The sequence below is a fragment of the Pseudarthrobacter sp. S9 genome (genome assembly GCF_050156545.1).
In the GTDB taxonomy this organism is placed as follows: Bacteria; Actinomycetota; Actinomycetes; order Actinomycetales; family Micrococcaceae; genus Arthrobacter.
On the sequence record NZ_CP189576.1, the window covers coordinates 4,477,474 to 4,534,187 of the forward strand.

49 protein-coding genes and 7 pseudogenes (1 of these 56 running past the window's edge) are annotated in these 56,714 nt (G+C 65.2%); 26 read left to right on the plus strand and 30 right to left on the minus strand.

Translation table 11 applies throughout. The features are described from left to right. Positions 1-425: the 3' portion of a TIGR04282 family arsenosugar biosynthesis glycosyltransferase gene (locus ACQCSY_RS21555; protein ID WP_427132037.1), read on the plus strand. Its footprint begins 244 nt before the window's first position; 425 of the gene's 669 nt are visible here — the last part of the coding sequence; the start codon falls outside the window, past its left edge; the stop codon is at positions 423-425. Continuing rightward, on the plus strand, positions 422-1,129 hold the full coding sequence (locus ACQCSY_RS21560) for a class I SAM-dependent methyltransferase (protein WP_427132039.1): 708 nt from the start codon (positions 422-424) through the stop codon (positions 1,127-1,129). The genes ACQCSY_RS21555 and ACQCSY_RS21560 overlap by 4 nt, the downstream gene beginning before the upstream one ends. Here the strand turns inward: ACQCSY_RS21560 and ACQCSY_RS21565 are convergent. Further along, on the minus strand, positions 1,069-1,506 hold the full coding sequence (locus ACQCSY_RS21565; protein ID WP_427132041.1) for a hypothetical protein: 438 nt from the start codon (positions 1,504-1,506) through the stop codon (positions 1,069-1,071). The genes ACQCSY_RS21560 and ACQCSY_RS21565 overlap by 61 nt on opposite strands. Before the next feature lie 62 nt (positions 1,507-1,568). Then, positions 1,569-2,774: a molybdopterin-dependent oxidoreductase gene (locus ACQCSY_RS21570; protein WP_427132043.1), complete on the minus strand. Its 1,206-nt coding sequence runs from the start codon at positions 2,772-2,774 to the stop codon at positions 1,569-1,571. Positions 2,775-2,887: 113 nt separating this feature from the next. On the opposite strand from ACQCSY_RS21570, the gene ACQCSY_RS21575 reads away from it, so the two are divergent. Genes ACQCSY_RS21575 through ACQCSY_RS21585 form a run of 3 tightly spaced genes read left to right on the plus strand, consistent with a single transcriptional unit; the run spans position 2,888 to position 6,350 of the window. Then, positions 2,888-4,360, plus strand: a complete 1,473-nt coding sequence (locus ACQCSY_RS21575; RefSeq protein WP_427132045.1) for a glycosyltransferase family 87 protein — start codon at positions 2,888-2,890, stop codon at positions 4,358-4,360. A gap of 50 nt (positions 4,361-4,410) precedes the next feature. Then, a complete protein-coding gene (locus ACQCSY_RS21580) occupies positions 4,411-5,292 on the plus strand; it encodes an MTAP family purine nucleoside phosphorylase (RefSeq protein ID WP_427132047.1) in 882 nt (293 codons plus the stop codon). Beyond that, positions 5,289-6,350 carry an NAD-dependent epimerase/dehydratase family protein gene (locus ACQCSY_RS21585; protein ID WP_427132048.1) on the plus strand — a complete coding sequence of 354 codons (1,062 nt, stop codon included), beginning with the start codon at positions 5,289-5,291 and terminating at the stop codon, positions 6,348-6,350. Before ACQCSY_RS21580 ends, ACQCSY_RS21585 begins: the two co-directional genes overlap by 4 nt. A 136-nt stretch (positions 6,351-6,486) precedes the next feature. Here the strand turns inward: ACQCSY_RS21585 and ACQCSY_RS21590 are convergent, their stop codons facing one another. From ACQCSY_RS21590 to ACQCSY_RS21610, 5 genes are all read right to left on the minus strand, one after another. Continuing rightward, positions 6,487-7,164: a hypothetical protein gene (locus ACQCSY_RS21590; RefSeq protein WP_427132049.1), complete on the minus strand. Its 678-nt coding sequence runs from the start codon at positions 7,162-7,164 to the stop codon at positions 6,487-6,489. 316 nt (positions 7,165-7,480) lie between these two features. Then, entirely contained in the window at positions 7,481-8,629 is a 1,149-nt protein-coding gene (locus tag ACQCSY_RS21595; RefSeq protein WP_427132051.1) for a sensor histidine kinase, read from the minus strand. Next, positions 8,626-9,366, minus strand: coding sequence for a response regulator transcription factor (locus ACQCSY_RS21600; RefSeq protein ID WP_427132053.1), 741 nt, complete (start codon positions 9,364-9,366; stop codon positions 8,626-8,628). Before ACQCSY_RS21600 ends, ACQCSY_RS21595 begins: the two co-directional genes overlap by 4 nt. A gap of 232 nt (positions 9,367-9,598) precedes the next feature. Next, the gene (locus ACQCSY_RS21605; RefSeq protein WP_427132055.1) at positions 9,599-10,321 is read right to left on the minus strand and encodes an anti-sigma factor family protein; all 723 of its coding nucleotides are present in this window, start codon (positions 10,319-10,321) and stop codon (positions 9,599-9,601) included. Beyond that, positions 10,318-10,824 carry a sigma-70 family RNA polymerase sigma factor gene (locus tag ACQCSY_RS21610; protein ID WP_427132057.1) on the minus strand — a complete coding sequence of 169 codons (507 nt, stop codon included), beginning with the start codon at positions 10,822-10,824 and terminating at the stop codon, positions 10,318-10,320. The genes ACQCSY_RS21605 and ACQCSY_RS21610 overlap by 4 nt, the downstream gene beginning before the upstream one ends. Positions 10,825-11,476: 652 nt before the next feature. On the opposite strand from ACQCSY_RS21610, the gene ACQCSY_RS21615 reads away from it, so the two are divergent. Further along, positions 11,477-12,151: a hypothetical protein gene (locus ACQCSY_RS21615; RefSeq protein WP_427132058.1), complete on the plus strand. Its 675-nt coding sequence runs from the start codon at positions 11,477-11,479 to the stop codon at positions 12,149-12,151. 51 nt (positions 12,152-12,202) lie between these two features. Here the strand turns inward: ACQCSY_RS21615 and ACQCSY_RS21620 are convergent, their stop codons facing one another. From ACQCSY_RS21620 to ACQCSY_RS21640, 5 genes are all read right to left on the minus strand, one after another. Then, positions 12,203-12,970, minus strand: coding sequence for a polysaccharide deacetylase family protein (locus tag ACQCSY_RS21620; RefSeq protein WP_427132060.1), 768 nt, complete (start codon positions 12,968-12,970; stop codon positions 12,203-12,205). Between the two features lie 547 nt (positions 12,971-13,517). Next, on the minus strand, positions 13,518-15,140 hold the full coding sequence (locus tag ACQCSY_RS21625) for a thiamine pyrophosphate-binding protein (RefSeq protein ID WP_427132062.1): 1,623 nt from the start codon (positions 15,138-15,140) through the stop codon (positions 13,518-13,520). A 37-nt stretch (positions 15,141-15,177) separates the two neighbouring features. Beyond that, on the minus strand, positions 15,178-15,936 hold the full coding sequence (locus ACQCSY_RS21630; protein WP_427132064.1) for an amino acid ABC transporter ATP-binding protein: 759 nt from the start codon (positions 15,934-15,936) through the stop codon (positions 15,178-15,180). A 5-nt stretch (positions 15,937-15,941) separates the two neighbouring features. Continuing rightward, positions 15,942-16,769, minus strand: coding sequence for an amino acid ABC transporter permease (locus tag ACQCSY_RS21635; protein WP_427132065.1), 828 nt, complete (start codon positions 16,767-16,769; stop codon positions 15,942-15,944). A gap of 110 nt (positions 16,770-16,879) precedes the next feature. Then, positions 16,880-17,827: an ABC transporter substrate-binding protein gene (locus ACQCSY_RS21640; protein WP_427132067.1), complete on the minus strand. Its 948-nt coding sequence runs from the start codon at positions 17,825-17,827 to the stop codon at positions 16,880-16,882. 162 nt (positions 17,828-17,989) lie between these two features. On the opposite strand from ACQCSY_RS21640, the gene ACQCSY_RS21645 reads away from it, so the two are divergent. Together ACQCSY_RS21645 and ACQCSY_RS21650 are read left to right on the plus strand one after the other, a co-directional pair. Then, positions 17,990-18,670 (plus strand): TetR/AcrR family transcriptional regulator, encoded by a 681-nt coding sequence (locus ACQCSY_RS21645; protein WP_427132069.1) that lies wholly within the window; start codon positions 17,990-17,992, stop codon positions 18,668-18,670. A gap of 35 nt (positions 18,671-18,705) precedes the next feature. After that, positions 18,706-19,917 (plus strand): PLP-dependent aminotransferase family protein, encoded by a 1,212-nt coding sequence (locus ACQCSY_RS21650; RefSeq protein ID WP_427132070.1) that lies wholly within the window; start codon positions 18,706-18,708, stop codon positions 19,915-19,917. Positions 19,918-19,947: 30 nt separating this feature from the next. Here ACQCSY_RS21650 and ACQCSY_RS21655 read toward each other — a convergent pair whose 3' ends face one another. After that, the gene (locus ACQCSY_RS21655; protein WP_427132071.1) at positions 19,948-22,095 is read right to left on the minus strand and encodes a copper-translocating P-type ATPase; all 2,148 of its coding nucleotides are present in this window, start codon (positions 22,093-22,095) and stop codon (positions 19,948-19,950) included. 293 nt (positions 22,096-22,388) lie between these two features. Then, positions 22,389-22,553, minus strand: a pseudogene (locus tag ACQCSY_RS21660) (cytochrome b/b6 domain-containing protein); the annotation flags it as partial. Between the two features lie 47 nt (positions 22,554-22,600). On the opposite strand from ACQCSY_RS21660, the gene ACQCSY_RS21665 reads away from it, so the two are divergent. Further along, positions 22,601-23,446 carry a purine-cytosine permease family protein gene (locus ACQCSY_RS21665; RefSeq protein WP_427132073.1) on the plus strand — a complete coding sequence of 282 codons (846 nt, stop codon included), beginning with the start codon at positions 22,601-22,603 and terminating at the stop codon, positions 23,444-23,446. A 70-nt stretch (positions 23,447-23,516) separates the two neighbouring features. Here ACQCSY_RS21665 and ACQCSY_RS21670 read toward each other — a convergent pair. Then, positions 23,517-24,137: pseudogene (locus tag ACQCSY_RS21670) on the minus strand (integrase core domain-containing protein). Between the two features lie 576 nt (positions 24,138-24,713). Here ACQCSY_RS21670 and ACQCSY_RS21675 point away from each other — a divergent pair. The 3 genes from ACQCSY_RS21675 to ACQCSY_RS21685 are packed head-to-tail and all read left to right on the plus strand — an operon-like array spanning position 24,714 to position 27,208. Continuing rightward, positions 24,714-25,694: a glutamate ABC transporter substrate-binding protein gene (locus tag ACQCSY_RS21675; protein ID WP_427132075.1), complete on the plus strand. Its 981-nt coding sequence runs from the start codon at positions 24,714-24,716 to the stop codon at positions 25,692-25,694. A 10-nt stretch (positions 25,695-25,704) separates the two neighbouring features. Beyond that, a complete protein-coding gene (locus tag ACQCSY_RS21680; protein ID WP_427132077.1) occupies positions 25,705-26,352 on the plus strand; it encodes an amino acid ABC transporter permease in 648 nt (215 codons plus the stop codon). A 13-nt stretch (positions 26,353-26,365) separates the two neighbouring features. After that, a complete protein-coding gene (locus ACQCSY_RS21685) occupies positions 26,366-27,208 on the plus strand; it encodes an amino acid ABC transporter permease (RefSeq protein WP_427132079.1) in 843 nt (280 codons plus the stop codon). A 600-nt stretch (positions 27,209-27,808) separates the two neighbouring features. Here ACQCSY_RS21685 and ACQCSY_RS21690 read toward each other — a convergent pair. From ACQCSY_RS21690 to ACQCSY_RS21720, 7 genes and pseudogenes are all read right to left on the minus strand, one after another. Then, entirely contained in the window at positions 27,809-28,783 is a 975-nt protein-coding gene (locus tag ACQCSY_RS21690) for a GGDEF domain-containing response regulator (protein WP_427132081.1), read from the minus strand. After that, positions 28,783-29,163 carry a chemotaxis protein CheW gene (locus ACQCSY_RS21695; protein WP_427132083.1) on the minus strand — a complete coding sequence of 127 codons (381 nt, stop codon included), beginning with the start codon at positions 29,161-29,163 and terminating at the stop codon, positions 28,783-28,785. Before ACQCSY_RS21695 ends, ACQCSY_RS21690 begins: the two co-directional genes overlap by 1 nt. After that, positions 29,160-30,347, minus strand: a pseudogene (locus ACQCSY_RS21700) (CheR family methyltransferase). Before ACQCSY_RS21700 ends, ACQCSY_RS21695 begins: the two are co-directional and overlap by 4 nt. Continuing rightward, positions 30,344-31,240 carry a CheB methylesterase domain-containing protein gene (locus ACQCSY_RS21705; protein ID WP_427132084.1) on the minus strand — a complete coding sequence of 299 codons (897 nt, stop codon included), beginning with the start codon at positions 31,238-31,240 and terminating at the stop codon, positions 30,344-30,346. Before ACQCSY_RS21705 ends, ACQCSY_RS21700 begins: the two are co-directional and overlap by 4 nt. 145 nt (positions 31,241-31,385) lie before the next feature. Then, positions 31,386-33,431, minus strand: a complete 2,046-nt coding sequence (locus ACQCSY_RS21710) for a hybrid sensor histidine kinase/response regulator (RefSeq protein ID WP_427132086.1) — start codon at positions 33,429-33,431, stop codon at positions 31,386-31,388. After that, entirely contained in the window at positions 33,428-33,877 is a 450-nt protein-coding gene (locus ACQCSY_RS21715; RefSeq protein WP_427132088.1) for a chemotaxis protein CheW, read from the minus strand. The genes ACQCSY_RS21710 and ACQCSY_RS21715 overlap by 4 nt, the downstream gene beginning before the upstream one ends. Beyond that, positions 33,874-35,922 carry a methyl-accepting chemotaxis protein gene (locus ACQCSY_RS21720; RefSeq protein ID WP_427132090.1) on the minus strand — a complete coding sequence of 683 codons (2,049 nt, stop codon included), beginning with the start codon at positions 35,920-35,922 and terminating at the stop codon, positions 33,874-33,876. The genes ACQCSY_RS21715 and ACQCSY_RS21720 overlap by 4 nt, the downstream gene beginning before the upstream one ends. Before the next feature lie 53 nt (positions 35,923-35,975). Between ACQCSY_RS21720 and ACQCSY_RS21725 the strand changes: the two genes are divergently transcribed. Next, positions 35,976-37,997: a glycosyltransferase family 2 protein gene (locus ACQCSY_RS21725; RefSeq protein WP_427132092.1), complete on the plus strand. Its 2,022-nt coding sequence runs from the start codon at positions 35,976-35,978 to the stop codon at positions 37,995-37,997. 156 nt (positions 37,998-38,153) lie between these two features. Here ACQCSY_RS21725 and ACQCSY_RS21730 read toward each other — a convergent pair. Further along, a pseudogene (locus tag ACQCSY_RS21730) lies at positions 38,154-38,327 on the minus strand (aldo/keto reductase); the annotation flags it as partial. Between the two features lie 628 nt (positions 38,328-38,955). Between ACQCSY_RS21730 and ACQCSY_RS21735 the strand changes: the two are divergent. From ACQCSY_RS21735 to ACQCSY_RS21755, 5 genes and pseudogenes are all read left to right on the plus strand, one after another. Then, a pseudogene (locus ACQCSY_RS21735) lies at positions 38,956-39,778 on the plus strand (helix-turn-helix transcriptional regulator). 56 nt (positions 39,779-39,834) lie between these two features. Continuing rightward, a complete protein-coding gene (locus ACQCSY_RS21740) occupies positions 39,835-40,149 on the plus strand; it encodes a hypothetical protein (RefSeq protein WP_427132094.1) in 315 nt (104 codons plus the stop codon). Between the two features lie 228 nt (positions 40,150-40,377). After that, positions 40,378-40,965 carry a PadR family transcriptional regulator gene (locus ACQCSY_RS21745; RefSeq protein WP_427132096.1) on the plus strand — a complete coding sequence of 196 codons (588 nt, stop codon included), beginning with the start codon at positions 40,378-40,380 and terminating at the stop codon, positions 40,963-40,965. 335 nt (positions 40,966-41,300) lie between these two features. Beyond that, positions 41,301-41,888: a hypothetical protein gene (locus ACQCSY_RS21750; RefSeq protein WP_427132098.1), complete on the plus strand. Its 588-nt coding sequence runs from the start codon at positions 41,301-41,303 to the stop codon at positions 41,886-41,888. A 289-nt stretch (positions 41,889-42,177) separates the two neighbouring features. Next, the gene (locus ACQCSY_RS21755) at positions 42,178-42,675 is read left to right on the plus strand and encodes a DUF2247 family protein (RefSeq protein WP_427132100.1); all 498 of its coding nucleotides are present in this window, start codon (positions 42,178-42,180) and stop codon (positions 42,673-42,675) included. Positions 42,676-42,723: 48 nt separating this feature from the next. On the opposite strand, the gene ACQCSY_RS21760 is transcribed toward ACQCSY_RS21755, so the two are convergent. Further along, positions 42,724-43,257, minus strand: coding sequence for a protein-tyrosine phosphatase family protein (locus ACQCSY_RS21760; RefSeq protein WP_427132102.1), 534 nt, complete (start codon positions 43,255-43,257; stop codon positions 42,724-42,726). A 335-nt stretch (positions 43,258-43,592) separates the two neighbouring features. Further along, positions 43,593-44,858, minus strand: a complete 1,266-nt coding sequence (locus ACQCSY_RS21765) for an MFS transporter (RefSeq protein ID WP_427132104.1) — start codon at positions 44,856-44,858, stop codon at positions 43,593-43,595. Between the two features lie 479 nt (positions 44,859-45,337). Between ACQCSY_RS21765 and ACQCSY_RS21770 the strand changes: the two are divergent. The 6 genes and pseudogenes from ACQCSY_RS21770 to arfB form a co-directional block, all read left to right on the plus strand. Continuing rightward, a pseudogene (locus tag ACQCSY_RS21770) lies at positions 45,338-46,435 on the plus strand (cytochrome P450); the annotation flags it as partial. Next, positions 46,324-47,148: pseudogene (locus ACQCSY_RS21775) on the plus strand (cytochrome P450); the annotation flags it as partial. The pseudogenes ACQCSY_RS21770 and ACQCSY_RS21775, both read left to right, overlap by 112 nt. A 280-nt stretch (positions 47,149-47,428) precedes the next feature. After that, positions 47,429-48,211 carry a hypothetical protein gene (locus ACQCSY_RS21780; RefSeq protein WP_427132106.1) on the plus strand — a complete coding sequence of 261 codons (783 nt, stop codon included), beginning with the start codon at positions 47,429-47,431 and terminating at the stop codon, positions 48,209-48,211. Between the two features lie 524 nt (positions 48,212-48,735). Then, positions 48,736-49,233: a hypothetical protein gene (locus ACQCSY_RS21785; RefSeq protein ID WP_427132108.1), complete on the plus strand. Its 498-nt coding sequence runs from the start codon at positions 48,736-48,738 to the stop codon at positions 49,231-49,233. A gap of 442 nt (positions 49,234-49,675) precedes the next feature. Then, positions 49,676-49,888, plus strand: a complete 213-nt coding sequence (locus ACQCSY_RS21790) for a hypothetical protein (protein ID WP_427132110.1) — start codon at positions 49,676-49,678, stop codon at positions 49,886-49,888. Between the two features lie 269 nt (positions 49,889-50,157). Beyond that, entirely contained in the window at positions 50,158-50,580 is a 423-nt protein-coding gene (arfB, locus tag ACQCSY_RS21795; protein ID WP_427132111.1) for an alternative ribosome rescue aminoacyl-tRNA hydrolase ArfB, read from the plus strand. Positions 50,581-50,731: 151 nt separating this feature from the next. Here arfB and ACQCSY_RS21800 read toward each other — a convergent pair whose 3' ends face one another. Continuing rightward, complete coding sequence (locus ACQCSY_RS21800; RefSeq protein ID WP_427135993.1) at positions 50,732-50,899, minus strand: DUF4913 domain-containing protein; 168 nt, start codon at positions 50,897-50,899, stop codon at positions 50,732-50,734. Between the two features lie 392 nt (positions 50,900-51,291). Continuing rightward, the gene (locus ACQCSY_RS21805) at positions 51,292-51,492 is read right to left on the minus strand and encodes a DUF6194 family protein (RefSeq protein ID WP_427135995.1); all 201 of its coding nucleotides are present in this window, start codon (positions 51,490-51,492) and stop codon (positions 51,292-51,294) included. A 247-nt stretch (positions 51,493-51,739) separates the two neighbouring features. Between ACQCSY_RS21805 and ACQCSY_RS21810 the strand changes: the two genes are divergently transcribed. Continuing rightward, positions 51,740-52,798 (plus strand): alpha/beta fold hydrolase, encoded by a 1,059-nt coding sequence (locus ACQCSY_RS21810; protein WP_427135997.1) that lies wholly within the window; start codon positions 51,740-51,742, stop codon positions 52,796-52,798. Between the two features lie 913 nt (positions 52,799-53,711). Here ACQCSY_RS21810 and ACQCSY_RS21815 read toward each other — a convergent pair. The 3 genes from ACQCSY_RS21815 to ACQCSY_RS21825 all read right to left on the minus strand — a co-directional run bounded on the left by ACQCSY_RS21815 (position 53,712) and on the right by ACQCSY_RS21825 (position 55,490). After that, positions 53,712-54,080 (minus strand): type II toxin-antitoxin system death-on-curing family toxin, encoded by a 369-nt coding sequence (locus tag ACQCSY_RS21815; protein ID WP_427132113.1) that lies wholly within the window; start codon positions 54,078-54,080, stop codon positions 53,712-53,714. Continuing rightward, complete coding sequence (locus ACQCSY_RS21820; RefSeq protein WP_427135999.1) at positions 54,077-54,277, minus strand: hypothetical protein; 201 nt, start codon at positions 54,275-54,277, stop codon at positions 54,077-54,079. Before ACQCSY_RS21820 ends, ACQCSY_RS21815 begins: the two co-directional genes overlap by 4 nt. A 301-nt stretch (positions 54,278-54,578) precedes the next feature. After that, on the minus strand, positions 54,579-55,490 hold the full coding sequence (locus ACQCSY_RS21825; RefSeq protein WP_427132115.1) for an SDR family oxidoreductase: 912 nt from the start codon (positions 55,488-55,490) through the stop codon (positions 54,579-54,581). A 309-nt stretch (positions 55,491-55,799) separates the two neighbouring features. Between ACQCSY_RS21825 and ACQCSY_RS21830 the strand changes: the two genes are divergently transcribed. Then, positions 55,800-56,165, plus strand: a complete 366-nt coding sequence (locus ACQCSY_RS21830) for a hypothetical protein (RefSeq protein WP_427132117.1) — start codon at positions 55,800-55,802, stop codon at positions 56,163-56,165. Positions 56,166-56,714: the final 549 nt, after the last annotated feature.

Genomic DNA, 56,714 nt, shown 5'->3' on the forward strand with positions numbered 1-56,714 from the left:
GGCTTGCTGCCATCTGCGATGCAGCCGACGGTCCGCTCCTGATTATCGGCATGGATACCCCACAAATTTCAAGGCACCATGTGGCGCCGCTGCTCCGGGACTGGTCGTCGGATCCAGCCATGCATGACGCGTGGATGGGCCCGGCAACGGATGGCGGGTTTTGGGCCCTGGCGCTGCGCCAGCCTCACGGGGCACTGATCCGGGGAGTGGCGATGTCCACCGATCGGACAGGAGCCGAGCAGCTCGCACGGCTGTCCGCCGCGGGGCTCAGCGTCGGGATCCTGCCCGAACTGCGGGATATGGACTACTTCGATGACGCCGTGGAAATCGCGGCCGGGATCCCCGGCACGGAATTCTCATGCGCGGTAGCTGAAGCCGCGGACCGCACGCACGGCTCACCGCTCGGTGCCGGAGCGCTGCGGTGACGGCGGTCAGCGTGGCGCCCGTGGCCGTCTTTGGCCAAGGCGACCGTGAGCCCTATGCTCGGGCGCTTCAGGATGGGTCCGGCACTCTGACACTGCGTCCGGACAGCGTGGACCATCACGGCGGCACGGTGGAGTTCGACGTCGGCAGCTGGTGCGCGGAGGCCAGCCTCCTGGAACGGTCCCTGCTGAGGAATCTGCAAGGACCGGTCCTGGACGTAGGCTGCGGACCCGGGAGGCTGCTGGTCGCTGCCCAGCTGATGGGCCTGGCCGCCCTGGGCATCGACACCAGCCCCGAAGCGGTCGGCTGGGCACGCGGCCGCGGCGCCCGCGCGCTCCAGCAGTCTATATTTTCGCCGGTACCTCGGTCCGGCCACTGGCAATCCGTCATTCTGCTCGACGGCAACATCGGTATCGGGGGAAGCGTCACCTCCCTGCTCCGCCGATGCCGGCAGCTCATTGACCCGTCCGGGACGCTACTGGTGGAAGTGGAAGCCGACGAGTACCTGGACATCGTCTACCCGGCCGTGCTGGAGGACGAACGCGGCAACCGGAGCGAGCCCTTCTGCTGGGCGCGGATCGGCAGGGCGGCCCTGGAATCCCGGGCCCGGGCCACCGGGTGGACGGTTTCCTCCGCCTGGTATCTTCAGGGCCGCGTCTTTTGCGGGCTCTCACCCGGGCCGGAACCGGTACGTTCAATCCCGTAAATGAGGACGGCGGCGAGAACGGCCAGGATCACCCAGAACCGGATCAGGGTGCCGGCGTAGTCCCCCTCCAGGACGCTGGTATTGCGGGCCACCGACTGGGCCTTCAGCAGTATCCCTGCGATCAGTGTCACCACGGCTCCCGTCATGAGTGCACCGCGGAGGACGGCGGCCGAAGCCGGGCGCAAACCGGAGCCCAGGCGGGTGAGACCCGCGCCGGCCAGGGTGGACACCGGCACAATGACGCCATCGTGCAGAAGGACGGCCACGGCCATCCAGAGCAGGAGCCCCAGCAGCTGCGAGGGGCCAAGCTTGGTGGGCAGGCCCAGGAGGCCATACCCGAGCAGGGCCACGCCCGCCAGTCCGAGGACTATCCGCATGATTTTCACAGTATTGTTTCCCGCCCTCGCGGGAGCCGCGCTTTCGGCTGGCCTTTCCGGTTTCACAGGACCTCCACTGTCTGCAGCCATTTGGTTTGCAGGACGCCGGGGCGTCCTGGGGCGATGATCCGGGCCGGGTAGCCGTGGTCCAGGTCCAGGGTCTCGCCGTTGAGTTCCAGTGCCACCAGGGTGCGCTCATCCTGGACGTAAACGGCGGGCATGGCCATTGTCCGGTAGTTACCCTCGGGTTCGAGACTGGTTACCCGGAGCGAAGAGGCCGACGGCGCCCCGACGGCGGCGACCAGGTCCCGGATCGGTACGCCCCGCCAGCGGGCGGTCTGGCTCCAGCCTTCCACGCACGCGATGGGCAGCTCGTGGTCGTACTGCGGCAGTGCCCGGAGCTCCGCGAGACTGAATGTGCGGATGGTGCCCTGGTGGATGACTGTCAGCTTCCAGTCGCCCGACTCGGCGAAGGCGGCGACTTTCGCGTCGGCCGCTGTCCGGTTGACCGGGACGGATTGGGGTCCGGTACCCATGTTCCGGGGCGCAAAAAAGTTCAGTGGGCCGAGCCAGGACAGCGACTGACCGGCCGTCGTGAGCACGACAACACCCGTGGTTGTGCCGACAGCGGCCAGGAACGCACGCCGGGACCAGCGCCCGGGAGCCGGGGACAACGCGGGGACCGTCTTCCCAGGCGTCCCCTCCCCGGCGTCGGAGGCACCGGCGTCGGAGGCCTCCTGAAGCCCGCTGCCGGGACGAGCGCGCCAGTGCTCGATGACCGCCGGCAGCTTCACGGCGATATGCAGCAGCAGCGACCCCCAGATGACCCATGCAAGCCAGAAATGCGTTTCACGGAACGGGAATGGCCACGGGTACCACTTGTAGGTGTTGATCAGGCCTGTCGTGAGTTGCAGGAGCGAGGCGGCGATGAACAAGGCAATGGACCCCCGCTCCAAGCCGTGAACCACGGACCGGACCGGCGGCCATTTCAACAGCTCGGGATAGACCGCCCACAATTTCGCCAGGAGCAGCGGAATGGCGGCAATGCCTGACGTCACGTGAATTCCCTGCGTCAGTTGGTAAATCCAGGCGGGACTCGTCGGAAAGAACATCCACGATGGCGGCTCCTGCAGCCCGTGGCTGAACAGCCCGGTGAGGAAACAGATGGTGAAGCTCAGGCCAAGCCAGCGTCCCAGGACAACCGTCAGCCGGGTACTGCGCGTCGGCGAGGCGAACCTGGCGGCCAAGGCGTTTGTGAGCTTCTCCATAAATAGATCACACCACCATTCCGGCCGCAACGGGGCGCACCAGACCTTACAGTTCTCGGAATAACCGGAGTTTGCATGCATCGACCGGACTCGAAATGGGGCAGGATCAAAGAGTGACCCCCAGTACAACAGCATCACCCCAGACAACCGGCAGCAGGCTCAGGCTGTTCGTTGTCCTTCCGGCACTGTTTGTTTTCGCTGCGGCTGTGTTGTGGTGGATGGTGGTCCCCGGGAACGCGTTCGCATCCGCGCCCGTTGTCGGCACCTGCCTCTCATGGCTCGTTCTCATCGCTTCCGTCCGCGTCCTGCGGCACGTGCCGCGGCGCCGGGTGGGCGCCGTGATCATCGCAGGAACGATGCTGCTCGGCCTGGTTGCAATGAGCGCGCCGCCCCGGACCAGCAACGATTCCGCCCGGTACGCGTGGGATGGAATCGTCCAAAAAGCCGGCATATCCCCCTATTCGTACGTGCCTATCGATGAGACCGTGAGCAGGCTCAGGCCTGACTGGCTGTTCGCCCCGGGCGCGTCCGGAGACGACTCCAGGCCTGTTTGTCCCAAGGATCTGTTCGAGACAGAGTCCGTGCCCGCTTCCGGCTATCCCTCCGCGGCGCCCCTGTGCACGGCCATCAACCGGCCGCACGTGCCCACCATCTATCCGCCTACGGCCGAAATCTACTTCTTGGCGGTGCGGTCCACCGTCCCGGACACGGCCGGTTACTTTCCCTTCCAGCTCGGCGGCCTGCTGATCAGTGCGGCCGTCGCGCTGATGCTGCTCCGTGTGCTGACCCGGCGAGGCCTGCCCCTCCACCTGGCCGCGGTGTGGGGCTGGAGCCCGTTCGTGCAGCTTGAGGCCGTGAACAACGCCCACGTGGACCTTCTCGGCGGAGCCCTGATCCTCGCCGCCGGGATGCTGCTGGCCACCGGCAAGCCGTTCCGGTCCGGAGCGGCGTTCGGAGCCGCGGTGGCGACGAAACTCATTCCCGTCATCGCCGCCCCGGCCCTCCTGTTCAGGCGCCCGGCCCGCTTCATAGCCGCCGCGCTTGGCACCTTCGCGGTCTTGTACGTGCCCTATGTGGCCGCAGCCGGTGCCAGCGTTCTGGGCTTCCTGCCCGGTTACCTCAAGGAAGAGGGCTACAGCCAGAGCGGTGGCATCCGGTTCGGGCTTGCGCAGATCATCTCCGCCGGTCCGTGGCCCCCCGTACTCAGCGCTGTTGCACTGGGTATCGTTGCGTTGGGAGTGCTTCGGCGGACCAGCGCCGGGAACATCTGGGATCAGCAGACGGTCATGATCGGGCTGACGCTGTTGATCGTCAGCCCGAACTACCCGTGGTATGCCCTGATGCTGCTGCCGTTCATCGTCCTGAGCCGGCGATGGGAGTACGTGGCCGTGATCCTTGCCTTGGATATCATCTACATGGTGCCTTCCGTCGCACCATACAGTGAGGCAATCAACCAAGGCGCCCTGCTCACCGCCGCCCTGGCCGTGGTTGCTGGGGGATGGCTGCGCCGCCGCGCCGAGCTCAGACGTGCCGCCGAGGGTGCGCTCCAGGCCGAAGTGCGGAAGGGCGCCGTCGAAGGGGCCTGAACACGTCCTCGCTGTCAGCCGAGGCCGGTCACGGATGGCAGGATTGCCCTATGGAACAAGCAACCCCCGGCAAAACGCAGGCGCGCATCGGAATCATCGGAGGTTCCGGCACGTACCGGCTCCCCGGAGCAACCGTTCAGGCGACCGTCGACGTCGACACCCCTTACGGGCCGCCGTCGGGCCCCGTGACGCTGGCGGAGGTGGCGGGCCGGACCGTCGCCTTCCTCCCCCGCCATGGCGGCGGACACACGCTTCCGCCCCAGAAGATCAACTACCGCGCCAACATGTGGGCACTGAAAAGCCTCGGGGTTGAGGGCGTGATTTCGTCCTCGGCAGTCGGCGGGCTGCGGGAAGGCTTCGGGCCTGAGACCTTCGTCGTCACCGACCAGCTGATCGACCGCACCTGGGGACGTGCCGATACCTTCTACGACGGCACTGCGGCGGAGGGCGTCCTCCCGGCCGGTGTCCAGCACCTGCCTGCCGCGGAACCCTTTTGCCCGGCACTGCGTACCCATCTCAACGCCGCTCTTGCCGCACAGAATCTGCCCTCGGCCCCGGAAGGAACGGTGGTGGTGATCAACGGGCCGCGCTTTTCAACGAAGGCCGAGTCCGCCTGGTACGTCACTGGCGGCGCGGACATCATCAGCATGACCCAGTACCCCGAACCCGTGCTGGCAGCCGAGCTGAACATGGGCTTCGCCAATCTGGCCTTCATCACCGATTCGGACACCGGGCATGACGGCTCGGATCCCGTGACGGCCGACGCCGTCTTTGCGCGACTGAAAAGTGTCCAGCACAACATCCTCGCCGTGCTCGAAGCGGCCATTGCCGCGATCGGCGACAACTACGCCCCGCGCACACTGGTGGACCCGGGGGCGGTGGACAGGATCATGGCACTCCCGGTCAGCCGTGAAGGGGTAACCGCCCGATGAGGCTCCTGGTCACGGGCGGCGCGGGGTTTATCGGCTCCCACATCGTCGACGCCGCCCTGGCCAAGGGCTGGGCCGTGCGGGTACTGGACTCGCTGGATCCGTCCATCCACCCCGGCCCGCCGGCCTTCGACCCGCGAGTGGAGCTGATCGCCGGCGACGTCACCGACCCGGACATAGTGGACGGGGCACTGGAGGGAATCGACACGGTCTGCCACCAAAGCGCAAAAGTGGGACTGGGCGTCAGTTTCGCGGACGCGCCGGACTACATCCGCAACAACGACTACGCGACCGCAGTCCTGCTGGCCGCCATGGAACGCCACAGCATCCCCCGGCTGGTCCTGGCTTCCTCGATGGTGGTTTACGGCGAGGGCGCCTACACGGACCCCGCGACCGGCCTGCCGGTCAGGCCCGGACCCCGCACCGAGGCCGATCTGCGCGCAGGTATCTATGACCCTCGCAACCCGGCGACCGGCATGGTCCTCACTCCGGCCATGGTGACAGAAGATGCCACCCTTGACCCGCGCAACGTCTACGCGGCATCGAAACTGAGCCAGGAACACCTCGCCGCTGCCTGGGCCCGCAGCACCGGCGGCGCGGCGGTCGCCTTGCGGTACCACAATGTCTATGGCCCGCGGATGCCGCGGGATACGCCCTACGCCGGCGTCGCATCTCTGTTCCGTTCGGCCCTGGCCCGCGGCGAGGGCCCGAGGGTGTTCGAAGACGGCGCCCAGCGGCGCAGTTTCATCCACGTCCGGGACGTGGCCGCCGCAAACATCGCCGCGCTCGAGTGGCTGGCCGGAAACGATGCCTCGGGCTTCCACGCCTACAACGTCGGCGCCGACGAGGTGCACACGATCGGCGACGTCGCCGCTGCGCTGAGCAAATTCAGCGCCGGCCCCGAGCCCGTTGTGACCGGCGAGTACAGATTAGGTGATGTACGGCATGTCACCGCGTCCTCCGAGCTGATCAAGGCCGAACTCGGCTGGGCGCCGGGCGTGGGCTTCGACGAGGGCATGCGGGAATTCGCCACCGCCCCCCTGCGCGGCGAACCGGGCTGACGCAGTCGAGCCCGCCCGCTGCCCATGGCGGTGGGACGTGTACGCGCAAGAGGAAAGCCACAGACCCCCAAGGTCCGTGGCTTCCTCCTGTAGCCGTCCTGCGCCGCTGCCGGCGGCAGGTTTTCGCCGCTGGGTGTTATTTGGTGTTGACGGTGATCTTGGCGATGCCGACGAGCATGCCGGCCTTGACGGCGTCGGTCTTGAAGGTCTTGTTCAGCAGGCCGGCGGCGGTGTCGGAGATCAGCACGCGGGTGCCTTCCAGGATCGCGGTGTCGCCGGCCTTCGCGAGGGGCTTGAGGGTGGAGCCGTCGAGGTTGAAGATGTAGGCCTGCTTCGCGGCGGTCGTGCCGTTGACGGCGACGTCACCGTAGAGCTTGGAGGTGCCCGGGTCGATGGTGAAGTTGGTGAGGTCGACCTTGGTGTCCCCGGAGGTGAGGGAGAAGCCGGAGCCGGCGTGGCTGATCAGGCCCTGGACGTAGGGGCGGTAGTCCTTGGACGGGTCGTAGTAGTCGACCTTGCCGCCGGTGATCGGGAAGACGAGGGAGCCGTCGGTGAGTGCGGCGGTGCCGATGACGCCCGGGGTGAGCTTGAGGGTCTCCAGGGCCTTGGCGAAGGAGGCGTCGAGCTTGACCGCGGTGCTGGTCCCGGTCAGGGCCGGGATCGAGGCCAGCGGCTTGGCCGTTTCTGCGGACGCGGAGGACGACGAGGAAGCGGGGGCGGCGGAGGTGTTGCTGGCCGGGCTGCAGGCGGCCAGGGAGAACATGAGGGAACCGGCCGCTGCCGCCCCCAGAAAGGTCTTGATCGAGGTACGCATTTGGTGTGCTCCTTGAAGCGATTGATTGGATTGAACCGAGTGATTCGTGCTTGTCCCATTCCCCGCCGGCCATGGTCCGAGACCATGAGTCCCCGGCGGGGCCGGTGTTTGTCTTTCAGGAGTGCTTCGACGGCAACCACGCCGCGGATGGGTTACACCGAAACCGTCACCATTCCGTTACAGACCGAGCTACTGTCTCAGCTGGCGACTTGCTCTGTTCCGACGGCGTCCCTCCCCCGGGGTTCCGCGGGGTCGGATCCAGGACGACTCCAGATCTGGCGGATCACGGGAATGGTGTTGCTTTCAGCCTTGCCGCCTATGCGGCACTGGCTCCGAACCGCGGGAGGGTGACGTCGAATTGGCATCCGCCGGGGACGTTGCGGACGCTGACTCCGCCGGCGTGGGCTTCGACGATGCCGGCCACAATGGCAAGCCCGAGGCCCGCCCCGGCGGACATTTCGAATGCGAGTGCGGGCGTCCGAGATGGCGTTCCCCGCCAGCCGGCGTCGAAAATCTTCCCGAGGTCTTCTTCCGGGATTCCGCCGCCGGCGTCCACCACACTCAGGGCGACGTGTTCGTTCCCGGTCTCGCGGGCAGAGATGAGGATTTCGCTGTTCGCGGGAGAATGCTGGATGGCGTTCATGAGGAGGTTGTCGATTACCCGGGAGAGTTCCCGTGCGTCGCCGAAAAGGGTGAGGTTTCCAGTGCGGGACTCTTTGAGGGTGATCGATCGCGATGCGGCAACCGGGTGGAGGTCGGCGACAGCGTCACTGACCAGGTCGAACAGTGATACGGGCTCCATGTTCAGCGAAAGCGTCCCTGACTGGATCTTCGACAGTTCGAACAGGTCGTCGACCATGCTCGCCAGGGTCTCTGCCTGGACGCGGATCTGCCGGTGGTAGCGGGCGGGTTCTTCGGCGACGCCGTCCTCGAGGGATTCTGCCATCGCGCGCAGCGCTGCGAGCGGCGTCCGCAGATCATGGGAGATCCATGCGACGAGGCGGCGGCGTGATTCGTCCAGCGTCGCGACCTCCTGCCGGGACCGGGCGAGCCGTTGCGAAGTTTCGGCCAGTTCCCGTGCCAATGCGGCGAACTCCAGTCCGTCGTGATCCTCCGGGAGGACGATCTGCCCTTCCCCGATCGCCCGGGCCGTGGACCGCAGCCGTGCGCTAGTGCGGGTGATGCCGACGCCGATCAGCGCTGCGACACCCAGACTGACGACGGCGCCGACACCGATCACCCAGCACAACACGACGAGGTCGTGATTCGAGATATACATCTCGGCAGCGATGGCGACCGTTGCCGCCGCAATCGAAGCAACGGTGGCCGCGACGACGATGAGCAACTGCAAGAGCATCGATTTGTGCCGCGCGAGACGCAGGGTGATACATGCGATGGCGGCGACGACCGCCGTCGCGGCCACCGCGGTGAGGAGGATGGTTCGGAAGTCGTCGAGCGCAATCATGGTTCACCGTTTCCTTGGACGCTCAGCCGGTATCCGACGCCCCATTCGGTGGTCAGGAACCGCGGTTTCGTTGGGTCGTCTTCGATCTTCTCGCGGACCCGGCGGACATGGACGGTGACGGTGGAAAGGTCACCGAAGTTCCACCGCCATACTTCTTTCAGAAGCTGCGCCCGGCTGAAGACCTGGTCGGGGTGTTTCAGGAGGAAGGCGAGCAGATCGAATTCGCGCACCGAGAGGCCGAGCAACTGGCCGTCCCTGAAGATCTTGCGGTTGGACGCATCCACGCGGAAGCCGCCCAGGACGAAGGGGGCTTCGGGTGTGATGTCCGTGACGCTGCGCCGAAGGATCGATTGAACGCGTAGAACGAGTTCCCGGGGGGAAAACGGCTTGGCCAGGTAGTCGTCGGCGCCTGCTTCAAGGCCCTCGATGCGCTCCTCGGTGGAACCGAGTGCGGTGAGCATGATAATAGGCGTCGAAGCGCCGTCCCGGATTCTTCTACAGACTTCGGCTCCGCTGATCCCGGGAAGCATCCGATCCAGCACGATCAGGTCGGGCCGGGTCCGCTCCGCGGCCTTCAGGGCGCTGATCCCGTCGATGGCTTCGTCGACGATGAAGCCGGCGGAGCGGAGGTAGTCGCAGGCGACTTCCCGGACGGTGGGGTCGTCCTCTACGACAAGGACGCGCCGGTCACGCAGATCGTCGCCGAACGGCCGCGGAGTGCCTTGAGTTCGGGCCATGTTCTCACCTTAGGTCGCTCCGGGCCCGGCTGCGAGCCTCCAAGGCCATATCGGGGGACTGTGTTTGTTTCGTAAGACATTCCGGCCGCGTGCGGCCGTGTCCGACAGCTGCCATCAGGCCATCGGCGACGATCATGGCGGGTCGGTCAGAAATAGCGACGCCTGCGCGGGTGTCAGCTCGTCGGGGTCCACCGGCGTCAAACATTCATCCGTCCCGCACGTGTAGGCGAAGTTACGGCCGGGCGCTAAGAAGTGTCCTTCCGCTGCCAACGGCACGGATTTCGACGCGATGGATGTCTGCGGCCTGGATAGTGGTGGTCGCCGTCGGCGTGGCAACCGTCCCGGGGGTCGCCGTCCAGCTCGCCACTTGTGTCGTGACGCCTTGGGCGTCAACAACCATCAGACTGTACTCCTCCGGGGTGCGGGGGTCGCCGGGTCCTGCCTGTAAGGGGTACTCAGTCGGGGAAAGCGTGTACGTGCACTCCCAGTCGATCCGCGTTCCCCACGGCTGCCCTGTCAAGGATCCCTTCGCAGCCAGCGCGCTGGCAACGACGGGGGTGAAGTTCAGGGCCGTTGCTGATGGCGCCTGCGTCTGCACGGCCGGCGGCGGGGCAGTGACCGCCACGGTCACCGCCCCGGACGCCGCTGCGGCGCCCAGCACAAGTCCGGCAACGGCCAGACGAGTCCGCCGCCGCCGCCGCCGGACCTTTTCCGCCAGCCCGGGGAGCAGCCCCGGCGGGGACGTGACGCCGTCAGTCCGCCCGAGGGCTTGTGCCTCCTCGGGTGAAAGAGCGGCCAGCAGTGACGGCAGCCCGGCAAGTTCGGTCACGGCGTCCCTGCATCCGGCGCATCCGGACAGGTGCTCCTCGAACTCATGACGCTCAGGGGGAAGCAGGGATCCCAGCACATATGCGGCATCCCAGCGGCGGTAATCATCCATTCCATTCTGGCTCATGGAGTCACTCCTCCTTCCTGCAGAGCCAGCCGCAGAGCCCTCAGCGCATAGTGCAACCTGGACTTCACCGTTCCCTCCGCCAACTGAAGGCTTTGAGCGATTTCAGCCGTTGTCTCTCGTTGATAGTACGAGTGGACGATTACGGCTCTGTGCTCGGCGGACAATCCGGCCAAAGCATCCGATACCAGCCACGCATCCAAGATCCTGTCGATCCTATCCGCCGCTGGAATCTCCGGTGGCCGCTCCGCTCCGGTTTCATGGCGCCGCCGGGCGCTGCGCCGGTCATCGATAACCAGATTGCGGGCAACCGTGTAAAGCCACGCCCGCACCGCCGCCTCCGTGCGCTGCAGAACCGCCGGATGTTGCCATGCGCGGATCAAGGTCTCCTGCACGACGTCCTCCGCCAGCATGCGGTCACCGGTCAGTCTCGTAACGAATCGCCGCAACGCGGGGCCGTAGGTCTCGTGCAGCGAACGCAGTAACTCGGCCTCCTGATCGGACATTTCTGCCTCCTTAGATATAGGACGACGCCGGCCGGTTGTCGGTTCACCTGGAGCGGGTGGCAGACCCGCATTTCTGGCACGCAGCTTGCGCATGTCGGTCCGGATCTGGCGGTGACCGTCAGATTCCCCCTCCCGGAGACCCCGGCGCGCCCGCCCACGCTGTTCGATCTTGCCCCGTCAGCGGCGGCGTCCGAGAAACCCTGGCCACGCCGGGCGGTGCCGGCCCGATGGAGCTGCCGCGCTGACCGGGTGCCGAGGCTCTGCTGGCAGCCAGAGTCGAGGCCGACGTTGAACCCGCAGGCCCCCGGGATCGTTTTTAGGTACAAGCCCGACTGTCCATGCCGGGCCTTCCCTGAGGAGGGCACAATGAAGAAGCCTCGCCGGGTGTATGCCGCCGCGGCGCTGGGCACAACCCTGTTGCTAGGAGCCTGCTTCGTTGGACATCCAGCGACGCCGGCACCTGGTCCATCTACAGTCACAACAGTCCCCGCGGCAGGGACTCCGTCACCATCGCCCAAGGACCCAGTGACCCGCGCACCGGCCCCGCCACCGGCGGTTGTCCCGCCCGCACCCGCCCCGCCGGCGGTTGCGCCGCCCGCACCAGCCCCGCCACCGGCGGCTCCGCCCGCTCGGGCACCTAGAGGAAACGATCATGACGGCGACAACAACGGAGGCCCGGACGACGGTGACGGAAACAAGTAGCATCGAGGGGGCGCTTCGATCGGGCCGCCGCAGGGCACGGCTGTTCCTCGGACTGCTGGGGGCGACGGTGATGGTCACGAGCGGCTGCAGTTCCCGGGATCAGAACCAGATCCGGGCGGCTTCTCCGTCCGGAACAACACCGTTCGCCTGGTTCCAAGCCGGACCGGCCCCAGCCGGGTGGAGACTCATGGCACTTCCAGCCGGAACGGCAGTGCTGCCCATCCCACCCGATGCATCTCCCGTGGATGGGGACCCTGGCAGCGTATCCGCAGAGATGACCGCAGCGAACGGTGCCCTCCAGATCTACCTGAACGCCACGCCGAAGCAGGGCGAAGAATCGCAGGCCAATTGGCCCCAGTTCCGCCTCGACCACCTCACGGGCGAGAACGCGGCATCCGCGACCCTGCTGTCGAACCGGGCTGGTATGCCTTTCCGCGGAGGCACCGGCTCGTGCGTGGCCGACAGCTATGTGACACGCATCGATGCGCACCGCTATCGTGAAATAGCTTGCCTCATAGCAGGAACCCGGGGCAGCAGTGTTCTGGTCGTGGCCTCGCCGGCCGAATCCTGGGACCTTTACAGCCCCCTGCTGGAGCAAGCAGTGGACTCATATCTGGCCGAGTAGGCGACGCCCCGCGACCCTGGTGGCCGGCGTCGGCGACGGCAGGCACACTCATCAGTGAATGTGGAACGTAGCGTAGCCGCGGTAGATCAGCGCAGAACGGACGCCGGGCAAGGCCTCGAGTGTATGAAGACCGGTGCCGTGCATAAGTATGACCCCACCCGCGTAAACGCGTGGGGTTGTGGCGTCGCCATACTTGACCCGTTGGATGATCGTCGCGGCCGACGAGCCGTCCCAATCCCGGGTGTCTACCGTCCAGAAAGCTGGCCGGCAGCCCGCCGCCGCGAGGGCGTCATAGACCCCCACGCTGAAGGCACCTGCCCCGTACGGTGGCCGGCACAGCTTCGGACTGGTCGTCGGAACGACGCTGCCGTAGCGGCGAACCTCGTACCCAATCTGAGCGGCAGTCATGCGCGAATAGTCGCCATGGTCGTAGCTGTGGTTTCCGAGAAGTTGACCGGCGTTGATCAGCTGCTCCCCATAGCCAGGATGCGCCAGCATGCACTGCCCGGTGAAGAAAAACGTCGCCTGGATGTCATTGGCCCTCAGCCAGTCCAGGATGCCGGTCAGCCTCGCCTGCGTCGCACAGTCATCGAACGTAAGACGGACCTTGGGCCCGAGGTAATACAGATGCAGGATGTTGTATTGCTCGGCGGCAGTGATCCACGACAGCTGGGGAAGCGGCGGCATCGGATCGACGGCGGCCGGCGACGCTGTCGGGGCAATCGCTAAGCCGATGACGGCCAGAATGATGGCGATGTTGCGGAAGAACCTGCGGCCTAACATCATTCCCCCTCGGAAGGGAATCGTGATAATGAACACCCTGGCTGGGCGCCACCACACCTTAGTTCTAGCGGTCTGATTGCACGGATGCAACGACTGAAGAGAACGAAAGCGGCCCTTCGAATTTGGCATGGTCCGGCTGTTTCATAACAACGTAGACCGCACCATCCACAGGCCTTACCCCTCGGCTGCCAGATCCGAGGACGCCCAGTAGATGGGTCCCATGGGCGTGAGCCGATCCGCACCACAGCGGCACGTCAATCCGGACTGGTTTCGTGGGTATGGCCGTAGGGGACGTCCCTGCTCAGTGCAGCACTGTAGCTGGTGGGGCTATGGCGGGTCAGCAGGATTCCCCGACCTCCCTCCCTCAGAGCGGATCGGACGAGGAGACTGACGGCGTTGTCAAGTGCGTCCTGCAGACTTGCTGCATCGTGGACTGCATCGTGGAATGTGATGTGGACGATGCGCGGGTTGCTGGAGGTGTGCTTCATGGGGTCTTTCAAGCGTCGGGGGGTTGGAGTTTTCCCATATGGGGAGGCGCGGGAATGCAGGGCGGCGGTGCCGAGCTGCCCCGGATAAAGGATCCTCAGGGGGCTAGCTGGATGCTCACGTGGATCAGGCTGGGGCCGCTGACGGCCATGGCTTTGGTAACGGTCCCGGCGAGCTCGTCCAGCGATCCGACCTCGAACGCGGTGAGACCGAACGCTTCGGCCAGCCGCACCCAGTCGGGCTGGGCGAGGTTGACGCCCACCGGTTCAATACCCCGATCGGCCATGTTCTGCCGGATTTCCCCGTAGCCGCCGTTGTTGACGCAGATGATGGGCAGGTCCACGCCCTGCTCAACGGCCGTGATGAGCTCCTGGACCGCGAACATCAGGGCGCCGTCCCCCAGCAGGCACACCACCGGTCGCTCCGGTGCCGCCACTTTGGCCCCGATGGACGCAGGCAGCCCGAAGCCAAGGGTGGCGTAAGCCGGGGTGTAGAGCAGCTGACGGGGCTGCTGCATGGGGAAGAAAGACGTGGTGCCAAGGTAAGTGATCTGGGACGAGTCGCCGCCGATCACCGTGTCCGCGGGCAGCGCCGCAGCGAGAATTTCGTTGATCTGCGCCAGTACCGGTGCCAGGGACCGCGCCTCGGCCTGAAGGTCGTGCCGGAGCGCCGCCAGGACCGGCGCCGGTGCGGCCCGATGCCCGTCGAGCGCCTCCAGCAGTTGCGGCACGACGGCGGCCGCATTGCCGCAGAGCCCGATCGCCGGGGCGAGGTTGGTCTCCAGCTGCGCGGGATCGATATCGATGCGGATGCAGCTGCCCTTCGGTACGATCTTTCCGCCCCACAGCTCTGACTCACCCACCTTGGAACCGATCACGAGCAAGGCATCTGAGGCATTGCACAGGTCCTGGGCCCCCGCGAGACGGATTTCGGAGCCGAGGGACAAGGGGTGGGCTTCCGGAATGGCGCCCTTGCCGTTGATCGTGGTGATCACCGGGGCCTGCAGCAGTTCGGCGAGTTCGAGCAGGGCGCTGGCGCCGGACGAACCACCGGTCCCCAGCGAGCCGCCACCGGCCAGAATCACCGGGTTGGACGCGCGGCGCAGGATGTCAGCAGCGGCCGCCACGGCGCCGTCGTCCGCGGGCTTGGGCGGACCGAGGGGGCGGGCAGCGCAGTCTGCGGGATCCACATCGCTGGCGGATTCCAGCAGGTCCAGCGGGATCTCGATGTGTACCGGGCGCGGCCGTCCGTGGGCAAAGAAGGCGAAGGCCTCGTGGATCAGCTCCACAGCCTCCTGCCCGCTAGACACCCGGGTGCTGCGGCCGATCAGCGCGCGCACGGCACCGGTGGGATCCTTGGTCTCGTGCAGCGAGCCGATGTCCGAAAATTCGCTGCCGCGGGGCGCGCCCGGCGAGAGGATGATCAATGGCCGCGATTCGCAATAGGAGGTCGCCGCGGCGGACAGCGCGTTGAGCAGACCGGGGCCTGAGGTGGTGATAACGACGCCGGGAAGCCCCGTCATCTGGCTCCAGCCGTCCGCGCCGTACCCGGCACCCTGCTCGTGGCGGGTGGTCACGGGGTGGATGCCGAGCGGTTCCAGATGCCGGTAGAACTCGAGGTTGTGCGTGCCGGGGATACCGAAGATCGTGTTGATCCCGTAGCTCCGCAGGGTGGTCATTACGGCGAGGCCAACGTTGCGCGTTGGGATGTCGCTGGTCATGGGGAATCCTTTTCAGTGTCCTCTGGAGGACCGGGTGCTAGAGAACCTTGGACAGGAACGCTTGGGTGCGTTCGTGCTGGGGCCGGGAAATGATGTCATTGGGGTCGCCGGCCTCGATGATCACGCCGCCGTCCATGAAGGCCACGACGTCGGCAACTTCGCGGGCAAATCCCATCTCGTGGGTCACCACGATCATGGTCATGCCGTCGCGGGCGAGTGCCTTCATGACGTCCAGCACTTCGCCCACAAGTTCGGGGTCCAGGGCTGAGGTGGGCTCATCGAAGAGCATGAGGTCCGGCTTCATGGACAACGCCCGGGCAATCGCCACGCGCTGCTGCTGGCCGCCGGAGAGCTGTGCCGGGTAGTGCCCGGTGCGGTCCGCGAGGCCCACCTTGGCCAGCAGTTCCCTGGCCTCGTGTTCGGCCTGCGCCTTGGGTTCCTTCAGCAGTTTGGCCGGGCCCATCATCACGTTTTCCAGTGCCGTCATATGACCGAACAGGTTGAAGGACTGGAACACCATGCCGATCCGCGAGCGCCGCCGGTTGATGTCCTTCTGGTGCGCCTCGATCAGGCGGTCGCCGTGGACTTCGTAGCCCACCATCCGGCCGCCGACCAGGATGGTGCCGGAGCTGGTGGTCTCCAGGTGGTTGACGCAGCGCAGGAGCGTGGATTTTCCGGAACCTGAGGGACCGATCAGGCAGGCCACCTGGCCGGTTTCCACAGTGAAATTGATGCCCTTGAGCACCGCTGTCCCGCCGAAGCTCTTGTGGACATTCAGGAATCTGACTTCAGACATGGCGTTCAGGCCCTTCCCGCTACGAGGGCGTTGCCCCTGGAATACCGTTTTTCAATGCGTGCCTGCACGAAGGACAGGATCGTGGTGAGCAGGATGTACCAGATGCTCGCCACAATCAGCAGCGGAATCTGCTGGAGGTTCTTAGCGTAGATCTGTTGCGTGTTGTAGAGCAGATCCCCGACGCCGATCACGATCACCAGAGAGGTGGTCTTCAGCATCGAGATGGTCTCGTTGCCCACCGGCGGCAGGATGATCTTCATGGCCTGCGGGATGACAACGTAGCGCAGGGTCTCGAGCTTGGAGAACCCCATGGCGTGCGAGGCTTCGGTCTGGCCGGCCGGGACGCCCAGCAGGCCGGCGCGGACGATTTCCGCCATGTAGGCGCCTTCATTGAGGCCCAGGCCCAGGATGCCGGCGACGAAGAGCGGGAGCACATCGTTGGTGTTCCACTCCACCATCATGGGCCCGCCTGGGATGCCGACTCCGATGGTGGGAAACAGCACCGCCGCGAAGCCCCAGAACAGCATCTGGACCAGCAACGGGGTGCCGCGGAAGAACCAGATGTAGGCCCCTGCAACGCCCCGGAGCAGGGTGTTGTCCGACATCCGCATGACGGCTACCAGCAGACCCACGCTGAAGCCGATGATCATTGCGATGACGGTCAGCTCGATGGTGGTCAGCAGACCGGACATGATGCGGATATCGAACAGGTACCTGCCCACCGTGCCCCAACCGAAACCGGGATTGGTGCAGACCACGTAGACCCCCATCAGGACCATCACACCGACCATCATCATGGCCACCCACTGGCCGGGCTTTTTGCGTTTCAGCACAGGTCGGGTGGACAGGGAGAGGAAGTCCTGCGGCAACTCGGGCGCCTCCGCACCTCTGGACGTGCTGACCTTGGATGACGTGCCAGTGGCCCCCATTCGTTGGCCGGCCGTCATGAACCCACCACCGGGTTCAGCTCGGCCTTGCTGAGCTCACCGGACTTGAGGCCCCATGATTCCATGACCTTCGCGTACGTGCCGTCGTCGATCAGTGACTGGATGGCTGCATGGAACGCTTTGGCCAGGCCGCTGTCGTCCTTGGCTGAAACCACTCCGTAGGGCGAGGGATCCACCAGGATGGCGTCGATCGGCGTGAAGGCGTCCGGCTGCAGCTTGGCGTAGTAGGCCACAAGCGCGTTGTCCGCCAGGAGCGCCTGGGCGCGGCCTGAGGCCACTGCCTGGTTGACGTTGTCCTGCTGCGGCAGAATCAGGCCCGTGGGCTTTTCCTTGCCGGCGGCCGTGCACTGCTCTTCAAAGGAGGGCAGTACGGCGAGTGCCTGCGTTGTGCCGGTCTGGACCGCCACTGTCTTGCCGCACAGATCCAGGACAGCGTTGACCCCGGCCGGGTTGCCCTTTTTGACCAGCACGGAGGTCCCGGCCTGCATGTAACTGACCATGTTCACCACCTGCTCGCGTTCGGCGGTGATGGAGAACGCGGCCCAGGACGCGTCGTAGCGCTTGGCCTGGATACCGGCCAGGATCCCGTTGAAGTCGGCCTTGTCGATCGAGATACCGACGCCCATCTTCTTGGCCACGGCCAGCGCCATGTCCGGCTCAAGGCCGATGATCTTGCCCTGGTCATCGGTGAAGTCGATGGGCGCATAAGTGGGATCGGTAACCAGGCTCAGGGTGCCTTTGCTCTTGATGGCATCCGGCACAAGGGCCTGGACTTTCGGGTCCACTTGGACGGACTGGGCCAGTTCCTGGCCGCTCTGGCCGCCGGCAGCCGTGCCGGCCCCGGTGGCCGAGGCTCCTTCCGCATTCGTGCAGGCAGCCGTTGCTGCCACCAGGGACACCATGGCCGCAGCCAGGAGGGACCTTCTCACGCCGTTGTGCTTCACGATGCATCTCCAGTTCAGGTGTTGATTTAATAATATGTGTAACTTATTGTGAGATGAGCAACATCACCTGTCAAGACAAAGTGGCAACATCATCTGTAGATGACACGAACCGCCCCGTACTCTGTGGGCAGCCTCGGGAACAGCTTTGTAGGGAAGGTAGGCATGACTGAAATGGCAGCAGCAAAACGTACGCGCAGTGTAACCGCGGAGGCAATGGCCGTACGCAGGCAAAGCATTCTGCACTACGCCTCGCAGGTCATCGCGCGCCATGGTGTGGAGGGCTGCTCTTTCGCTGAGCTCTCCGAGTTGTCAGGTTTCAGCGTGGGAATGATCCAGCACTACTTCCGTCACCGGGAGCGGCTGATCAGTGCCGCCGTGGAGTACCGCACTGAGGAATCAACCAAGGAATGGGAGCGAATCTACGAGCGGGGCGGGAATGCATTGGAGCGCCTCCACGATCTGCTCACGTTTGCCGTCGAAGGGGAGACGCCGTTCGAGGAAGCCTGGGGATTCTGGCTGGAGATCTATGCCGCCGCGCACAAGAATCCAGACATCCAGGAAAGCGTCGCGGCGATGCTCGGATCCTGGCGGGGCCTGTTCGTCCGCGCTCTGCAGGAGGCCGTGGACGAGAAACTGCTGCGGCCCGCCGCCGAAGTGGACGAGCTTGCCACGCTGCTGACGGCCGTCATCGACGGGCTCGCCATCCAGTCACTGAACAGGATCCACAAATCAACCCCGGAAAGAATGATCGAGACGCTTCACCGGTTTGCCGCCCGGGAATTCGGCATCGACGCCGAAGAATTCATCCGGAACAAGCGGTCCAAACTGCTAGCGGACCGGTAACAACCCGTCCAGGATCACCAGAAAGCAAGGACCACATGACCATTTCAGCCGCACCCTCGCACACGCACCGGATGGCCAGGCGCGCCGCCGGCTTCCAGCCGTCGCCGGTCCGCGCCGTCTTTGACATCTCCATGCGCCCGGGCATGATCTCCCTCGCTGGCGGCAACCCCTACCTGCCGGTGCTCCCGATCGGTGAGATCGCCGCCATGGTGGGTGACGTCGTCGAACGCCGTGGGCTGGAAGCCCTGCAATACGGCTCCGGTGCCGGGACCGAGGAACTCCAGGCACTGATCTGCCAGGTGATGGAGCTGGAAGGCATCAGCTCGGCCTCGCAGAATATCCAGATCACTGCCGGCTCACAGATGGCGCTCGAGCTCGTGACCAAACTCTTCTGCGATCCCGGCGACGTAGTGATCGCCGAAGGCCCCACCTACGTGGGCGCGCTGGGCGTCTTCGAGGGCTTCCAGGCAGAGGTGGCGCACGTGACCATGGACGCTGAAGGCGTGGATCCGGACGGACTGCAGGATGTGATTTCACGGCTCAAGGCCGCCGGCAAGACGATCAAGTTCTTCTACACCACCCCCAACTTCAACAACCCCTCCGGCATCAGCCTGTCCGTCGAACGCCGCCAGCGTGTGGTGGACATCTGCCGTGCCGAGGGCGTGCTGATTGTGGAAGACAACCCGTACGGTCTGCTTAGCTTCGACGGTACGCTCAGGCCAGCGATGCATACCCTGGACCCGGAGAACGTGTTCTATCTGGGGTCTTTTTCCAAGATTTTCGCACCCGGGCTGCGCGTCGGCTGGATTGTTGCGCCGGAGGACGTCCGCGGCCGGCTGCAGATCGCCGCCGAGGCCACCACAATCTGCCCCTCGGTACTGAGCCAGCTGGTGGTGGAGCAGTACATCAACAGCTTCGACTGGCGCGGCCAGATCGCCGCATATGCAGCCGTCTACGCCGAACGCTGCCAGGCAACGCTGAACGCGCTTGCCGCGCACATGCCGGGGGGAACGCAGTGGACCACGCCGACCGGCGGCTTTTTCACCTGGGTCACGCTGCCCGAGGGTACGGACACTGGCAGGGTGCTCGCCGCGGCGATTGACGCCGGTGTGGTCTTCGTTCCCGGAAGCGCGTTTTACGCCGACGGCGGCGGACAGAACCAGCTCCGCATCGCCTTCTCCTACGCACCGGCAGGACAATTGGAGGAGGGCGTCAAGCGCCTCGCCGCGGCCATCCGCTCCATCTGAGCTTGTCCCGGGCGTTCGACGGTCAAGGAGTCAGTGATTCCGTGCCGCATTCGCGCTTGTTTCTGGCCGCAGGTCGAGCCGGCGCAGGAGTTGGGCGTTGAGGGCGACGACGATCGTGGACAGCGACATCAGGATCGCACCGACCGACATCGGCAGGACGAAGCCGGCCGGGGCAAGGACGCCCGCGGCAAGAGGGACGGAGATGAGGTTGTATCCGGCCGCCCACCAGAGGTTCTGTTTCATCTTGCGGTAGGAGGCGCGGGACAGCTCGATCACGGACAGCACCGAGCGGGGGTCGTCGCTCGCGAGGATGACGCCGGCGGAGGCGATGGCGACATCCGTGCCGGCGCCGATCGCGATGCCGACATCGGCCTGGGCGAGGGCGGGGGCGTCGTTGACGCCGTCGCCGACCATCGCGACCTTCCGGCCCTCGTGTTGGAGTTCTCTGACCTTTTCTGACTTGTCTTCGGGCCGGACCCCTGCGAAGACGCGGTCGATGCCCAGCTCGGCGGCGACGGATTGCGCGACAGCCTCGGCGTCGCCGGTGATCATGACGACCTGCACGTTCAGTGCGTGCAGCGCCTGCACGGCCTGGCGGGACTCGTCGCGGATCTCGTCTGCCAGTTTCAGTGCACCGATCACCGCACCGTCGGCCAGGACGTGCAGGATGATCGCACCCTCCCCGCGCCAGGAACCGGCGATACCCAGCTCGCCGGCGTTCTCCTGCTCCAGCAGATTGGGTCCGCCGACCTGGATGCGGGTGCCGTCCACCATCGCGGAGACGCCCACCGCCGGAGACGACGCGAATCCGGACGCCTCCGGGACGGCAAGACCGCGGCCCCTTGCCGCATTCACGATCGCCTGGGCCAGAGGGTGCTCGGAGTCGGCCTCGGCGGCCGCGGCCAGTGCCAGGATCCGGTCCTCGCTGTGGTCTCCGCTGGCTTCAACGGCGGTGATAGTGGGCTCGCCCTTGGTGAGGGTGCCGGTCTTGTCGAACAGGACCGTGTTCACGGTGCGCATGCTCTCCAGCGCGAGCCGGTCCTTAATCAGCACACCGCCACGGGCGGCGCGTTCGGTGGCGATGGAGACCACGAGCGGAATCGCCAGGCCGAGCGCGTGGGGGCAGGCGATCACCAGCACGGTGATCGTCCGCACGACACCGTCGTCGGGCAGGCCGATGAGGGCCCACACGATCGCGGTGATGACGCCTGCACCGAGTGCGAACCAGAACAGCCAACCGGCCGCGGTGTCGGCGACGCGTTGGGCGCGGGAGCTGGAGTTCTGCGCGTCGGTGACCAGACGCTGAATCCCTGCCAGAGCGGTGTCCTCACCGACGGCGGTGATCTCGATCCTCAGGCCGGAGTCGGTGGCGACGGTTCCGGCGACAACGTGGTCGCCCTCACCTCGGCGCACGGTGCGGGACTCGCCGGTGATCATCGACTCGTCCATGCTCGCCGAACCGCCGACGATTCTGCCGTCGGCGGGAACGCGGCCGCCGGGCCTGACGACGACCAGGTCGCCGACCTGAAGTTCCGATGGCGGCACCGGCACGGTCGTATCGCCGTCCACGCGATCGGCTTGGTCCGGCAGGAGCGCTGCGAGGGAGTCCAGCGCGGAAGTGGTCTGGGCGAGGGAGCGCATCTCGATCCAATGGCCAAGCAGCATGATCACGATCAGGAGCGCGAGCTCCCACCAGAAGTCGAGTTCGTGGTCCAGGAGCCCGATGCTCGCACCCCAGGAGGCGAGGAATGCGACCGTGATCGCGAGGGTGATCAGCAGCATCATGCCGGGCTTGCGGGAGCGCAGCTCATCCACGGCGCCGGTGAGGAACGGCTTGCCGCCCCACACGTACATGACGGTGCCGAGGAGCGGGGAGATCGAAGGGACCCAGGCAGCGCCCGGGAGGTGGTAGCCGAGGATCAACGAGAACATTCCGGAGAATCCCACCACCGGGACCGCCAGGATCAGCATGATCCAGAACAGCCGCCGGAACTGTCCGACGTGGTCACCGTGCCCTTCGTGGCCGGACACGTCGTGTCCCCCGTGGCCGGACATGTCGTGCCCTTCGTGGCCGGAGGGGGTTGCAGGCGCGGTCGCGACGTGGTCATGCACGTGCGCATCCTGACCGGCATGGCCGGGGTGCATCCCGTGGTCACCGGGTTCCTGGTGCTCGTTCATGGTCCTTATCCTCTGGCTGGTCGGGTACGGCCAGAATGGGTTTCCGGAGAAGTGGCCAAGGTGGCGCCGGCCGCGGCAGGCACCACCGACGGAGAGCGTCGGGATCAACTGCGGCGAAGGCTGTTCCCATGTTATACCCCCTGGGGGTATAACTCAACGGAGTGAAGGAGGGACTTTGAATTGACCGCCGGTCGGCGCTATCCGGTCACGGCCCGGCGTCGGCTGGTCAGACGCCCTGCAGCTGCCACACGGGAGAACTGGGTCCTGAGACATGAAGTCGGCATCTTCCTTGTCTACCGCGTGACAGATCCTGTCATCGAAGCGATGGGGCGCAGGAAGAGGGGCCTTGCCAGGAACCAGGCGGCGACCATGGCCACGAGGGAAGCGCCGAAGATCCAGAACCCCGGCCAGCCGCCGTCGTCGCCTGTTCCGTACATGTGATTGTGGTTCTTCAGCGCTCTTCACGGGCATAGCTCTCGGATCCAACGCGCTGCCGGTGGATGCCATGACGCCTGGCCCGTTCGAACTGGCCCCGTTCATGACGGTGTTTGTCATCGTCGCCGGATTCCAGCTTGGCTGGGCCCCCTACGTCTCGGACTATTCCCGCTACCTTCCCGCAACCGTGGGTGTCAGGAAGACCTTCTGGTGGACCTACGCACCCAGCGTCATCTCCTCCGTCTGGGTGTTTGTCCTGGGCGCCGTCGTGGCAGCAGCCTCTCCCGGATCTGACCCGATTGAAGCGTTCATCAGCTTAGGGGACAGGCTCTTTCCCGGATTCGGTGTCATCGGCCTCTCCGTGCTGTTCCTTGGTGTCCTCTCCATCATGGTCATAAACCAGTACGGCGGAAGCTTGGCCCTGATCTCAATCGTGGACTCATTTACAAGGATTCGGCCGACACGATTCATCCGAGTGGTTTCCATCCTCGTCCTGGCCGGCATCGTCTTCGTCATCAGCCAGTTCGTCGGCATTGATAACTTCAACATCTTCTTCAGCAACGTCCTGATCTTTCTGGCGTACCTTTTCACTCCCTGGACCGCCATAAACCTGGTGGACTACTTCTTCGTGCGGAAGGGGCGATACGTCGTCGCTGAAATCTTCAAACCAAACGGCATCTACGGCCGCTGGGGCTGGCGCGGCATCGGCGCCTACATCATCGCCCTCGTTGCCATGGTCCCCTTCATGGTCACCGCACCATTTACGGGGTTCATCGCCGCGGCCGCAGGCGCCGTTGACTATTCAGTGTTCGTCGGACTCCCGGTGGCCGCGGTCCTGTATCTCAGCTTCTGCCGCTCCCTTGACCTCACCACGGAAATACAACTCAGCAAAGCCGAGGGCCACACACACCACTAACGCCCGGCATTCAACAAAGCATCTACCTGCGCTCGTCAAGTTTTTGAGACAGCTTGATTGATTATTCTTCTTACGCTGCAGCCGGTTGGGACATATTTTGGTATTCGGTTAGCGCTGCCGCCGGGGGCAGCCCTTTGTTGTAGGCATGGGGCCTGCGCCGGTTGTACCAGGACTCGATATATTCCATCACGGCGGTCCGGGGGCAATATGGTTCTCGAACTGGTTTTGGTAGTACAGATCCGTTTTCATATGCGAGAAGAAGCACTCCGCGACGGCGTTATCCCAGCATGTCCTGACCTCGCCCATGGACTGGGTGAGACCATGCGCGGCACACCATTTCTGGAACGGACCGGATGTACGAGGCCCTGGAAACCCCGAGTTTCCGTCACATCCACTCGATCGGGTAGCACGCCTTCTCCTGCCTGATAAACGCAGAGTACTCGTCTATAGTTGCTTCGCGGCGAAGAAGGCGCTGACTTTTCCCAAGAACTCGATTTCCCGTTTCAGCTCGACGTTCTCGGCCTGCAGGGCCTTGTACTTGGCCCATTCAACAGGGCCCGGATCGTCGGCCCCGGCCTCCGGGTGATCCTCTTTCCAGACACGCACCCAGTTCCCCAGGGTGCCCTCATTGACCCCAATGTCCTTGGCCACCTGAACAACCGATCGGCCGGATGAAATCACCCAACTCAATGGCCTCAGCCTTGAACTCGGCACCCTACCGTATCAATAGGTAACAGTGCTAAAACCTACAGCAGGACCCACCACCAAGGCGGCCCCAAAGCCCGGGCACGAGACTCCCAGGAGGTCCCCGGCCCAGACGAGCTGACCCCCCGCTCCCGCGCACAACCGAACATCCCCGGACCCGCATACCCTTCCGGCACCCCGTGAGAGGGATGCATGTGGACGCAGCGTCCACACTTTAAATCAAAAACTCTGACGAGGGGGAATGCTGTGCCCGAGGTGGGACTCGAAGCTGACACCGCCTTCGTGCTTGACGAGGTCGATGCATCATCCACCCCGGGCACATACGCCTTCTAGGTGTATCCCCCGCTGATGCAGCGGAAGGTGGAGAAGACCGTCTACCCCCGAGCGGCCGGGCTGGTCCTGTTTAACGCCCTGTCTCAACCGGGAACGATGCTCAGCCAGCTTATTGTTACGATCCGGGTCTGTTTTTTGTGGCGTTCGCCGATTCGATGGGGATTCAGTCATAGGTTGGAATCGACGACGGCGATCGGTTGGGTGTCGCCGGCCATGAGAGGACCAACTTATGTCAGAACTTGAGAGGTTTTCGTCACGGCTGTTGAGCCGGCGGGGAGCGCTTGCGCTGGGCCTTGGAGCCGTGGGGGCCGGTGCCCTCGCGGGCTGTGGCGGCTCGCCGACGCTGCCGGTCCCATCCGGCTCTGCCAGCGCCGGCGGGGCGGCAGGCGGTTCGGTCACCGATCTGGCCGCCTTTGACGCTGTGTTGGCCAAGGGCGCCGTGGCCCAGGACTCAATAGTGCAGGCCAGTGCCTGGGCCAAGGCGATCAAGGCCAAGGGCCAGTTGGTGCGTGGCGGCACGGACACCTCCACGCTCTTTTCACTGCGGGATCCTGGCACCGGCAAGGTGTCAGGGTTCGATGCCGGCCTGTCACAGCTCCTCGCCAAGTACATTATCGGCGAGCCCAAGGAGAACCTTTCGCAGGTCACCGTTGACACGCGTGAGACACTGCTGCAGAACAACTCGGTGGATGTCATTTTTGCCACCTACTCCATCACCGCGAAGCGCGCCGAAAAGGTGGATTTCGGCGGCCCCTACTATGAGTCCAAATCGGCCATTCTGGTGAAGGCGGACAACACCTCCATCAAGTCCGTGGCGGATCTCGCCGGCAAGACGGTGGCAACGCAGAGCGCGTCCACCGGTGTCACCCTACTGAAGGAGGTGGCCCCGGAAGCGAACGTCCAGACCTTCGATGACAACCCCAAGTGCCTCGCCGCAGTCCAGCAGGGCCGGGTGGAGGCCTACGTGATTGATCAATCCATCCTGTTGTCCAATGCGGCCAAGAACAAGGACGTGAAGATCGTCGGCGAAACGTTTGGCAACAGCGACAAATACGGAATCGGGCTCCACAAGGGCACGGACGCGCTGGCCTTCGTCAATGCATGGCTGAAGATCGTTGAATCCGACGGCGCCTGGGATGCACTGTGGAAAGCCACCGTGGGCCAGGTGCTCAAGACCGACCCGCCGAAGCCGCCTGCCATCGGAGCCTGAGGCCGGGCCTATGGACCAGCTTCTCACCACCTACCTCGACGAGCTACTGGCCGGGCTATGGATGACGGTGCGGCTGACCGCCGTCGCCTTTTTCGGGTCGCTGGTGATCGGGACGGCGATCGCCGCCTGCCGGGTCAGCCCCATAGTGCCGTTGCGCGCTGTAGGGCGGCTGTATGTGGAACTTTTCGTCAACCTCCCGCTGATCAGCCTGTTGGTGGTGGTGACTTTCGGCCTCCCGGACATCGGCATAACGTTCGACCTGTTCACCTGCGCCGCCATCTCCATGATCCTGCTGGGCGGCGCCTTCACGTGCGAGGCCATTAGAACCGGCGTCAATGCGGTGTCGGTGGGCCAGGTTGAGGCCGCCCGCTCCATCGGCCTGGACTTTTTCGGAGTGCTCCGCTTTGTGCTGTTTCCCCAGGCCTTTCGCAGCGTGATCCAGCCGGTCGTCAACGTGTTCATTGGCATACTGCTCAGCTCCTCGCTGGCCGGTGTCATCGGCGTGAAGGACCTCACCCTGCAGGTTTCGGAGATCAATAACGAAGCGGCCCTTGGGCTGACCACCTATCTGTTGGCCGCCGTCGCCTATGTGGTCATTTCACTGCTGGCCGGCGGTCTGGGAGCGCGGCTGGAAGAACGGCTGAGGGTCCAACGATGAAGCGGTTCCAGCCATGAGTACTCAGGACAGTCTCTTCGACGCCGCCGGCCCGAGGGCCCGCCGTCGGATCCGGGTCCTCACCGTGCTCAGCCTGCTCGGTATCGCCGGCCTCGCGGCCGTGGTACTCCTGCGCTTCGGGCAGGCGGGTCAGCTCGCGGCCGATCGCTGGGTTGAATTCACCCAGGGGCCGTACCTGCTCTTCCTGCTTGCCGGTCTGGGCAACACCGTCACCGCGGCGGCGGCGTCCGCGATCTTTGCGTTGCCGCTGGGACTTGTCCTCGCCCTCGGCCGGCTGTCGGTGCGCACCCCGCTGCGGCGGTTCGCCACGGGCTGGATCGAGTTCTTCCGCTCCGTTCCGCTTCTGCTGGTGGTCTATATCTTCGTCAGCGGACTCCCTCAATACGGGATCAACCCCGACATCTTCTGGAAGCTCGTCATCCCCATCACCCTGTGCAGTTCGGCGGTGATGGCCGAAATCTTCCGGGCCGGCATCAAAGCCCTTCCCGCCGGTCAGAGCGAGGCCGGGCTGAGCCTGGGCCTGTCCCAGGGCCAACTCATGCGCAGCGTCGTGCTTCCGCAGGCGATCAGGATCGTGGTGCCCTCCATGGTGGCCCAACTGGTGGTCCTGCTCAAAGACACCACCCTGGGCTACGCCGTCAGTTATCCGGAGCTGATGAAGACCTCCAACAATCTCACGGCCTACACCAACCACCTGATCCAGACGTATTTGATCATCGCCGCGGTGTACGTGGTCACCAACGTCCTGATCTCCCAATTCGCTCGGTACCTGGAACGCCGCCTGTCCGGACGGGCCGCCCGGATCGGACAAGAGGCCCTGGAAGTGGGCATCGGCTAAGCGACGGCATCCATGCCGCTGTCACCGCGCTCGGCATGGCGGCCGCGTAGGGCTACGTCCTCGGCCGGCCCACCACCCGCCCCGAAGACTGGGCAGGCTGGAACCTCCATCTAGAGGAATTCCCGCCCCTGACGAATCCCGGCGGCGCCGTGCGGTCCTGACCCCGTGAAGCAGGCCTGCGGCCCTCCCGCTCGCTGCGGGACGTCTCGCGTGAGGGACTCCATGACCGCGGCGGTGTCGGCGGCGACAGGGAAGCACGGCCTCACTGAGGCCTGCCCGCAGTTCGTGGGGGGCCGTCAGACCGGAGGCGTCGGCACCGACGATCACGACGTCGCGGTCGATGCTGGGGGTTCGATGGCTGTCATTGCGGGGTCCTTGTTGGATTCGAACTGAGTGTTGGGTGGGTAGGGGCAGTTGTGCCCGGTCTTATTCCGGGATCACCGGGGCTGGCGTGTCCTGACGCAGGGTTTCGCCGCGGAAGAACTCTGGCCGTCGCCAGTACATGAGGCCCGTGACCGCCAAACCGAGCGCCAGCTGTCGATGTCGGATGGCATGGTGTAGTGAGGTGTAGTGAGGTGTCCATCAAAGGGGTATGGCGAGTTAGGCAGGCTCGCTGGGATATATAGCTTCGTGGTCCGGTGCCGCTGTCAGGGCCACAATCCGGTTGCGGCCAGCAGCCTTGGCGGCGTACAGCCGCGCGTCAGCGACGTCGACGAGTTCATCTGCGGATTCTCCGGGCCCTAACGCACAGCCTCCGCTGACTGTCACAGCGATTTCCACGCCGGCCGCCACCATGGGCGTCGCCGCGATGGCTCGGCGGATTCGATCCGCGACGACGAGCGCGGCATCGAGGTCGGTCCGGGGCAAGACGACGAGGAATTCCTCACCGCCCCATCGGCCTGCCACATCCCCTGCGCGCAATTCACTGCTGAGACGATCGGCGAACCGGGCGAGCACGACGTCGCCGGCGGGATGCCCGTATCTGTCATTGACGAGTTTGAAGTGGTCGATGTCGAGCAACAGCACGCACAGCGGGTCGTGGTGGCGCACGGCCTCGGCGCGGTGGTGGGCGAGCTCATCCTCGAGGTGCCGCCGGTTGTGCAAGCCGGTGAGGGCATCGGTGCGGCTGAGCAGGTCGAGTTCGGTGTTGCGTTTGCGAAGTTGGTCCTGCAGTTTCTTGACGTGAGCGGCCGCGGCGACGCGTGCGACGAGTTCGGCCGGTTCAAACGGTTTCTTGAGGTAATCGTGGGCGCCGCCACGCAGCCCGCGCAGGATGTCTTCCATTTTGGTAAGTGTGGTGAGGAAGACGACCGGCAGGTCCATCAGCTTCGGGTCGGCCTTGAGCTCGGCGAGCACCTCGTATCCGTCGAGTCCGGGCATTTCGATGTCGAGCAGTATGACATCCGGAGGGAGGTGCCGGCACTGTTCGAGCGCCGCCGCCCCGTCGACGGCTTCAATGACGTGGTAACCCTCCGCTTCGAGGTGGGAGCGGACGACGGCGCGGATGACTAGCGAATCGTCGGTGATCAGCACGGTGGTCCCGGTCGCGGTAGTCGCGGATGCGGTCGCGCCCATCACAGTCGCGCCGCCAGGGCATCCGGGTCGGCCACGAGCATCAGCTCGCCATCCGAGTCGATTGTTCCTGAGATGAACGACCGGCCCCGACCGGTGGGGGCCGGGCGGATGTCGGCGACGGCGATGCGCCGAAGCCCCGTGACGGCATCGACAAGCAGTCCGAAGGCCGCGCCACCGGCCTCGACGACGAGGACGTGTGTGCCGCCGCCGCCCAACACCGAGATGACCGTCAGCGGTGGCTGGCCGGGCAGGATGCCGACTATGTCGGGCCCTGTCCCTGGCAAGGAACGGATGCCGGAGGAGGTGCGCACCGCCCGGGTGGCCTCCACTGGGAGCCAGTACGCCGCTCCGGCGGACTGGAAACAGACCATGGTCATCATCGAGTCGGCTCCCGCTGTTTGGCATCGAGAAGTTTGTGGAGTTCGGCCGGGTCGTAGCCGTCCATAGCGAACCGCGTCTCCGCGGCGTCGGACTCCAGCAGGGCGCGTCGGGCCGCCCCGAAGGCACGTTGGGCCGAGAGCTGGTCGCCCGCGGCCTCGAGAGCGAGGGCGAGGGCGAGATGCAGGTGGGCGAGAGCATCGTCCTGTGCGAGGTAAACCCACTTGCGGAAGATGACGACGGCGGCCCGCTCGTCCCCTGCCGCGAATGCCTGCTGCCCGGCCTGTGCCAGGCGTGCGATGGCTGCCGACGCGTTCACGGCGCTTCGGGCCGGGGTCCGTTCAGAACTCGGAAGCCGTGCCATCTCCCGCTCGGCGTTCGCCGGCGCAGGCACGGCGGGAACCGCCAGCGGACGGTAGGCGTAGGTGGCGCCGATCCGCACGGACTCAAAGCGGTCACCGACCGACCAGTTGGTCTCGGTCGCGCCGAGAAACAGCCACACTGCAGGCATGGCGTTCGCGACACGGTCGAGGAATACCTTGGCGTGCTGTGGCGAGAAATAGATGAGCACGTTGCGGCAGAACACCAGCTGGCACGAGCGCACCCGGCCGGGGACCGGGTCGATGAGGTTGTGGTGCACCGTGCTGACCCGGTCCCGCAGCGACTGGTTAATTTCCCAGGACAGGCCGACGGGAATCAGGTGGCGCGCGATCCGTTCAGGCGTGAGTCCGCTGATTTCCCGGGCCGTCTAGCGGGCGGCGCTCGTCCGGCGCAGCGCAGAGGTCGACACGTCGGTGGCGATCACCGACCCTCTGATCCCTTGTTCCTCGAGCAGCATGGCGAGGCTGAACGCCTCTTGCCCGTTGGCGCAGCCGGCGCTCCAAATGTTGATCGGCTGCTGCAGCGTCGGGAGAATGTCGCGAGCGAGCACCTCGAAATGCTCGGGGTGGCGGAAGAATCCCGTCTCCTGCACCGTAACCCGGTTGAGGAGGCCCTGGCGCAGGCCGGGACTGGTCGAGAGTGCTTGGAGATAGTGGGCGGAGTCCAGTCTCAGGCCAGCGGCCTCGTCCCGGATGCAGCGCCGGAGTCGGGCACGCAGGGTGGATTCCGGTCGGAGACCGACCTCGGTTCTCAGGAGCTCGGCCACTCGGTCGATGACCGCCTCCGACGGGTCGAGGGCGCTCATGCCCGCACCAACGATACGGCCCGGAGTATCGCGGTCGCGAGCTGCTCCGGCGGCAACAAAGTCGTTAGCGCCCCGAGGCGCTGGGCTGCTTGCGGCATCCCGAAAACCGCGCACGAGGCCTGATCCTGGCCCAAGGTCTGGCCCCGCTGGCGGTGGATCTCGAGCAACCCCCTGGCACCATCGTCGCCCATGCCGGTCATGATGACCCCGACGCCGGCCGACCCGGTGTGCTCCGCCACCGAACGGAAGAGTTCGTCGGCGGACGGCCGGTGGGTCGTGACCGGGGTCGATCCGAGCTCAAGCCGGCGGTTCGGGGCCAGACGCAGGTGCGATCCTCCGGGGGCAAGGTAGACACGCCCTGGCTGTGCGACGCCGTCATGGGTGGCGATCTCGACCGGCAACGCCGATGCGCGGGCCATCCAATCCAACAGTCCGCCCGTGAAATCCGGGTTCAGGTGCTGGACGATGAGCACCGGCGCATTCAGCCCGCCGAGCCCGGCCAGCACCGTCGCGAGTGCCTTGGGTCCACCGGTCGACGCCGCCAACGCAACGACCGCCTGCCGGCCGCTGCCCGGCTTCGTTGGGTCCGCGGTCGAGATCCTGGCCAGGCCCCCGCGGGGATGCCGGATCGCCCGGACCTTACTGATCTGACGAACTGTGTGGCGGAGCTGGGATTCCAGCTCCGCGCTCCAGCTGTCCGGAGCCGGCAGCGCGTCGAGGGCGCCGGCGACGAGGGCCGCGACGGCCGACGGGGAATGCCGGTCCGCGATCCGGGTCGAGAGCACGAGAATGGGCGTGGGCGTGTGCGCCATGACCTGTTCGATGAAATACTGCCCGCTGCCGCCGTTCGTGCTCAGGCCGAGGATGATGGCGTCGGGATACTCACGGGCCACGAGCCCGATTGCGGCCGCCCCTGTGGGGGCCTGGCCGATGACGACGATATCGCCGTCACGTTGCAGGCCGCGGGTGAGCGGACCGCCGTGGTGGGCGCGTCCTCCACGATGAGGACCCTGATCGTCTTGGCGGGCGTGGGGCCGGTCATGCCCGTGCTCCGATCAGCCGGTTCACGGCCAGGAGCAGACTGCCTTCGTCGAATCCGCTTTTGAGGATGAAACCATCGGCGCCGGCATCGAGCCCCCTTTGACGGTCAGACTCGCTCGAGCGGGAGCTGAGAATCAGCACGGGGATGTTCGCCAGTGATGGATGCGCGCGGACCGCTTCGGTTAACTCGAAGCCGTCCATGTTCGGCATTTCAATGTCGGTGAGGATCAGATCGCTGGCTTCCTCGGCGAGCTTCGAGAGCGCATCCGTGCCGTCAACGGCGACGCGCACGTCGAAGCCGCCCCGTTCGAGGATGCTGCGCTGCAGTTCGCGGATGGTCAGGGCGTCATCGACGACGAGGATCCGCTGGCGGGGTGCCTCTGATTGGACATCCTTCAGTCGCGGGTCCTGGCTGCGACTGGAGTGTCTGGCTCGCTCGATGAGTCCGGGCGGGTCCAGCACGATGAGCACGGAGCCGTCCGGTTCGACGCTCGCGCCCGCGACCGCGGGAAGGTGTGCCAGAAGGCCGTTCAGACCTTTGACGACGACGTCGCGCTGGCCGACGAGACGGTCAACCTGGAATCCGTGCCGGCGGGCGGTGTCGGCGAGAACGACGATCGGGCCGTTGGACGGTTCGGCGGATTCCAGGCCGAGCGTGCCGGCCAGCGTCGACACCGGCACGGGCTGGTCGCCGACGAATATGACGGGCCGGCCTTCGGCGCTGGACTGGCTCGCCGGGTCGTAGCGCTGGGACAGGATCACGCGATGGAACGGTAACGCGAAGCGCTGGCCGTCGGACTCGACGAGAAGGCAACGCAGCACCGCGAGGGTGATCGGGACAATGATCCTGAATTCGGTGCCCATCCCTGGTTTGGAGCGCACCTCAATCCGGCCGTGCGCTGCCTCGACGCTGGCCCGCACGACGTCGAGTCCGACTCCTCGGCCGGACACGTCGGTCACAAAAGATGTTGTAGACAGTCCGGCGTGAAAGATGAGGTGGAGGATGTCCTCTTCGCTCATCCCGTCGGTGTCGATGCCCTGGCCTTCGGCTTGCTCCCTGACCCGGTCCGCATCGATCCCGTCGCCGTCGTCGGTGACGGCTATGATGACTTCGGAGCCGAGCTGCATCGCGTGCAGCCTGATGATGCCCCCCGCCGGCTTCCGTGATGCCACCCGCAGGGCGTCGGACTCTATGCCGTGGTCGACGGCGTTGCGCACGAGGTGCAGCAGGGAGTCAGACAGTTGCACCAGGACGCCGCGATCGAGCTCGGTGTCGGCCCCTCGCACATCCCAGTGGATCGTCTTGCCTTGGGCACGCGAGAGATCGCGCACCGCGCGCTGGAGCTTGTCGGTGATGGTGGCCAGGGGGACCATCCGGGTGCGCATTGCGCGGTCCTGCAGTTCGTTCAAGGTTCGCGAGAGATCGTTGAATTCGGAGTTGAGGGTCGGGTCGACGCCGTACTTCTCCATGAGCATGCGGCCGACCCGCAGATGGGCGGATGCCGACTCTCCGATAAGCCGGACCATCTCGTCGAGCCGTTCCATCGGCACCATGACGACGCCGCCGGAGACTCCGGACCCGGTGATCTCGCCGGCGGCCTGCGGCCGCTGCGCCTCCTCGGGTTCCAGCGCCGGCGGCACCGCGCATCGATCGACCGCGGCTAGCTGGCCGCCGGTCGGCGGCTCGGCGACCACGGGGTTTCCCAGCAGACTGGCGACCGCCCCCGGCACGGTGATGACGCGGCCCAGCCGATCGGCGCCGGCAAGCAGGGTGTCGATGATCTCGGGCGTGACGAGCTGACGCCCCTCTCTCAAACCGTCGACGATTTCCTCCAGCTCGTGGGCGACTTGGCTCACCTCTTCGAGCCCGGCGACGGCCGAGGAACCCTTGAGGGTGTGCAGCTCCCGGAAGACGGAACGGATCAGGGTCTCATCACCGCCCGTTTGCTCGAGCTGGAGCAAGAGCTGATCCAAGTGGGCGAGGCGAACCTCGGCTTCCTGGGCGAACAGGTCCCGCACCTGTTCAAGGCCGAGCCCGCTCACCGTCCCACTCCGCTCGAGACGATGATTCCGCCGCCGGGCGCGGGGCCGAGCCGATCGGCGGCCAACAGCACATCCGGGTCAAGCAGCACCGCCACCCGGCGCTCTACCCGATAGGTTCCGGCGGTGCCGGGCAGCTCGGACGGGCCGATGGACGTGCCGAGAAGGGCACGTTGGGGGAAAGCTGTGACCGCCAGCCCGACGAGGCCGTCCCTGGCCTGCAGGACGAGTGCGAATGCGGCCGGCCCGGCGCCGGGAAGCCCCAGCAACGCCGCCGTGTCGAGGAGGGGCACGATTTGTCCCCGCAGATTGAACAGACCGAGCACGCCCGGCGGCGCGGTGACCAATCGGGTCAGGCCCGGGGCCGCCACTACTTCCTTTACCCGGTCGATTGGCACGGCGTACAGATCGGCCCCGACCGGGAGGAGCACGGCGTGCATATCAGTCATCGGGGTCCGCTGCCGACACCTGCGGTGGTTTCTAGGTTGCCGGCCAGATCGGCGAGATCGCCGGCGGAGGCGGCGATCTGCTGGGCCGTAATCGAGACCTGGCGGCTGGCGTCGGTGAGCTGTTCCATGGTCTCGACGACCTGGGCGGTGGCGCTGCGTTGCTGCTGGGTGGTCAGACTGACCTGACCGTTGGCATCCGTGACAGCCTCGAGCAGGACCAGGCCGTGTTGCATCTGTTTGGCGCCCTTTTCCATGGCCATCACGGTGGCGTTGGTTTCGCGCTGGACGGCCGCCACGATCGCGGCTATGTCGCCCGCGGACGTCTTGGAACGTTCGGCCAGACGGCGCACTTCGTCGGCCACGACCGCGAAACCGCGGCCGTTTTCCCCGGCGCGGGCCGCTTCGATCGCGGCGTTGAGGGCAAGCAGATTGGTCTGATCCGCAATGTCGTTGATCAGCACCAGCAGGGCATCAATGTCACTGACCCGCCCGGCGAGGGCAAGGGTGCGCTCGCTCGACACGGTGATGTCGGTCTCGGCCTGCTCCAGGTTCTGTCTGGTCTCCGCGGTCTGACGGGCGACCGCGTCGACAGTGTCCGCAATCGCCACCGAGGACCGCGCGAGCTCCTCGGTCGTTGCGGTGGCCTCGGTGACCGCCACACTCTGTTGGGTGGTGATTGCCGCCAGTTCGTCGGAGGATGCCGACAATTCGGTTGCGGCGGAATTCACCTCGACCCCGGCCGCCCCGAGTTGGCCGACGAGCTGCTGGCAGGTGGTCAGCATGGCGTTGAAGGAATCGGCCAGCACAACGAGCTCCGCGGATCCTGCCGGAACGGCGCGGGCGGTCAGGTCCCCCTGTGCTACCCGGTGCGCGACGGCGCTCAACCGTTTGACCGATCGGATGGTGCGCCAGGCCAGGCCGATTGAGACGGCCGCTGCAAGGACCGCGCCGATGATGACCAGCATGATGGCGCGCTCGGCCTGGGTGGCTACGGGTGCGAGCACATCGCTGGCTTTTTCCTTCACGATAAGGACCCAGTTCAGTTCGCTCACGACTTCATAACCGCCAATGACGTCCTTACCCAGATAATCGGTAAACCTGGTCGAGCCGGGGTTACCGGTGCTCAGGGCCTGGCGGGTCGCCGCGTTGTCCACGGTCGTGTTCAGCACGCCGGCCGCGAGCAGCGCGGCCGCGTCGGCCACCTTTCCGAGCGACCCGGTGTCATAGACAAGCTGGTGCTGCGAGTCGGCGACAACGACTTCGTCGCCCGCGCCGAGCTCCGGGTTGAGCAGTTTGGGCAACACCATCGGGTCGAGGTTGGCGATAACGACGGCCTGCACGTGTCCCTCGGCGTCCAACACCGGTTGGGCGATGATCCATTCGATCTGATTCCCCTGACGGACCAATGAGGTCACTACCGGCTTGCCGGAGACAGCCGTCTGAAACCAGCCCCGACCGGCCGGGGCCAGTTCGACCCCGGCCCTGCTCGTGGCCATGACCTTGCCGGCGACATCCGCAATTTCGATCAGCGTGTAGCTGCCGTAGGCTTTGTCCATTTCTGCAAGCCGGGCCGCAGTTGCGGGGCTATCAAGTTGACCGCCGACTGTACCGGCGACGACCTTCAGGTCACCTTGGCGTTCGGAGAGCCAGTCCTCTAGCCGCATCGTGATCGCGCGGGCCAGGGCGACTCCCTTCTCTTCGGCGGCAGCGGTCAGGCTCGCCGATGACTGCGTCGTCAGAAGCACTGCCAGCACGATCATGAGCGGCACTGATACCAGCAAACTGGCCGCCACCATCTGAACGCCGAAACGGCGCGGTAGTGAACGCCATCGGCGTTTGGTGTGCGTGGCCATGTCAGTTTCCGGACTTTCTGTTAGCGCGGTTGTTGAAAGCGGCTTCACTAAGGTGGCCCGGCGATCTTCATCGCGGACCGATCGAATGCGCACACAGCTTTTGGGACCGAACGCGCAGCCGCAAGGCCCTCTGAATGTACCAGCCTTGAACCTGGGCGACGACCGGAAATTGACTATGGTGTAATGAGGCATTGACAACAAAGTGAAGTCGGCAATGTGGTGCAGCCACCGCTCGGGGGGAAGACGTGCCTGAACAGTCCGTGAACCACGAACACCGCCACGGTGCGGATAACCCGACGTTGACAGAGGGGGTTCTGGCCCCTGTCCCTCTGCGGGACGCGAAGGCATTCTCGAAGGCCGGGTTAGCGGGTTGGGCCGCGCAGGTCGGTTCGCCGGCGTTGGAGGGAACCCGGTCGCGCCGCATGGCCCATATCGGCGGGATCGCCGCGATCGCCTCCCTGGTGCTGTACCTTGGCTGGCGTCTGGCCTTTACGCTGCCGGCCGACGGCGGGAACCTCACGATTGCTTGGATTCTGGTGATCTTTGAGGCGCTGCCCCTGGGCGGGCTGATCCTGAAGGCCATCACGTTGTGGAATATTGACAGCCGGGCACCGGCACCGGTCACGAGCCCGCCCCAAGGCATGGGCGTAGCCGTGCTGATCCCCACCTATAACGAACCCGTTGAGGTCCTGGCTCCCACGATCGCCGCTGCCTGCGCCTTGGAACCGGCGCACCAGACATGGGTGCTTGATGACGGCGACCGTTCCTGGGTGGCAAGCATGTGCGCATCCTACGGTGCCAGGTATGTCAGCCGCCCCGTCCACGACCACGCCAAGGCTGGCAACATGAACCACGCGCTGGAGCTGATGGCCGCGGAGGAAGCAGCAGCCACGGGCGGAATCGACATCATTGCGGTGCTGGACTGCGACCACGTGCCGCTGCCGAACTTCCTGACAGCGACTTTGGGCTGGTTCAACGACGAAGGGATTGCCCTGGTGCAGGGTCCGCAGTCGTTTTACAACGCCGGTGCTTTCGATGATGACGGTATCACCGGTGAACAGGGCATGTTCTTCAACGTCCTGATGCCCTCCCGCAACACTGCCGGAGCCGGACCCTTCTGGTGCGGATCAACGTCGCTGCTGCGCGTCAAGGCCTTGCGCGAGGTGGGCGGTGTGGCAACGGAGACGATCACCGAGGACATGCACACCACCCTGAAACTGATCCGGAAAGGTTGGAAGACCGTCTACCACCACCAGACCCTGGCTCTGGGCCTGGCCCCGGCGACCGCGGAGCAGTACCTACTCCAGCGCCGCCGCTGGGGCATGGGCGCCATGCAGATCCTTGCCTACGAGCGGCTGTGGGCGGCCAAGAGCTGGATGTCCTGGCGCAATTACCACGAATACCTCAACGGCACATTGTGGTGGCTGGAGGGCATCGCCACCCTCGTGGCGTTCCTGATCCCGATGCTGGTGATGCTCTCCGGCGCCCAAACCTCCACAGCCGGGCCCCTGGCCTTCACTGCCGTTTTCATCGCGATGTTCTCCGTCCGCCTGTGGGGGGCCAAGCGGCTGATGCGAAACCAGATCCACTGGCCGACGGCTTTCGCCCTGCGGATCTTCCGCATTCCGGTCGGCTTGGCATGTCTGTGGTGGCTGATCTCGCGCAAGACTCTGGAATTCCAGGTGACGCCGAAGGGGGCAGCCGAGCTGCGCATGACGGGCCGGATCCCGCGGATCCTGACCGTCATGATCATTGTCGTGGCCGGAGTGATTCTCTATGCTGCCGCTGGGGCCCTGGGCTGGGTGCCGTGGCGCACGAACCCGGGCTCGACGGTCGCCGCGGGCGTCTGGCTGGTTCTCGCTGGCGTTGTGCTCGTCTTGGGTACACGCCGGATCCGCGCCGCCGAATACGCGACGTCCCGGCGCAACGCCCACCGGCTCCCCCTACGGGTCTGTGTGGAGATTGCAGGCGTCCGGGGTGATCTCCTGGACATCTCCATGGGCGGGGCCTCCGTACGCTTTCCGCCCGGGGCGCTTCCGGGTACGGGAACTGTGCTGCTCACACTGCCCGCAGCTGAGCCCATAGCCTTGGACGTCGTCAGGGTCATGCCCGGCCCAGGGGGTTGCCAGACGGCGTCGCTGCGGGTCCGCGAGGGCGATTGGCAGGCCTACCGCGCGCTGTCGCTCTGGCTGTTCCACACGCCCGTCGGTGCACTGCCGGACTTCCCGCCCGGGGTCCCTGCCATCGCCTCCCTGCAGCCGGCATGAAGCGCGTGCGGTCACGGAAGTTGAAGTCGCCTCGGTTTGGCCGTTAGGCGTGACCCACCCTCGACCCGCTGGGGCCGCCGAGGCCATTGACGCGACGAGGGCGATACGGCCTGGCGCCTTGTAGTCGCCGTGCTCTCGCCACGCGACTTGGCGGATCTCACGGGGAAGTCCCGAGCCTCGTGTCCGGTACGCGGCGGCTGTGTCAATGTGGCGGTAGCCGGCTTCCAGGGCATCCTCAACAATGCGCTGGGTTTCTTCCGGCGGGACCTGGAAGACGCCGAAGCCGAGTTGCGGGATCTGGACGCCATTGTTGAGGGTCACAGAGGGGATGGTGGATTCTTGTGTCTGGGACATCATCAATTCTTCCGTTGGGTTGGGGTGGGTTGGTTTGTGCTTCACTGTCGGGTCTGCGCTACGGTCGGAGGGGCCGGTTCAATGGCCCACGCAGCGCGGTGTAGCACGCTCGCCAGCCAACCCTGCAGGCGAGCCCGCCTCCTGGTGTGGAACCGGCGGCTCGTGCCGCTTCAATAGGGGCATCCGGCAAGGCACTGCGGCCCTCCTGCTTCATTGTGTTGATGACCGCGTAAGCCATCATCAGCGAAATATCCATAGTCCTCTTCTTGTCATCTAACGTGCATGAACTGGCTCTCCTCATCAGCCCGTAACGTCCTGGGGCGACCGGTCACTGGCGGGCGGTTTCCAGCTCGAATAGCGGATTGCACACCGGGTTGGGTTGTTCTGTGGGGGTGAGCCGGCACGGGAAAGTTGGGTACGAAACCGCTTTCCTGCGGGCTATGCAAACGACGCTACGCATGTGGGGAAGGGATGTCAGCAGCTTTGCCGCTCCCTGCATTTCCTAGGAATGGCCGTCCTACCTTCGCCATAGAAAACAGGGACTCGGCCCGGCAGAATGGAAGACATGGGTCAGAGCGCCGAGTTTGGAAAGTTCCTGAAGGCCATGCGGTCACGGTTGACGCCGGAGACGGCCGGGATAGCCTCCACCTCCGGTGGCCGGGGGGTCCCCGGGCTGCGGCGCGAGGAGATCGCACGGCTGGCCGACGTGAGCACCGACTACTACACGCGGCTGGAACAGGGCCGCAACATCCACCCGTCCCGGGCCGTGCTGGATTCGGTGGCGCGCGCCCTGCGCCTGGATCCTGGCGAACAGGCGCACATGATCGACCTCCTGGAGAACTGCGCGAACTCCCAGCGTCCACCCATTCCGGCGCAGGGCGTGCGGCCCGCGCTGCGCCAGCTCGTGGATGCGGTGGGTAATGTGCCCGCCCTGGTTCTGGGCCGCCGCACCGAGGTGCTGGCCGGAAACCACCTCGCTTTCCTCTTGCTGGCCGACTTCCCCGCAATGCCGGTGGAACCTGAGCCGGTGGATCATCCTCGATGCCCGCGCACGCGAGCTCTTCCGCGACTGGCAGACCGTAGCCTCTGAAGCTGTCGGGTCCCTGCGCACGGATATAGGCCGGCATCCCAACGACGCCCAGGCGAATCAACTCGTCGGCGAACTCGCGGTACGCAGCGAGCAATTCCGCCAGTGGTGGGCCGGGCACCGGGTGGCCACAGGGTCCGCGGGCAGTGTCCGGCTCCGCCATCCCGTCGTCGGGGACCTGGACCTGAACTTTGAAGACCTCGCGCTGCGTGACGATCCGGATCAGGTGCTTCGAGTGTTTTCAGCGAAGCCGGGCTCGCCGTCTGCCGATTCCCTCACGCTGCTCGGCAGCTTCGGTGCCGGAGCGGCGTCCGTCATGGAGAACCTCCGCGGGCAATAACCAACACGGATGCACCCGGCGCCGACATGGCGCCCTGACGTCAGCTACGATCGGCGATGTACGGCCCGCAGGCCGCCTTCTTCCCGGACCTCTTCTCCACCAAGCTCCGCTACAACGGCGCATCGATGGGCTACCAATTCGGATCGGTCCTTTCAGGAGGCATCGCCCCGCTGGTCGCCGTCGCACTGCTCAACGCCCATAACGGTGGGCCAGGCCGGGTGATCCTCTACTTCAGCGTGATCGGTGTAATCACGGTCGCCTCAGCAATCCTTGCGCCAGAACCCGTGAAGCGCGTGCGCCGCCGCCTCGAGGCGGCCCAGCGGGACGCCTCCGAGATCGACGACGCGTCCAGGGGCAAAGTCGGCATCTAGGGCGGGCGCCATAAAGCATCTCAGGCGCATTCGGCGGGATCACCCTCCGAATGCCGCCTGAACCATGCCTCGGGCTGGCATCCGCGGCCCGGCCCTCTCCATGGGTCAGTGATTCTGAATGGGTAATGTGCTCTTGATTGGCGATACTCAGCGATATATCGTTAAGTATCGCCAGATACTTGACGTTCATCAGGGAAAACTGAGCTGGAGTGGAAGGATGATGCCGCTATGAAAGGCATTCACGAGAACAAGTTCACAGACTGCGGACCCCTAATGGGAGGACGCTTCGAGCGCGGCAGGAGCCGCCGCGGACCCCACGGACATGGCGGTGGCGGGTTTGGTCCGGGCGGGTTTGGTCCGGGTTTTGGTCCGGGCGGGTTCCGGCGGGCCAACAGGGGCGATGTTCGTTGGGCGATTCTCTCCCTCCTGGCCGAATCTCCATCGAACGGGTACGGGCTGATCCAGACGATCGCGGAGAAAACGTCCGGAGCCTGGCGCCCGAGCCCGGGCTCCATTTACCCTACGCTCCAGCAGTTTGTTGATGAAGAACTCATCGAACCCGTGGGTGAAGGCCGACGCACCGAGTTCACACTCACCGATGCGGGCAAGGCTTATGTGGCCGACCATGACCAGGAACTGAGAAACGCCTGGAACACCGATCCCCAGGGGTCCGCGCCTGCGTTTTATCAGAGCCTGATAAAGCTCATGCGAGTCATCCATCAATTCCGCGCAGGTGCCACCGATGAGCAACGCAATGCCGCCGTGGAGAAAATCGATGAAGCGCGCCGCGCGCTCTACCACATCCTCGCCGACTAGGACCTAAATAGCCCCGGTCATCCCTTCGTAACTTTGGGTTCGTTTCTTTACCGTCCCGGACCGGGGTCCTTCGCTTCGAGCTATGAGCCTGCCCCTTGGGTTTCTGGACATCGCGCCGGTGCGCACGCCCGTTTCAGTGCGGGCAACGTCGAGGGAGGATTCCCGGACCTGCGTCGCGGAATCGCCCCCGTCGTGAACGTGCTGCGTGCCGGAGACGTCGTGCACTACTTCTAGCCCGATGACCTGGACGATGCGTTGTCCCGCGTTATCCGGCTCGGCGGACACGGGAGCATAATTGCAACCAAAGTCAAGGGTCAGCGGAAGAGGGGGACCGGGTGCATACGTTTCCGCGCTTCACGGTGGAGGTGCCGGTACTCAGTGTTGGATCCGGGCCCTCGGACTACGAGGAACTGGGCAGCTACGTCAATGCGCTGCGCAGGCCACAGGGGCTGCACCTGACCCTGCTGCACGTCGGCGTCCTGGAGGCCTTCTCCCAGGATGTCGCGGACTGGACCAAAGGCATCACCAGTACCGCGGAAGCCACCCGCAGGACCGTTGCCTGGCTGCAGGCACTGCCGGTATTGGGAGGCTTTTCCGGAAGCGCCGAAAGGCTGATCGTGCTGGGCGGCGGCAGCGTGTGCGCACTCGAAGTGGACGTGCCCCGCCGGGTACACGACTATCAGGTCTCCCTCGTGCAGGCCCTGCACGAACTGCTGGACGAGCTGCTTGTGGACAACGTCGATGACTTTATTCTCGGCTCACGCGCCCTTGGCTTCAGATACCCCCGCTGGACACCCCACATTGCCGTGGGCCGCCCAAAGACCAGGGGCGGCGGACGCCGGGAGATTCGACCGTTGGCAGTCGATTTCGGCGAATCACGGATCAGGAACCGCCGGTTCCTCCCGGACGCCGGCGCCGGATAGGGGGCTGCCCGCCTGGAAGCGCCGGTCGGAGCGACTCATCCGTTTCAGCGCCCCCGGCACCCCGGCGCCCTCGGTGCCAAGGACGCCGACAATCTACCGCTCGATAAGGAATCCGCGCTCGTCCGAGATGACCTGGTCCGGTTCCGTGCCGGGTATCATCATCCCAAGACTGGCGACTGCGGCGGCACCCAGGCTGCTTTGCGATCATGACCTAGACTTCTCTTTGCCGTTCCGGAGGCAAGCCAACTGGCCAAGCCCCGCCGCTGGGGCGCGTGCGATATGGAGTGCCATGAGTATCACGCTCGAGCTCGAACCGAGCTTCGTGCTCGCTGAGCGGATCCCGCTGACAGCAGAGGATCTGCGCTATGGCCTGGAACACTTCTTCCTCAAGAAGCGGGCCGTCATCGATCTCGCCGTCGATCAGGTCCGCCGCGGGACATCAGACCCGGTACTTCACGAGTTGGCGGCGCTGTTAGGCGATGAGGTCGAGCGGGTCCCGGAGGTACTGGATGCACTCGATGACCCTGAGCGGACCCACGACCCCCGGGAGACTGTACGGAAGTGGCTCTACCTGCAGTTGAAAGCGGCCTATAGTCAACGCGGACAGCTCAGGGATCCACTCGGGGTGGTCGAGCAGATCTACGCGGACTTCGATTACCCGCCGTCGGTCTCACCGCTGGTCCGCAACATGCCTGTGCGGCCCGGTGACGAGCCCGGAAAGGCCGCCCTGATTCAGAGTTGGGCACGTTTCCTCGAAGACGAGCACCGGTCACTGACGAGCCCCTGACCCGATCATGGAGGCACCCGGATGCCGTGGCTCTCTTTCAGGCGCAGCTCATTGCCTCAGCCACCGCTCAAAGGACGGGTTGCAGAGGCATGCAGGAGAGCGCTTCTCGCGAACAAGGCTGATTGCTTCCGCGCTCGACATTCCTTCGAGGATGAGAGCTCTTGCGACGACTAGCGCCGATCTGTTGAGGCCCGCTTGGCAATGAACAAGAGTCGGCCCATCCGCCCGGCAGGTGTTGACCCAGTGCGCGATGGCATCGATTTGGGCGAAGCCTTGATCCTCACTGTCGTACATGGTCACGAGCAGCAGCGAGCTGATGGGATGCCCTACTGCGTACGACTCCCATGGGTACAGCGAAACCAGGTGCTTGACGAATTTGGGGAGCATCAAGCCGTCTTGGCAGCCACCTTGCCAGAGGTCAGGAGCAATTTCGCTGACGAACGGTACGTCGAAAGGGATTAGACCGTGCTTGGAGATCCCACTCATGCGCTGGACAGTCGGATCGAATTGAATTTCAATCCGCGTCGGGTCCACAGTCATGTCCGCTCCTTCAGCAGAACCCTGGATTAAATTCTCCGTCATTTCGCCCTCCGCCACAGCACGGTCTTCCCCGTCGGCTCCCGCGGCGCTTTGTGCGCTTCCGTGATCTTGGAGATGGTTTCGCGGGACAGCTCGGTCCCGAGCGTCTATTCCAAGTGATGGGGGATGTCGCGGACCGTCATCCCGCCCGCTGCCGCGGCATCCCCGCCGCAATGTTGGAGCGGATCTCGGCCTCGGGTTTGAACGCCAGCATCGCTGGCCAAGGCAGGTACAGACTGCGGGGTAGCGGCCTCCGATCACAGTTGCCTGGGCAGACATATTGGCCCCCGGGTCGACGGCATCGCCGGTCAACCGGGTGACGACAACGTCTACGACCGCTAGGATTCCGTGTTCGACGGGCTGGTCGAGGCGTAGGCCTGATCGGCCTGGGGGCGCTGGCGACGACTCGCCAGCAGGAACGGCACTGCGATCAGCTCGATCACGCCGGCGATCGCCAGGGAGGCGGGGTAGCCGTACGCATCGGCTGCCCGACCGAGCAATGGCTGCACCACCACGCCGCCGCTTGATCCCATGAGTGAGTCGAAGCTAAGCACTGTGGCTCGCTGCTTCGAGGCGATCATGTCGTTCAGGTAGGCCTGCCTCACCGGGGTGCCCGCCGAGGAGACGAGAGCCCAGAGCGCCAACAGCACCAAGGCCGCCCAGAACACCTGGGTGAACCCGAGAACGACCAAAATCAAAGCGCTCACGATGCTACTCAAAATCAGCACCGTCGTGCGTTTGCGAACCAGACGCCGGATACGGGGCGCCATCCACCCGCCGAGCACCTGTGCTCCGGCCACGATTGCCGCCGCTAGACCCGCGACGGAGTAGGCGCGCGGGTCGCCGAAGAGCTCAAGCAGGTACGGCTGCAGGGCGTAAAACACATAGATCCCGACGCCGGCACTGAACGGCGCGGCCAGCATCACATAACGTACCGGTGGATTCTTCAATCCGTTCTCGATTGAGGCGGACAGTACGGCACGGGTCGCCTGGAGAGGATGGGTTGAGCGTTCGGGGGTGAAACCGACATCGCGCATGAGCCAAAAGGCCACGACGAACATGGCCAACAGCACGCCCACGCGCAGCAGAAACGGCACGCCCAGATTGGTGGCCTGCGCGATCACACCGCCGGCCACGGAGCCGACGAGCATCGCGACGCCCGACACCATCTGGCCCCGCCCGAGCACCGTCTCCAGCCCGCCTTCATACCCTGAGAAGCGCAACGCGTCCACGAGCCAGGCCTCGACCGCACCCGAGAAGAAGGTGAAGCCCAGCCCGAGCAAGACCGACACTACCGCCCAGGACCAGAACGGGGCGGAAAGCTGCCAGAGCAGGTAGTAGAGGTAGGTCGATACGGCCAGGGTCACGGTGCCGAGCAGGAACGAAACGCGACGCCCCCAACCGTCGGCAATCACTCCGGTGGGCACCTCGAACAGCACCATACCGGCCGTGAAGAAGGCGTTTGCGGCAAAGGCCTCGAGGTTGCTGAGTCCGGCATCCAACAGGAAGAGGGTGTTGATCCCCCAGATGAACGAGGCCGCAAGGGTATTGCCCAGCGTCAACGTGAGAAAGATGCGCTGAGTCTTTCGGGCGGCGGCGTTCATCTCGTCGCCGTCCCCGCCAGGGCGAAGGGGCAGCACGAGCCCATTCTCCCTCGTCGGCGCGCGCCAGAGCAGATGTCAGACAGGATGCGCATCTCACTAAAAATACCGAGTTTAAGGGGTCGCGTTTATGGAACTCGCGTGGAGTTCGGAAACCGCCGCGGCAGAACGCTGGCCTACTTCGCCGCCCACGACGTCCACCGGGCCAAACGCGTGTTCTGGATCTTGGACAACCCTGCCAACCGTGAAAATACCCCAAGCGTCAAGGAAGTGGTCCAGGAGCGCATCTCGACACTGGTGCGTCCTTTCAGTTGGGACCATCCACCCTTACGAGACCATGCTCGAGAGGCATATTCGGGACGTCATCGACCTGTAGTGCCGGGATCGGACCGGAGTATCGTGGATCCAGGCTGGACAGTCTCGTCCGGTCAGGCAGCAAACAGTGCTCACAAGCGTCGATCGGCGACCGCTTATGAGGGCCCATGCCTTCACCCAGCGTCCCCATACCCCAGCCTCCCCCGCGGCCGGTAGTCGGCAACCTGCCCGATATCGACTCCAGCAAGGGAGTCCTGGGGCTGGTCGAGGTGGCCGAGCAGTACGGCCCCATCGTCCGCATTCAATTCTTCAACCGCAGCCTCGTCGCCGTCTCCTCCCAGCAGCTCGTCGACGAGGTGTGCGATGAATCCCGTTTCGGCAAGGTGCTCGGCATTGCCCTTCGGGAGGTGCGGCAATTCGCCGGCGACGGCCTGTTCACCGCTGAAACACAGGAACCGAACTGGCAAAAGGCACACCGGATCCTGATGCGGGCGTTCGGGCCCGCAGCGCTGATGCGGATGTTCGTTGGCATGGACGACATCGTCGAGCAGCTGCTGCTCAAGTGGGAGAGGCTCGGCCCCACGGCCCGGATCGACGTTCCGGACAACACCACCCGCCTGACGCTGGACACCATCGCCCTGTGCTCGTTCAACTACCGGTTCAACAGTCTCTACCGGGAGGAGATGCATCCCTTCATCGGCGCCATGGTCCGCGCCCTGGTCGAATCCCAGGAGCGATCGCGCAGGCTCCCGGTGCAGAACAAGATCATGCTGCGCAGACGGCACCAGCTCGAGGAAGATAATGCCCGGATGTTCGAAGTCGCCGAGCAGATCATCAGCGACCGGCGGCGCAATCCTAGCCCGGCGGGCAGCGAGGACATCCTCGACACCATGCTCAGCGCGGCGGACCCGGTGACCGGTGAGCGGCTATCCGATGAAAACATCCGCTATCAGATGGTCACCTTCCTGATCGCCGGGCATGAGACCACCAGCGGCTTGCTGTCCTTTACGCTCTACGAACTGCTGCGCCATCCGGGCGCTCTGGCCAAGGCGCACGCCGTAGTGGACGAGGTCCTTGGCACCGAAAGCGCCACGTTCGAGCACCTGCCCCGACCGGGCTACCTGGACCAGATCCTCAAGGAAACCCTTCGGCTGTGGCCCACCGCCCCGGCATTCAACGTCGCTCCGTACGAGGACACGACGCTCGACGGCCGCTACGAAGTCCCCGCGGGCCAACCCATCCTGGTACTGATCCCGCAGCCACACCGGGACAAGGCGGCGCGGGGCGAGCACGACGGAACTTCGATCCGGACCGGTTCTCCCCGGAACGGGCAGCGGCAATCCCTGCCAAAGCATGGAAGCCCTTTGGCAACGAGCAGCGCTCCTGCATCGGCCGGGGATTCGCCCTGCAGGAGGCCATGCTATTCCTGGCCAAGCTCCTGCAGCGCTTCGAAATCACCTCGGCGGACTCCGGCTATGAACTGCAGATTAAGCACACCCTGACGATGAAGCCCGAAGGGCTGTTCATCCACGTGCGACGGCGGGACGTCCGGATCAATACGGCAAGCCAGACCGCCGTCGAACATGCCCGCCAGGAGGAAGCGCCGGCCGCTGCAGCCGCCAATGGTGTCCCGATCCGGGTGCTCTACGGTTCCAATGCAGGCACCTCCAAGGACTTCGCCCAGCGCATTGCCAACGACGCCGGACGGCGCGGCTACAGCCCCACCATCGGTCCGCTCGACGAGGCAGCCGGCGGACTGCCGACAGCGGGGCTCGTCACCATCGTGGCCTCCTCCTACGAGGGGCAGCCGCCGGACAACGCCCGAAAATTCCTGGCCTGGACCGAGGGCCTGCGGCCGGGCAACCTCGCCGGGGTGCGGTACACCGTCTTCGGCAACGGCAACAAGGACTGGGCGCGAACCTACCAGCAGGTGCCCAAGGCCATCGACGCCCGGCTCGAGGCCGCCGGCGCCCAACGGATCTACGACCGGGGTGAAGCCAATGCCCGCGGCGACTTCTTCGGCGATTTCGAAGAGTGGTACGCGGGATTCTGGCCAGCGGTGGACGCCGCCCTCGGGCAGAGCACCAGTTCGCCGGCCGCGCAGCCCGAGCTTGAAATTCAGTTCGTGGGCAACGTCCGGGACCCGCTGCTGCGCCAGAACGGGCTGGCAGTCGGTACCGTCGTCGCAAACCGGGAACTGGTCGATATGACCAAACAGGACGCCCGGTCCAAGCGGCATGTCGAGATCGCCCTGCCCGATGAGCTACCGGACAGGCGACTATCTGGCCATACTGCCCCTGAGTCCCGACGAACTCGTGCAGCGGGCCCTGACCCGCTTCGACCTCGACTACGACTCACACGTCCTGTTGAGCATGGAGCGGGGAGACACTTTCCTGCCCACCGGGACGCCCGTGGCCGTGGGCGAGCTGCTGAGCAGTTACGTCGAACTGGCCGTCCCCGCCACGCGGACCCAGCTCGGGCAGCCGGCGGATGTCGCGTCGGATCCCGCCCACCGCAGCGAGCTTGAGTCCCTGGCCCAGGACCGCGGCCGTCATGCGGCCGAGATCCTCGACAAGCGCGTCTCCCTGCTGGATCTGCTGGAATCGTACCCATCGTGTCAGCTGCCGTTCACCTCGTTTCTGGAGCTGCTGACACAGCTGACCCCAAGGCGGTACTCCATCTCCTCGTCCCCGCTCTGGAGCCCCGACCATGCGACCCTGACCTTCGCCGTGGTCCGGGCTCCGGCCTGGTCGGGCCGCGGCGTCTTCGAATGTGCCTCGTCGACCTATCTCGCCCAGGCCAGGCCCGGGTCAAGGATCGCGGTCACGGTGCGTCCCTCGAATGCGGCTTTCCACCCGCCCCAGTCCTTGGGGGTCCCGTTCATCATGGTGTGTGCGGGGACCGGGCTGGCGCCGCAGGTCCGCGACACGTGCGCACTCATCTACCAGGAGGCGACCGGCGCCTCGGGGGCGGACGCCGAGGCGTGGATGGATGAAGTAGAACGCACCCATTGCAGGTACGTGGCCGACATCTTCACGTGAATATGCCAAACAGGGGCAGGACGGCGTTCTGTACCTGCCGGCCAAGGGTGTCATGCCGGAGGGCCCTGCCTCCGGCTAGAGGTCATTTCCGTCAGTTCGTCGGGATTTCAGGTCCAGGCGGTGGGGTCGGCCAGGTAGAGGCCGCAGACGCCGGTGGGCAGATAATTGTCCTGGTGGTCGTCGTGGCTGGTGCGATAGATCGCGAAGCCCCAGTCGTTGGCGTAGCCGGCGTAGCGTGGCCGGCAACGGGGCAGGAATGCGGCGTGGCACCGCGATGGGGCCCAGCCGGCGGAGGATAAATGGATCCCATGGCTCCCGGATCGGCCCGAATCGCGCCTAGGATTCGAGTCACGGCGGGGCTCAGCAAGACGTGTTACTACGACCAGGTATGTGATCGGCCCGGACGTGGCCCTTCGACTCGCCCGGGACGGGGCGCGGGGAGCGGAGGAGCACCAGCTGGTAGCCCCACACTGCTTCGTTCGCAGGTGCTCTCGCTGCTGTGCCGGGCGGTCCAGCGTGGCGAGTTGGAAAAGAGCGACGCGGAAGACCGGTTCGATTACGTGCGGGGCCTCCGGATCACCGTCCCCGTCTCCGCCGGCCTGCTGGCCATCGTTGGCGCCTACGACGACGCCCTCACCGACTACCGCCCCGGGGACCCGGAACCGATCATCACGGTCACCGCCGAAGCGTCGCTCAGGGCCATCGATAACGGCGCCCGTCTCGCCAACGACGTCGTAGCCATCACCTACGGCTGGGCCTCGAAAATCACCGCTCGCCGCGACTCGGCGGTCTGGCCGGTCCTGGACCTCCTTGCCGGACAGCCGGTTGTGAATGCCGCCATCCTGGAATCCAAGCTCGGCCTGGACTATATACGGCAGAAGCGTGCCCTGGATGCGCTCGAAGAAGCCGGCATCGTCGTCGGAGTCGCCAAGTACAAGAAGGGCCGGCTCTGGCGGGCTCCCGACATGCTCGCGGCCCTGGATGCCTTCGCCAAGCGGGCCGGCCGGCGCACCCGCAGGTGACCGGGGAGGTTCCGGGCGTTTCCACACCTGGCCGACATGCCCAGGATCAAATTCAAGCCGGTGACCCTCGGCAGGCTGAACAAGCCCGCCTGGACCCGAACCCGCATTGATCGCCACACCGCAGCGGCTGGGCTTCCTGGCCGCTTTGGAGCGGGCCGCCTGAGGGCCCTGGCGTACTGAGCGTGCGCAGGTGCCGTCTCGATACTCGAGAAAGGCAACGAATGGACGGAACCCCGCCACCACAGGCCCTGACGTCAGGCGGAAGCTCATTCGCATCCACGCACAGCGGTTTGACAACTACATGGTCATGGAGGGGATCCCCCAAAAAAGCAAACTATGTCTCCCTCGCCGTCCCGGACGCCTAGGCCAAAGCCGCACGAAAGAAGTCAGCCGAAAGATAAGTTCATCTGCCGGAGTACTCATGGACGCGAGGATGCGTCTCATGGCGCGTCGCGCATGGGCAGAGAAAAAATTTGGAATGAGTTTCTGGATGGACGACAGAGGGGTGCCAACCACCTGTCGTGCGATGTTCCTTTCGGTCTCGTTATTGAGCGCGACCATGCAGGCCGACTCTGAGATGCAGCGCTTCAGGGCAGCAGACGCTGAAGGCGCAGTCGGCGCCAGGCAAAATTACCGCGCCCAGGGCATTGCCTGAAGCGGCGCCATCGGCGCACCCGTAGGGGTACAGGCCAGCGCCGAGACCCCGTGCGGACCGTGCCGCCAGAGCGTCCCCGCGGCACGAAAGCCATGAAACGTGTGCGGTGATGGCAGGCATCGACACGAATGTGAATCAGAAATTTCAGTACTGCGACTACTACAATTTTCATCTCCCTCGCGGGCTTCCTGGCCCGGGTCGATAAGAATTACGGCAGCGAGCCGGATATGCGGTCTTCGATCCCGCCCATATCGTGCAACGCTGGTTGCATGGATCTGGAGGTGTCGCCCGCGCTCACGATTCCCACGTCGGAACTCGGCTGGCGGTTCTCGCGTTCGTCCGGGCCAGGCGGTCAACACGTCAACACCTCGGACAGCCGCGTCGAACTCTCGTGGAACGTCGGCGACTCGGCGGCGCTTTCCGATGGCCAACGGCTGATGCTGGTCACGCGTCTCGGACGACGTCTCATCGCCGGAGTGATCACCGTGACCGCCTCCGAGCGGCGCTCTCAGCTGCGCAATCGCGAGATCGCCCTGGCCAAGCTCTCCGACCTCGTGGCAGAGGGTCTTGCTCCCGAAGCTGCCCGCCGCCGGGCGACCAAACCCACCCGGGGCTCGAACCGTCGGCGCCTCGCTGCAAAGGAACAGCGTGCGGCAACGAAACGGCAACGAAAGCGTCCGTCCGCCGAGTAGCACCGTCCAGTCGACAATTTTCAGCCGCGGGGCAGCGGGAGCGTGTAAATAGCGACCTGCTCGTAGTGAAATAGACGAACTCGGCGATGCTCAGCCCGACGAATGCAGGTGTGGGCATCGTCCTGCGCGGGCGTCCTCAGGCACGGTTGATTCAAGCTCGGGCCGTCCTCACGCCCGGAAACCAACCGGCAGGTACCTTCTTGGGCTCCAAGTGTTCAGAGTCCCCGTGACCGGATTTGTCGCAGTTGTAGAAGGGGCCCTGGCGGTCCAACAGGACACGCATGTGGTGGCCGGCGTGGTCACGCCACCACACGCTCATTCCTTCGGCTCCGTCGAGGCGCAGATGCTCGACGACGCGACCGGCGCCTTCGCTTCCGACCAATCACCCCCGCCCGCCCATCGCCGTTGATGCCGCTGTCTGATGACGCGCCAGAGCAATCGAGGACGACCAAGGTACAAGAGCACGCTCAGGAAGTCATGTCGATAACCGCGCATCCAGATATGGACAGGCATGACTGATCAACCACAGCAAGAACGGCGACGGAAGAAGGCCCCGGTCCCGCACACCACCCTGCGGTGGACGTTCCTGACACAGTCCATGGCGGGCGTCCCGCCAGAGCATTCGGAAAGTCATTCACACAGACCTCATGGGTGCATGAACTCGTGTCAGCAGAAATAGCCAAGGAGTGGTGTCACCGATGAGCCACGGCATCACACGCACGCGGGTGCGGACAATGGGCACACCTCGACAAAGGCGGCGTTGCCGGCCGCGATGTTCACCCGGAATGCTCCGGGACGGTCCAGATCTGACTGGTCGTCGCCCGGGTAGTTCCTGGTCACGATCGTCGCGAACGGTTGCGTCGCCTCAGGCATTGTGCCTTCGGGGGCGTAGAAGAAAACGAATCGCCCCAGGCGATCTCGGGAGGGCCGTCAGCCGGCCCGGGAGTGAACACCAAAGCGCCGTCGGGACCCTGGACGAAGGAACGGATGTCTTCGATATTCATGCCCTCCAGTGTTTCACTCACGCGCCAGCAGTGAGCATGCCAATTACCTTGCGGTGCCCGCTGTCGTCCTGTCCCCCGCGCCGGGCGCCTGCACGTCCCATCCGGTTCTCCCGCGGCTCCGAATAGGGTTCAGAGACCAGGAGCAGAGAGTGACCATGAGTGTTCAGCAGGAAACCGCCTCCACGGGAGCGGCCGCGCTGCGGCGGCAGATCCTTTCCACGAGGCTGGGTCCCGCCACCGTGCGTATACAGCAGGGCACCGGAGGCGGGGGCGCTGCATCCGGGACAGCGGATGTCTACCTTCACGGCGCCGCGGGATCCTGGACTACCTTCCGGTCGCTGCTTTCCGGGGCGCCGGCCCATGATCGGGTACTGATTGATCTGCCGGGCTGGGGCGAATCCACGCAGGGCGCCCGGCTGGAAGATTTCAGCATCGAGGCGATGGCCCGCGCTGTCATCGAGATACTGGACTCGCTCGGCTACCCGCGGTGGAACCTGGTGGGCCACTCCATGGGAGGCTTCCTGGCAATGCACATTGCCGCGGGGTGGCCGGAGCGGACCGCCAGCGTTGCCACCATTTCCGCCACCACATTCGGCGTGTCCGGGGCGTCCCGGGAGCCACTGCGCAGCCTGTGCAGGTTCCCGGCGTTTGTCGGCATGCTGCTGGTCATGCGCTCCCTGGCGGTCCTCGGTCCGGCAGGCTCGGCGCTGGTCCGGGCAGTCGGTGCGACACCTGTGATGGGACTGCTGATGTCCCCGTTCTTCGCGGATCCCGCAGCCGTTTCCGGGAGGCTGATCCGCGGGCTCGGCGATGATGCCCGGCCGGCCAGTTTCTCCGCGGCTGCCCGGGCCGCGGCGCACTACGATTTTGGCCATTGGCGCGGCATCCGCTGCCCGGTGTTGGCGACCCGCGGGGAGAACGATGTGTTCACGCCGCCGTCGGACCTGGTCCGGTTGGCCGCGATAGTCCCGCATGTCCGGCTGGTGACGATCCCCCGCTGCGGCCACTTCGCCAACATCGAGCGGCCGGAGCAAGTGCAACAGCTCCTCAATGACCTGCGGTCCCCTGAGACGTCCGCTGCTGGCAAGCAAGCTGACCCGGAAACCGGCAGCCGCAGCTTCACGCCCATCAGCCCAAGGCCACAAGGCGGCCCGGTATTCGGGTCCTGGACGCTGTCCAGAACGACAACACCGCGACATCCACGCATCAAATGACGTGGACTCATCGACCGTTTAGGACATGACGATTAGCCGTCCTCGGCTCGCGGGTCAAAGTCTTCGGTCGTCGGCAATACCCGCGAGTCTCCCAGCTAATTCTTCCCTTAGGTGGTCAATGGCTGCCGAAATCCGTCTGGGTGTCTATGTTGTGGCGGAGTAAAGGGCGTGGATGTCGGCGTCGGGCGTAGGGACCTACGGACCCACGCCATGAACGCCGCAAACACTAATAGGCAACTGACTGGCACCGTCTCTCTCCCCCAGCCCAATCAAGTCATGTTGCCCAGACCCTGCACGGCCATGTAGGAGTAACAAGGCCCGAATCGTCGCCCACCCCAAGGAAAGAGGCACCCGGCCACACCAACGGCCACCAACAAAAATGGGCCCGCAGGGGGCCCATCAAAGAAGATTTGTGCACAGCCAGCGGCCCAAGGGCCCTGACCTGCGGAAACACTGTGCCCGAGGCGGGACTCGAACCGCATTCCAACTCCCGGAAACCCGCCACTCCCCTGAAAACGTCCCCAATACCGCCCAGTTCGAACCGAATACGACCCAATCCAAAGCCCAGGGTTTGCCCATTGTGCACACCCTCCTTTCTCGTTCTCCAGTGACCAACCGGGAGCAGCGGAACGCGCGGGACTGAGGGGCTTGGGGGCCGCTCGACACCTTTTCCGCCCCGGGGCCGCGCCTCTACGATGCGGCTGACAGTCGACAGCACCTCGACACAACTGGATGACTCAATGGATTTCACGATTTAGCCGCCTCCTTCAGCAAATACCATCGGCGGCAACAGCAGTAATGGCAAGACCACGCTGATAGCGAAGCATGCGGAGAGGCTCATTGCCGGCGTTTAGCGCCCCCGTCAGAGGCCTGGCCCACAGATGGCTCAATGGTTTGAGACTTTTGCGCACTGCTACCGCGGTAGCAGGTGCTCCGAGATCAAGGCGGCGCTGCGTTCGAGTCCGATGTCGCCGGCAGCCACACCCACGACAACGTCAAAGCCCTCATCTGTAGTGAAATCATGGCGGCACCCGTTGATCCAGAGCATCAGCACCATCAGAGTCCAGGCCGTCCGTTTGTTGCCGTCAATCAACGGGCGGAAGCGGGCCACGGATTCCAGGAGCGCCGCCGTCTTCAGCGGCAACGCAGGATAGGCCTCAACGCCCATGACCGTGGTTGCCGGGCGCGTCAGGGCCGAGGCCAGCAGGCCCACGTCACGGATGTGGAAGCCGTACCTGTCGATCACCTGCAAGGCATCCTCAATTTCGAGGTCGGCAGTCACGCGTCCCCAAGCCGCTTCAGCAGCTCAGCGTCATGAGTCATCACAAAGTCCAGACCGGCACTGATATCGCGGCTGCGTCGGCGCCGCTGCAGAACCAACTCCGCGCCCTGAAGAAGCAGCGCCGACTTGGAGGTGTGCTCCTCGGCCGCGAGTTGCCCCAGCTGCCGGTCAAGTTCTTCGGGTACACGCAGATTCATAGCCACACTCACATGGTACCAAACCAGTACCTGCCAATTCGGATCTCGCCGGTCCCCGTCACCGCTTCGTTTCGCATCATTGACCAGCTCATTCCGATCGAAAGCCCGATAGTGGGATTGTGTTCGGCGCCGGCGATTCACCTCCGAGTGACGCCGGAGGTCTGGAAGGCATCCGGCACCGAGAGTACGCCCGCCACCCGACAGCTAGGTGCAGCAGACACGACGGTCGAGAGGTCTGGCGAGTTTTGGGGCCACCCGCACCACGGTGCCTCGAGCGCGGCGAACCCAGTCTTCCCGGCAGCTATCCGCGAACCGGGTGTCCGAGACCAGTGACGAACCTGGCAATGGCGTCCTCGGCGGTTGGTGGCGTGCCGAAGACCTCGCTTTGGCGCGTGGTGTCGGCGATGTAGCGGCCCGTCTGGAACCAGTCAATCATCGCCGCCAAGTCCTTGGCCATCGGGTTGACCGGCGCGAGCAGGACGCCGATCGCGCGAATGAGGCCGGTCGGGATGGACCGGACACCGATGTGCTCGTCGAGGAGCCGCCCGGCGATGGCAGCGATGTCCTGCATAGTGACCGGGCGGTCCCAGCCGATCTCGATACGCTCACCGTTGACTCCTTCAGCGTCGACCGCGTCGGCGAGGTAACTGGCGAGGTCGGAGGTCAGCACGAAAGTCAGCGGGATCCGAGCTGACCCGAACCACGTGAGCCGCCGCTTGATGAACGGGTCGCCACCGAACCGCGTGACCTGGTCGAGGAACGCACCGGGACGCAGCGCCACGAACGGGACACCAAGTTCTTCCAGCCTGTCCTCGGCGAGCTTCTTGTGCCAAAAGTGCGGGACCTGTGGAGTCTGGTCACAACTGAGGATGCTCGTGAGCACGAACCTGCGGACTCCGGCGCGACTGGCTGCCTCGACGAGGTTAGCGTTGCCCACCGTGTCGATATCCGCGCTGTCACCCTTGCTGTGCCGCGTATAGCCGGCCGCCGAGGTGATCACGGCATCGATGCCATCCATGGCGCTCAGCAGCGAACCGGGGTCCATCATGTCGCCTCGGGCAATGTCGACCCCAGCGGTTTGGAGACCGGTCGCGTCGGAGCCGGGGCGAACCAGGGCTCGCGTCCGCTTACCTCGGGCCAGCAGCTCCCTGACAACCTGGCCCCCGAGCATGCCGGTGCCACCCACCACAAGTACAGGTCCGCTGCCGCTCATTCCTGCGTCCTCACTCTTGGTTGCCGCTGGCGCTTGGTGCGCCGCTCGGTGTGGCGTGAAGTCCGCTGTGCCATCGACAGGATCCGGACAGATTCAGGAGTGTCCGAACGACCGCGCGTCCGGCCAGGCATTTGGTCAGATTCATGCTGCTTTCAAACGCGAGGCGCTCAATGCCAGCCTCTGTGGCCCAGCGTGCCCTGCCCCGCCCAGTGGGTCAAGCGCCCGCGAAACATTTGTCCTGCGTCCGGTGCAGAGGCCGCCACTGCGCAGCCATCCACCGCAACGTCCGCGCCTGGACACAGGCCGCCCATGGCGCCACCCGGCCGGGTCGAGCGGCACGACGCCATGCGGGAAATCATCCGGTGGGCCGACAGCACGGCGGTGCGGCGTGAACTGATGTTGGCCGTCGGTGTCCTGATCGCCCTGACGTGGACCGGCCGCGAGATCGGCCACCGGAGCGTCCAGTATGGTCAGAAACGCACGCGCGAAGCATCCGCCGACTGGGATCGGGACGGACATCGAGACGCTCAACAGGCTTCTCTCACGATTCGTCGCGACCTCCGTCCAGGGCGGACAACATGGGCGCCGCGTTCGCCGGAAGCCACGCCGCGGCTCCCGTCGCAGACTCTGGGTAGCCACCAGGGTCGCATCCAGGCGATCCGGGAGCTTCTCTGACGTCCACACGGGGCTGTCCCCGCGCCGCACCGCCCCGGATTGAACCGATTCATGACCGTTGAAATCTCGGTCCGTCACGCTGAACCGCTCCGGCCGGCCCGGGCGTCCCCGGTGCTCTGCTGATGCAGAACCGCGCCGCCGTGGCATCGCTCAGGTCGACGCGGCCACGCCAATGGCTCTCGCCGTGGAGCCGCCACCGGCGTCGAACCGCAGAAAAAGCAGGCCGACGAGGTAAGAACCCATCAGAGGCGGCTGCGAAGGGACCCCTCCGGGAGTCAGGCTAACTCGAATCCGTACTCAGCTTTGAAGGTCCACCGCAAGGAGAGAAGAGAGCACGCCCAGTAATGGTCGCGTGAGCAGCAGGGATCGCCGCAAGAACACACCGTCCGCTCAGCTTCTGGCCGGACGGGATCCGAGCACACGGACGCTCGTCGTGTGCGCCGGCGACGGCAGCTCCGACTGTGTGTCGGACATGTTCGCGGCGTTATGGTTCGGCAGAAGGACAGGCGCCGCTCCCAGTTCGAAGCCCTGCCGACGCCACCGGGACAG

Excerpts from the sequence above, each read along its gene's own strand:
- ACQCSY_RS21655 (WP_427132071.1), bottom strand. The coding sequence starts at position 22,095 with ATGAACGAGCACCAGGAACCCGGTGACCACGGGATGCACCCCGGCCAT.
- ACQCSY_RS21800 (WP_427135993.1), bottom strand. The coding sequence starts at position 50,899 with ATGAGCGTGTGGTGGCGTGACCACGCCGGCCACCACATGCGTGTCCTG.
- ACQCSY_RS21615 (WP_427132058.1), top strand. The coding sequence starts at position 11,477 with ATGACGGCGACAACAACGGAGGCCCGGACGACGGTGACGGAAACAAGT.
- ACQCSY_RS21745 (WP_427132096.1), top strand. The coding sequence starts at position 40,378 with ATGAAAGGCATTCACGAGAACAAGTTCACAGACTGCGGACCCCTAATG.
- ACQCSY_RS21665 (WP_427132073.1), top strand. The coding sequence starts at position 22,601 with ATGACGCCTGGCCCGTTCGAACTGGCCCCGTTCATGACGGTGTTTGTC.
- ACQCSY_RS21625 (WP_427132062.1), bottom strand. The coding sequence starts at position 15,140 with ATGACCAGCGACATCCCAACGCGCAACGTTGGCCTCGCCGTAATGACC.
- ACQCSY_RS21645 (WP_427132069.1), top strand. The coding sequence starts at position 17,990 with ATGACTGAAATGGCAGCAGCAAAACGTACGCGCAGTGTAACCGCGGAG.
- ACQCSY_RS21765 (WP_427132104.1), bottom strand. The coding sequence starts at position 44,858 with ATGAACGCCGCCGCCCGAAAGACTCAGCGCATCTTTCTCACGTTGACG.
- ACQCSY_RS21715 (WP_427132088.1), bottom strand. The coding sequence starts at position 33,877 with ATGACTGATATGCACGCCGTGCTCCTCCCGGTCGGGGCCGATCTGTAC.
- ACQCSY_RS21790 (WP_427132110.1), top strand. The coding sequence starts at position 49,676 with ATGGCGCGTCGCGCATGGGCAGAGAAAAAATTTGGAATGAGTTTCTGG.
- ACQCSY_RS21595 (WP_427132051.1), bottom strand. The coding sequence starts at position 8,629 with ATGATTGCGCTCGACGACTTCCGAACCATCCTCCTCACCGCGGTGGCC.
- ACQCSY_RS21760 (WP_427132102.1), bottom strand. The coding sequence starts at position 43,257 with ATGACGGAGAATTTAATCCAGGGTTCTGCTGAAGGAGCGGACATGACT.
- ACQCSY_RS21565 (WP_427132041.1), bottom strand. The coding sequence starts at position 1,506 with ATGCGGATAGTCCTCGGACTGGCGGGCGTGGCCCTGCTCGGGTATGGC.
- ACQCSY_RS21695 (WP_427132083.1), bottom strand. The coding sequence starts at position 29,163 with ATGATGACCATGGTCTGTTTCCAGTCCGCCGGAGCGGCGTACTGGCTC.
- ACQCSY_RS21810 (WP_427135997.1), top strand. The coding sequence starts at position 51,740 with ATGAGTGTTCAGCAGGAAACCGCCTCCACGGGAGCGGCCGCGCTGCGG.
- ACQCSY_RS21675 (WP_427132075.1), top strand. The coding sequence starts at position 24,714 with ATGTCAGAACTTGAGAGGTTTTCGTCACGGCTGTTGAGCCGGCGGGGA.
- ACQCSY_RS21685 (WP_427132079.1), top strand. The coding sequence starts at position 26,366 with ATGAGTACTCAGGACAGTCTCTTCGACGCCGCCGGCCCGAGGGCCCGC.
- ACQCSY_RS21610 (WP_427132057.1), bottom strand. The coding sequence starts at position 10,824 with ATGTCCGATCAGGAGGCCGAGTTACTGCGTTCGCTGCACGAGACCTAC.
- ACQCSY_RS21680 (WP_427132077.1), top strand. The coding sequence starts at position 25,705 with ATGGACCAGCTTCTCACCACCTACCTCGACGAGCTACTGGCCGGGCTA.
- ACQCSY_RS21825 (WP_427132115.1), bottom strand. The coding sequence starts at position 55,490 with ATGAGCGGCAGCGGACCTGTACTTGTGGTGGGTGGCACCGGCATGCTC.
- arfB (WP_427132111.1), top strand. The coding sequence starts at position 50,158 with ATGGATCTGGAGGTGTCGCCCGCGCTCACGATTCCCACGTCGGAACTC.
- ACQCSY_RS21600 (WP_427132053.1), bottom strand. The coding sequence starts at position 9,366 with ATGGCCCGAACTCAAGGCACTCCGCGGCCGTTCGGCGACGATCTGCGT.
- ACQCSY_RS21740 (WP_427132094.1), top strand. The coding sequence starts at position 39,835 with ATGTACGGCCCGCAGGCCGCCTTCTTCCCGGACCTCTTCTCCACCAAG.
- ACQCSY_RS21590 (WP_427132049.1), bottom strand. The coding sequence starts at position 7,164 with ATGCGTACCTCGATCAAGACCTTTCTGGGGGCGGCAGCGGCCGGTTCC.
- ACQCSY_RS21650 (WP_427132070.1), top strand. The coding sequence starts at position 18,706 with ATGACCATTTCAGCCGCACCCTCGCACACGCACCGGATGGCCAGGCGC.
- ACQCSY_RS21580 (WP_427132047.1), top strand. The coding sequence starts at position 4,411 with ATGGAACAAGCAACCCCCGGCAAAACGCAGGCGCGCATCGGAATCATC.
- ACQCSY_RS21820 (WP_427135999.1), bottom strand. The coding sequence starts at position 54,277 with ATGAATCTGCGTGTACCCGAAGAACTTGACCGGCAGCTGGGGCAACTC.
- ACQCSY_RS21720 (WP_427132090.1), bottom strand. The coding sequence starts at position 35,922 with ATGCCTCATTACACCATAGTCAATTTCCGGTCGTCGCCCAGGTTCAAG.
- ACQCSY_RS21690 (WP_427132081.1), bottom strand. The coding sequence starts at position 28,783 with ATGGGCGCGACCGCATCCGCGACTACCGCGACCGGGACCACCGTGCTG.
- ACQCSY_RS21780 (WP_427132106.1), top strand. The coding sequence starts at position 47,429 with ATGAGCTACCGGACAGGCGACTATCTGGCCATACTGCCCCTGAGTCCC.
- ACQCSY_RS21755 (WP_427132100.1), top strand. The coding sequence starts at position 42,178 with ATGAGTATCACGCTCGAGCTCGAACCGAGCTTCGTGCTCGCTGAGCGG.
- ACQCSY_RS21630 (WP_427132064.1), bottom strand. The coding sequence starts at position 15,936 with ATGTCTGAAGTCAGATTCCTGAATGTCCACAAGAGCTTCGGCGGGACA.
- ACQCSY_RS21830 (WP_427132117.1), top strand. The coding sequence starts at position 55,800 with ATGGCGCCACCCGGCCGGGTCGAGCGGCACGACGCCATGCGGGAAATC.
- ACQCSY_RS21605 (WP_427132055.1), bottom strand. The coding sequence starts at position 10,321 with ATGAGCCAGAATGGAATGGATGATTACCGCCGCTGGGATGCCGCATAT.
- ACQCSY_RS21585 (WP_427132048.1), top strand. The coding sequence starts at position 5,289 with ATGAGGCTCCTGGTCACGGGCGGCGCGGGGTTTATCGGCTCCCACATC.
- ACQCSY_RS21570 (WP_427132043.1), bottom strand. The coding sequence starts at position 2,774 with ATGGAGAAGCTCACAAACGCCTTGGCCGCCAGGTTCGCCTCGCCGACG.